At 52.2% G+C, this 57,671-nt stretch carries 53 protein-coding genes; 27 read left to right on the top strand and 26 right to left on the bottom strand.

Annotation, left to right across the window (positions count from 1 at the left end; translation table 11 throughout):
• The first annotated feature begins 390 nt into the window (after nt 1-390).
• The 3 genes from OGV74_RS22475 (at nt 391) to pdxY (ending at nt 4,085) form a co-directional block, all read left to right on the top strand.
• On the top strand, nt 391-1,761 hold the full coding sequence (locus OGV74_RS22475) for a tyrosine phenol-lyase (RefSeq protein ID WP_003837154.1): 1,371 nt from the start codon (nt 391-393) through the stop codon (nt 1,759-1,761).
• A 189-nt stretch (nt 1,762-1,950) separates the two neighbouring features.
• Nucleotides 1,951-3,216: an aromatic amino acid transporter gene (locus OGV74_RS22470; RefSeq protein WP_003837156.1), complete on the top strand. Its 1,266-nt coding sequence runs from the start codon at nt 1,951-1,953 to the stop codon at nt 3,214-3,216.
• Between the two features lie 11 nt (nt 3,217-3,227).
• Nucleotides 3,228-4,085 carry a pyridoxal kinase PdxY gene (gene pdxY / locus OGV74_RS22465; protein WP_032948453.1) on the top strand — a complete coding sequence of 286 codons (858 nt, stop codon included), beginning with the start codon at nt 3,228-3,230 and terminating at the stop codon, nt 4,083-4,085.
• 460 nt (nt 4,086-4,545) lie between these two features.
• Here the strand turns inward: pdxY and OGV74_RS22460 are convergent, their stop codons facing one another.
• Nucleotides 4,546-6,099: an L-lactate permease gene (locus OGV74_RS22460; RefSeq protein WP_003029921.1), complete on the bottom strand. Its 1,554-nt coding sequence runs from the start codon at nt 6,097-6,099 to the stop codon at nt 4,546-4,548.
• Nucleotides 6,100-6,680: 581 nt separating this feature from the next.
• Here OGV74_RS22460 and OGV74_RS22455 point away from each other — a divergent pair.
• From OGV74_RS22455 to OGV74_RS22445, 3 genes are read left to right on the top strand one after another with little or no spacing between them, the layout of a single operon-like run.
• Entirely contained in the window at nt 6,681-7,400 is a 720-nt protein-coding gene (locus OGV74_RS22455; RefSeq protein ID WP_003033252.1) for a (Fe-S)-binding protein, read from the top strand.
• A gap of 10 nt (nt 7,401-7,410) precedes the next feature.
• A complete protein-coding gene (locus OGV74_RS22450; RefSeq protein WP_016149492.1) occupies nt 7,411-8,838 on the top strand; it encodes a LutB/LldF family L-lactate oxidation iron-sulfur protein in 1,428 nt (475 codons plus the stop codon).
• Nucleotides 8,831-9,526 (top strand): LutC/YkgG family protein, encoded by a 696-nt coding sequence (locus OGV74_RS22445; RefSeq protein WP_003837166.1) that lies wholly within the window; start codon nt 8,831-8,833, stop codon nt 9,524-9,526. Before OGV74_RS22450 ends, OGV74_RS22445 begins: the two co-directional genes overlap by 8 nt.
• Before the next feature lie 49 nt (nt 9,527-9,575).
• Here OGV74_RS22445 and gntP read toward each other — a convergent pair whose 3' ends face one another.
• Nucleotides 9,576-10,919 (bottom strand): gluconate permease GntP, encoded by a 1,344-nt coding sequence (gene gntP, locus OGV74_RS22440; protein ID WP_003033260.1) that lies wholly within the window; start codon nt 10,917-10,919, stop codon nt 9,576-9,578.
• Between the two features lie 259 nt (nt 10,920-11,178).
• Between gntP and uxuA the strand changes: the two genes are divergently transcribed.
• From uxuA to OGV74_RS22415, 5 genes are all read left to right on the top strand, one after another.
• The gene (gene uxuA, locus OGV74_RS22435) at nt 11,179-12,363 is read left to right on the top strand and encodes a mannonate dehydratase (RefSeq protein ID WP_003033263.1); all 1,185 of its coding nucleotides are present in this window, start codon (nt 11,179-11,181) and stop codon (nt 12,361-12,363) included.
• A 78-nt stretch (nt 12,364-12,441) separates the two neighbouring features.
• A complete protein-coding gene (locus OGV74_RS22430) occupies nt 12,442-13,917 on the top strand; it encodes a fructuronate reductase (protein WP_061548391.1) in 1,476 nt (491 codons plus the stop codon).
• A 132-nt stretch (nt 13,918-14,049) separates the two neighbouring features.
• A complete protein-coding gene (uxuR, locus tag OGV74_RS22425; protein WP_003033268.1) occupies nt 14,050-14,823 on the top strand; it encodes a Uxu operon transcriptional regulator in 774 nt (257 codons plus the stop codon).
• A gap of 648 nt (nt 14,824-15,471) precedes the next feature.
• Nucleotides 15,472-15,675 (top strand): hypothetical protein, encoded by a 204-nt coding sequence (locus tag OGV74_RS22420; protein WP_008322159.1) that lies wholly within the window; start codon nt 15,472-15,474, stop codon nt 15,673-15,675.
• Between the two features lie 191 nt (nt 15,676-15,866).
• Nucleotides 15,867-16,874, top strand: coding sequence for a porin (locus OGV74_RS22415; RefSeq protein ID WP_008322158.1), 1,008 nt, complete (start codon nt 15,867-15,869; stop codon nt 16,872-16,874).
• Nucleotides 16,875-16,936: 62 nt separating this feature from the next.
• Here the strand turns inward: OGV74_RS22415 and OGV74_RS22410 are convergent, their stop codons facing one another.
• The 5 genes from OGV74_RS22410 to OGV74_RS22390 form a co-directional block, all read right to left on the bottom strand.
• Entirely contained in the window at nt 16,937-17,338 is a 402-nt protein-coding gene (locus OGV74_RS22410) for a hypothetical protein (RefSeq protein ID WP_086504854.1), read from the bottom strand.
• A 190-nt stretch (nt 17,339-17,528) separates the two neighbouring features.
• Nucleotides 17,529-18,716, bottom strand: coding sequence for an MFS transporter (locus OGV74_RS22405; RefSeq protein WP_086504855.1), 1,188 nt, complete (start codon nt 18,714-18,716; stop codon nt 17,529-17,531).
• 97 nt (nt 18,717-18,813) lie between these two features.
• Nucleotides 18,814-19,278, bottom strand: a complete 465-nt coding sequence (locus OGV74_RS22400) for a GNAT family N-acetyltransferase (protein WP_071687263.1) — start codon at nt 19,276-19,278, stop codon at nt 18,814-18,816.
• A gap of 13 nt (nt 19,279-19,291) precedes the next feature.
• Complete coding sequence (locus tag OGV74_RS22395) at nt 19,292-20,572, bottom strand: DUF445 domain-containing protein (RefSeq protein WP_286521576.1); 1,281 nt, start codon at nt 20,570-20,572, stop codon at nt 19,292-19,294.
• A 75-nt stretch (nt 20,573-20,647) separates the two neighbouring features.
• Nucleotides 20,648-21,574: a LysR family transcriptional regulator gene (locus tag OGV74_RS22390; RefSeq protein ID WP_086504856.1), complete on the bottom strand. Its 927-nt coding sequence runs from the start codon at nt 21,572-21,574 to the stop codon at nt 20,648-20,650.
• Between the two features lie 219 nt (nt 21,575-21,793).
• Between OGV74_RS22390 and OGV74_RS22385 the strand changes: the two genes are divergently transcribed.
• The 3 genes from OGV74_RS22385 to OGV74_RS22375 all read left to right on the top strand — a co-directional run bounded on the left by OGV74_RS22385 (nt 21,794) and on the right by OGV74_RS22375 (nt 25,043).
• A complete protein-coding gene (locus tag OGV74_RS22385; protein WP_003019196.1) occupies nt 21,794-23,026 on the top strand; it encodes a dicarboxylate/amino acid:cation symporter in 1,233 nt (410 codons plus the stop codon).
• A 30-nt stretch (nt 23,027-23,056) separates the two neighbouring features.
• On the top strand, nt 23,057-24,247 hold the full coding sequence (metC, locus tag OGV74_RS22380; RefSeq protein ID WP_003019195.1) for a cystathionine beta-lyase: 1,191 nt from the start codon (nt 23,057-23,059) through the stop codon (nt 24,245-24,247).
• 235 nt (nt 24,248-24,482) lie between these two features.
• Complete coding sequence (locus tag OGV74_RS22375; protein ID WP_005134119.1) at nt 24,483-25,043, top strand: YagU family protein; 561 nt, start codon at nt 24,483-24,485, stop codon at nt 25,041-25,043.
• Nucleotides 25,044-25,128: 85 nt separating this feature from the next.
• On the opposite strand, the gene mdtM is transcribed toward OGV74_RS22375, so the two are convergent.
• From mdtM to OGV74_RS22360, 3 genes are all read right to left on the bottom strand, one after another.
• Nucleotides 25,129-26,370: a multidrug efflux MFS transporter MdtM gene (gene mdtM, locus OGV74_RS22370; protein WP_086504857.1), complete on the bottom strand. Its 1,242-nt coding sequence runs from the start codon at nt 26,368-26,370 to the stop codon at nt 25,129-25,131.
• 325 nt (nt 26,371-26,695) lie between these two features.
• Nucleotides 26,696-27,346: a LysE family translocator gene (locus OGV74_RS22365; RefSeq protein WP_086504858.1), complete on the bottom strand. Its 651-nt coding sequence runs from the start codon at nt 27,344-27,346 to the stop codon at nt 26,696-26,698.
• A 48-nt stretch (nt 27,347-27,394) separates the two neighbouring features.
• Entirely contained in the window at nt 27,395-28,210 is an 816-nt protein-coding gene (locus OGV74_RS22360; protein ID WP_003845600.1) for an AraC family transcriptional regulator, read from the bottom strand.
• A gap of 230 nt (nt 28,211-28,440) precedes the next feature.
• On the opposite strand from OGV74_RS22360, the gene OGV74_RS22355 reads away from it, so the two are divergent.
• Nucleotides 28,441-29,427, top strand: coding sequence for an Rpn family recombination-promoting nuclease/putative transposase (locus OGV74_RS22355; RefSeq protein ID WP_286521570.1), 987 nt, complete (start codon nt 28,441-28,443; stop codon nt 29,425-29,427).
• Between the two features lie 51 nt (nt 29,428-29,478).
• On the opposite strand, the gene OGV74_RS22350 is transcribed toward OGV74_RS22355, so the two are convergent.
• Complete coding sequence (locus OGV74_RS22350) at nt 29,479-30,891, bottom strand: aminotransferase-like domain-containing protein (RefSeq protein WP_016149495.1); 1,413 nt, start codon at nt 30,889-30,891, stop codon at nt 29,479-29,481.
• A gap of 177 nt (nt 30,892-31,068) precedes the next feature.
• Between OGV74_RS22350 and OGV74_RS22345 the strand changes: the two genes are divergently transcribed.
• From OGV74_RS22345 to OGV74_RS22330, 4 genes are all read left to right on the top strand, one after another.
• On the top strand, nt 31,069-31,233 hold the full coding sequence (locus OGV74_RS22345; RefSeq protein ID WP_003019180.1) for a DUF1127 domain-containing protein: 165 nt from the start codon (nt 31,069-31,071) through the stop codon (nt 31,231-31,233).
• 147 nt (nt 31,234-31,380) lie between these two features.
• Nucleotides 31,381-31,845 carry a MarR family winged helix-turn-helix transcriptional regulator gene (locus tag OGV74_RS22340; protein ID WP_003019178.1) on the top strand — a complete coding sequence of 155 codons (465 nt, stop codon included), beginning with the start codon at nt 31,381-31,383 and terminating at the stop codon, nt 31,843-31,845.
• A 6-nt stretch (nt 31,846-31,851) separates the two neighbouring features.
• A complete protein-coding gene (locus OGV74_RS22335; RefSeq protein WP_032937629.1) occupies nt 31,852-32,919 on the top strand; it encodes an HlyD family secretion protein in 1,068 nt (355 codons plus the stop codon).
• Nucleotides 32,909-33,973 (top strand): DUF2955 domain-containing protein, encoded by a 1,065-nt coding sequence (locus OGV74_RS22330; protein ID WP_003019172.1) that lies wholly within the window; start codon nt 32,909-32,911, stop codon nt 33,971-33,973. The genes OGV74_RS22335 and OGV74_RS22330 overlap by 11 nt, the downstream gene beginning before the upstream one ends.
• Nucleotides 33,974-34,023: 50 nt before the next feature.
• Here OGV74_RS22330 and yjiA read toward each other — a convergent pair whose 3' ends face one another.
• The 3 genes from yjiA to btsT all read right to left on the bottom strand — a co-directional run bounded on the left by yjiA (nt 34,024) and on the right by btsT (nt 37,445).
• Entirely contained in the window at nt 34,024-34,980 is a 957-nt protein-coding gene (yjiA, locus tag OGV74_RS22325) for a GTPase (RefSeq protein ID WP_032948466.1), read from the bottom strand.
• A 12-nt stretch (nt 34,981-34,992) separates the two neighbouring features.
• Nucleotides 34,993-35,187: a YbdD/YjiX family protein gene (locus tag OGV74_RS22320; RefSeq protein ID WP_003830038.1), complete on the bottom strand. Its 195-nt coding sequence runs from the start codon at nt 35,185-35,187 to the stop codon at nt 34,993-34,995.
• Nucleotides 35,188-35,294: 107 nt separating this feature from the next.
• Nucleotides 35,295-37,445, bottom strand: a complete 2,151-nt coding sequence (gene btsT, locus OGV74_RS22315; RefSeq protein ID WP_086504860.1) for a pyruvate/proton symporter BtsT — start codon at nt 37,443-37,445, stop codon at nt 35,295-35,297.
• Nucleotides 37,446-37,810: 365 nt separating this feature from the next.
• On the opposite strand from btsT, the gene tsr reads away from it, so the two are divergent.
• On the top strand, nt 37,811-39,472 hold the full coding sequence (tsr, locus tag OGV74_RS22310; RefSeq protein WP_086504861.1) for a methyl-accepting chemotaxis protein: 1,662 nt from the start codon (nt 37,811-37,813) through the stop codon (nt 39,470-39,472).
• 85 nt (nt 39,473-39,557) lie between these two features.
• Here tsr and OGV74_RS22305 read toward each other — a convergent pair whose 3' ends face one another.
• The 3 genes from OGV74_RS22305 to OGV74_RS22295 form a co-directional block, all read right to left on the bottom strand.
• Nucleotides 39,558-40,073 (bottom strand): GNAT family N-acetyltransferase, encoded by a 516-nt coding sequence (locus OGV74_RS22305; protein ID WP_086504862.1) that lies wholly within the window; start codon nt 40,071-40,073, stop codon nt 39,558-39,560.
• Between the two features lie 52 nt (nt 40,074-40,125).
• Nucleotides 40,126-41,487 (bottom strand): MFS transporter, encoded by a 1,362-nt coding sequence (locus tag OGV74_RS22300; RefSeq protein WP_003845612.1) that lies wholly within the window; start codon nt 41,485-41,487, stop codon nt 40,126-40,128.
• Nucleotides 41,488-41,700: 213 nt separating this feature from the next.
• Entirely contained in the window at nt 41,701-42,615 is a 915-nt protein-coding gene (locus OGV74_RS22295) for a GntR family transcriptional regulator (protein WP_086504863.1), read from the bottom strand.
• A 136-nt stretch (nt 42,616-42,751) separates the two neighbouring features.
• Here OGV74_RS22295 and OGV74_RS22290 point away from each other — a divergent pair, with 136 nt between their 5' ends.
• Together OGV74_RS22290 and OGV74_RS22285 are read left to right on the top strand one after the other, a co-directional pair.
• Nucleotides 42,752-43,774, top strand: a complete 1,023-nt coding sequence (locus tag OGV74_RS22290) for a zinc-binding alcohol dehydrogenase family protein (RefSeq protein WP_032948468.1) — start codon at nt 42,752-42,754, stop codon at nt 43,772-43,774.
• Between the two features lie 13 nt (nt 43,775-43,787).
• Complete coding sequence (locus OGV74_RS22285; protein WP_086504864.1) at nt 43,788-45,233, top strand: tagaturonate reductase; 1,446 nt, start codon at nt 43,788-43,790, stop codon at nt 45,231-45,233.
• 42 nt (nt 45,234-45,275) lie between these two features.
• Here the strand turns inward: OGV74_RS22285 and opgB are convergent, their stop codons facing one another.
• From opgB to OGV74_RS22255, 6 genes are all read right to left on the bottom strand, one after another.
• Nucleotides 45,276-47,567 carry a phosphatidylglycerol--membrane-oligosaccharide glycerophosphotransferase gene (gene opgB / locus OGV74_RS22280; RefSeq protein WP_032948470.1) on the bottom strand — a complete coding sequence of 764 codons (2,292 nt, stop codon included), beginning with the start codon at nt 47,565-47,567 and terminating at the stop codon, nt 45,276-45,278.
• 231 nt (nt 47,568-47,798) lie between these two features.
• Entirely contained in the window at nt 47,799-48,290 is a 492-nt protein-coding gene (locus tag OGV74_RS22275; protein WP_003830016.1) for a YjjA family protein, read from the bottom strand.
• 70 nt (nt 48,291-48,360) lie between these two features.
• Complete coding sequence (dnaC, locus tag OGV74_RS22270; RefSeq protein ID WP_003019133.1) at nt 48,361-49,098, bottom strand: replicative helicase loader DnaC; 738 nt, start codon at nt 49,096-49,098, stop codon at nt 48,361-48,363.
• 2 nt (nt 49,099-49,100) lie between these two features.
• Entirely contained in the window at nt 49,101-49,640 is a 540-nt protein-coding gene (gene dnaT, locus OGV74_RS22265) for a primosomal protein DnaT (RefSeq protein WP_003019130.1), read from the bottom strand.
• A 124-nt stretch (nt 49,641-49,764) separates the two neighbouring features.
• Nucleotides 49,765-50,238, bottom strand: coding sequence for a threonine/serine exporter (locus OGV74_RS22260; protein WP_003019127.1), 474 nt, complete (start codon nt 50,236-50,238; stop codon nt 49,765-49,767).
• Nucleotides 50,229-51,005 (bottom strand): threonine/serine exporter family protein, encoded by a 777-nt coding sequence (locus OGV74_RS22255; protein ID WP_003019122.1) that lies wholly within the window; start codon nt 51,003-51,005, stop codon nt 50,229-50,231. The genes OGV74_RS22260 and OGV74_RS22255 overlap by 10 nt, the downstream gene beginning before the upstream one ends.
• A 462-nt stretch (nt 51,006-51,467) precedes the next feature.
• On the opposite strand from OGV74_RS22255, the gene OGV74_RS22250 reads away from it, so the two are divergent.
• Together OGV74_RS22250 and bglJ are read left to right on the top strand one after the other, a co-directional pair.
• On the top strand, nt 51,468-52,193 hold the full coding sequence (locus OGV74_RS22250; RefSeq protein WP_003019119.1) for a helix-turn-helix transcriptional regulator: 726 nt from the start codon (nt 51,468-51,470) through the stop codon (nt 52,191-52,193).
• The gene (gene bglJ / locus OGV74_RS22245) at nt 52,154-52,831 is read left to right on the top strand and encodes a DNA-binding transcriptional activator BglJ (RefSeq protein WP_016149510.1); all 678 of its coding nucleotides are present in this window, start codon (nt 52,154-52,156) and stop codon (nt 52,829-52,831) included. The genes OGV74_RS22250 and bglJ overlap by 40 nt, the downstream gene beginning before the upstream one ends.
• 57 nt (nt 52,832-52,888) lie before the next feature.
• On the opposite strand, the gene OGV74_RS22240 is transcribed toward bglJ, so the two are convergent.
• Nucleotides 52,889-53,347, bottom strand: a complete 459-nt coding sequence (locus tag OGV74_RS22240) for a YbaK/EbsC family protein (protein WP_003019114.1) — start codon at nt 53,345-53,347, stop codon at nt 52,889-52,891.
• Nucleotides 53,348-53,583: 236 nt separating this feature from the next.
• Here OGV74_RS22240 and OGV74_RS22235 point away from each other — a divergent pair, with 236 nt between their 5' ends.
• Together OGV74_RS22235 and OGV74_RS22230 are read left to right on the top strand one after the other, a co-directional pair.
• A complete protein-coding gene (locus OGV74_RS22235; RefSeq protein ID WP_199880204.1) occupies nt 53,584-53,724 on the top strand; it encodes a hypothetical protein in 141 nt (46 codons plus the stop codon).
• Entirely contained in the window at nt 53,714-55,057 is a 1,344-nt protein-coding gene (locus OGV74_RS22230; RefSeq protein ID WP_003829998.1) for a PTS cellobiose transporter subunit IIC, read from the top strand. Before OGV74_RS22235 ends, OGV74_RS22230 begins: the two co-directional genes overlap by 11 nt.
• A gap of 29 nt (nt 55,058-55,086) precedes the next feature.
• Here the strand turns inward: OGV74_RS22230 and fhuF are convergent, their stop codons facing one another.
• Both fhuF and OGV74_RS22220 read right to left on the bottom strand, forming a co-directional pair.
• Nucleotides 55,087-55,875, bottom strand: a complete 789-nt coding sequence (fhuF, locus tag OGV74_RS22225) for a siderophore-iron reductase FhuF (RefSeq protein WP_086504865.1) — start codon at nt 55,873-55,875, stop codon at nt 55,087-55,089.
• Nucleotides 55,876-55,983: 108 nt separating this feature from the next.
• Complete coding sequence (locus OGV74_RS22220; RefSeq protein WP_003019105.1) at nt 55,984-57,060, bottom strand: GGDEF domain-containing protein; 1,077 nt, start codon at nt 57,058-57,060, stop codon at nt 55,984-55,986.
• A 255-nt stretch (nt 57,061-57,315) separates the two neighbouring features.
• Here OGV74_RS22220 and OGV74_RS22215 point away from each other — a divergent pair, with 255 nt between their 5' ends.
• Nucleotides 57,316-57,552: a DUF1435 domain-containing protein gene (locus tag OGV74_RS22215; protein WP_003019100.1), complete on the top strand. Its 237-nt coding sequence runs from the start codon at nt 57,316-57,318 to the stop codon at nt 57,550-57,552.
• Nucleotides 57,553-57,671 lie beyond the last annotated feature (119 nt).

Below are 57,671 nucleotides of genomic sequence, written 5' to 3'. Positions count from 1 at the left end.
GTGATCCGACTCTCACAAAATGAGGTGTACTCATTCACCAATACATTACGAACACAGCCTGGAAAGTTATGTTTTCAGTATTTCCACTCTCCGCAGACACACTACGACGAATGGCAAATCAATACGCAAAAAAAACTTGTTGAATATTAACGGGTAAAAAAATGACGTGTGATTTGCATCACTCACATTTACAGCTTTTTAAATTATTGCCAGTGATTAATGTTGACCGGGCTATTTCCATAATCAATCAAATCTTGCATAGTGCCTCCACATTATTTCTCCCCCTGACTCAGGAGGCGAATAGTTATATTTCATCAGGATTTGTTGATGAACCAGGTATGATTTACTTCACATTAATACGTACATGACCACTGTTACTGGAGAAACAAAATGAATTATCCGGCAGAACCCTTCCGTATTAAAAGCGTTGAAACTGTATCTATGATCCCGCGTGATGAACGCCTCAAGAAAATGCAGGAAGCGGGTTACAATACTTTCCTGTTAAATTCGAAAGATATTTATATTGACCTGCTGACAGACAGTGGCACTAACGCAATGAGCGACAAGCAGTGGGCCGGAATGATGATGGGTGATGAAGCGTACGCGGGCAGCGAAAACTTCTATCATCTGGAAAGAACAGTGCAGGAACTGTTTGGCTTTAAACATATTGTTCCGACTCACCAGGGGCGTGGCGCAGAAAACCTGTTATCGCAGCTGGCTATTAAACCTGGGCAATATGTTGCCGGGAATATGTATTTCACTACCACCCGTTATCACCAGGAAAAAAATGGTGCGGTGTTTGTCGATATCGTTCGTGACGAAGCGCACGATGCCGGTCTGAATATTGCGTTTAAAGGTGATATCGATCTTAAAAAATTACAAAAGCTGATTGATGAAAAAGGCGCAGAGAATATTGCGTATATCTGCCTGGCGGTGACGGTTAACCTCGCTGGCGGGCAGCCGGTCTCCATGGCGAACATGCGTGCGGTGCGTGAACTGACAGAAGCGCATGGCATTAAAGTGTTCTACGACGCTACCCGCTGCGTAGAAAACGCCTACTTTATCAAAGAGCAAGAGCAGGGTTTTGAGAACAAGAGCATCGCCGAGATCGTGCATGAGATGTTCAGCTACGCCGACGGTTGTACCATGAGTGGTAAAAAAGACTGTCTGGTGAACATCGGCGGTTTCTTGTGCATGAACGATGACGAAATGTTCTCTTCTGCCAAAGAGTTAGTCGTGGTCTACGAAGGGATGCCATCTTACGGCGGCCTGGCCGGACGTGATATGGAAGCGATGGCGATTGGCCTGCGCGAAGCCATGCAGTACGAATATATTGAGCACCGCGTGAAGCAGGTTCGCTATCTGGGCGACAAACTGAAAGCCGCTGGCGTACCGATTGTTGAACCGGTAGGCGGTCACGCGGTATTCCTCGATGCGCGTCGCTTCTGCGAGCATCTGACGCAAGATGAGTTCCCGGCACAAAGTCTGGCCGCCAGCATCTATGTGGAAACCGGCGTGCGCAGCATGGAGCGCGGAATTATCTCTGCGGGCCGTAATAACGTGACCGGTGAACACCACAGACCGAAACTGGAAACCGTGCGTCTGACTATTCCACGTCGTGTTTATACCTACGCACATATGGATGTTGTGGCTGACGGTATTATTAAACTTTACCAGCACAAAGAAGATATTCGCGGGCTGAAGTTTATTTACGAGCCGAAGCAGTTGCGTTTCTTTACTGCACGCTTTGATTACATCTAAAAAATAGTTATGGCCCCATCACGTGATGGGGCTTTTTTGTATTCCTTTTCCATGAACAGGAAGCCTTTGCGGTGCCCGTTACCGTGACATAACTAAAAAAAGTAAACCCTGACTCCGACATTTTTATTATCCGCATGATGTACAAATGACAGCTGTAATTATAACGAATAGTCTACAGGAACATTTATCATGGATATTAATGCCATTGAGCGACAGAGTAGTACCCCCGGACTGATTAGCGGAACCATGTTGGTTATCGCGACCGTAGTGGGTGGCGGGATGTTCTCCCTGCCGATTGCGATGGCCGGCGTATGGTTCCCCGGTGCGTCTGTTATTCTTCTGTTTATCGCCATCATGATGTTATTAACCGGTCTGATGCTGGTCGAAGTTAACCTGCATTATGGCGCTGGTGCCAGTTTTAATACCTTTACTCAGGATTTATTAGGCCGGAAGTGGAATATCGTGGTTGGTATCGCTTTCGGCTTTGTGCTGTATATTCTGACCTATGCCTATATCTCCGGTTCGTCGGCGGTGATGGCGCAAACCGTGTTCAAATACAGCGGTGTGCGCTTTCCGGCGAATATCTCGGTGGTGATCGTCAGTATGCTGGTCGGCGCGATTGCCTGGTATAGCTCCCTGCTGGTTGGACGCATCACTACCGTGCTGATTATCGGTAAGTTTGTGGCGTTCTTTGCCACGTTCTCCGGGCTGATTGGCCATATCGAAGTGGCAAAACTCATCGACAGCGTGGCGGTGGCGTTGCCCAATTCGCAGTATCTGCCGTACATCCTGATGACGCTGCCGTTCTGTATTATCTCGTTTGGTTTTCACGGTAACGTGCCGAGCCTGGTCAAACTGTATGGCACAAGCGGAGTCTCGAATATTACGCGTTCGATTATCATCGGTACGCTGTTTGCTCTGCTGCTGTATATTTTCTGGCTGGGCGTGACGATGGGTAACATCAGCCGTTCCTCATTCCCGCCGATTATCGCCAAAGGCGGCAATATCGATGTGTTTGTCGAGGCCATCAGCGGGCTGTTCACCAGCCGATATATGGATCTGATCCTCACCTTTTTCGGCAACTTCGCAGTAGCCAGTTCCCTGCTGGCGGCGACGCTTGGCCTGTTCGATTACATCGCTGACCTGTTTCACTTCCCGGACGACGGCATGGGTCGCCTGAAAACCGCGCTGGTGACCTACTTCCCGCCAGCCGCCGTGTGCTTCTTCTTCCCGAACGGTTTTGTGCACGCGATTGGTTACGCTGGTTTGGCCTTTACCATCTGGAGCGTGATCCTGCCGCCGTTCCTGGTGAAAGCCGCGCGGAAACGTTTCCCGACCGCCAGCTATACCGCGCCCTGTAATAACACCGTGCTTAACCTGGTGATTGTCTGCGGAGCGGTTGTCTATCTGACGGTTGTTCTGGACGTATTTGGTCTGCTGCCAACGTTTCGTTAGACGGAGTCAAAATGAAAAACGTGTTGTCTGTTCAGTCGTCGGTTGTTTATGGCTATGCCGGAAATAAAGCCGCTGTGTTGCCGATGCAGCTCTCGGGGATCGATGTCTGGCCGTTTTACACCGTACAGTTTTCCAACCACACCCAATATGGGATGTGGCAGGGCATGGCGATGCCGCACGGCGAGCTGAGCGCGATCATCAGCGGGCTGGATGACCTGCAAAAGCTGGCGCAATGCGATGCCGTATTGTCCGGGTATCTTGGAGATAAACGCCATTGTGAAGAGGTGAAGCACGCGGTCATCACCATTCGTCAGCGTAATCCGCAGGCGCTCTATTTTTGCGATCCGGTAATGGGCGACCCGCAAAAAGGCTGCATTGTCGCGCAGGGCGTGGAGTCATTTTTTGTCGATGACGCCATTCAGCTGGCCGACATGATGGGACCGAATCTCTATGAGCTGGGCGTGCTGACGGGCAGACAACTGCGTAGTTTTGACGAGGTGGTGGAAGCGGCGCGGCAGCTGGTGTCGTGGGGCGTAAAGAAGGTGCTGGTGAAGCATCTCGGCGACTGTTCGCGGGACAAACAGGCGTTTGAAATGCTGCTGGTGACGCCGGAACAGACGTTACACATTGCCCGGCCGCTGTATACCTTTGCCAAAATGCCGGTGGGCGTTGGGGATCTGATTTGCAGCGTGATGCTGGCCTCACTACTCAATGGTTATGAGGACAAGCAGGCACTGGAACGGACCACCAGTGTTGTTGACGCGGTAATGCGGCTGACGAAAGAGCATGATTCGTATGAACTGCGGCTGATAGACGCGCGTCACCAGATTATGGACCCACAGGTTCGCTATCAGGCAACGGTGATCTGACGCCGCAAGGGGGCTATGTGTTTCTGACATTGCTGAGGTTTCAGCATCCGCTGGTCTACCGTTTTGCATGGCTTCGTCTGCGGGTCAGGGTGTTAAGGGCGTTCAGGCTGCGTAAGTGAAAGGGGGCGTGCTTTACTCTGCGGCGCTTGCGCCTTATCCGGCCTACAAATGAATGCGAAACGTAGGCCTGATAAGCGAAGCGCCATCAGGCATAAGTGCCCAGTATTACACGCGGAAGTAGCGTGGTGGAATCAACGCGGAAAAGGCGTCGAACTTCTTCACCATCTTTTTCCAGAACAACATAACAACAATCCTCGATTTGAAACATCGGCGCTATTTTAGTCAGCGCCGACAAATCGTAAAGTCTGTCGCCTCGTTCCGTTCCCGGGGAGGTGTAAACCTTTTTGGTCACCGCGTCGTCAAATACGGTTGCCGCAAATTTGACGGGGTTGACAATGGTTTATGCCATAAACCAGTAATAAAAGAGGCCAACCTTTAAGCCGAGGATCACGATATAGGCGCAGCAGTATTTCATGGTGCCAGACATGATCTGGTTGGCCTGACCGTCCATTTTTGTGGCGGATACCGCGATGGCGATGCTTTGCGGCGAAATCATTTTTCCGCCCGTTGCGCCAGAGGTGTTGGCCGCCGCCAGCCAGTTGGGATCGATATGCAGTTTGCTGGCGGCAATGGTTTGCAGTTTTCCGAACAAAATGTTCGAGTTGGTATCGCTGCCGGTAACGAACGTGCCCAGCGCGCCAATCACCGGGGCGAGGAAGACGTACGAGCTGCCGGTCAGATCGACAATTGACTGTGCCAGCGTGGAGATAATCCCGCTGAGATCCATCACCGTGGCCAGCGCGACGATCGCCATAATTGCGACGATAGAGTTTTTAAGCTGGAAAATCGTTTTGATAAATACTTCCAGCATCCCGCGTGCGGACGCTCCCTGAATAAAACCACCGATAATGGTCGCGAAGATGATCAGCATTCCTGGCGTGGTCACCCATTCAACTTTCAACGCCATCGTTTTGCCGTCAGCTAACGTGAAATGCAGCACCGAGGCCAGTTGTGAGGCTGCGCCTTTTATCGTCGGGAACAGCGGCGAACACATCAGGATAAACACAAAAATAAACAGATAAATAGAGCCAACTCGGAACAACACTTTTGCCGAGCGCGGCGTGGTTTCGCGGGTATGGCTGACTTCAATTCGCCACTCGGGATCGGTTTTCCCTTTGCGCAGGCGACTAACCATTGCCACGGCAAACAGGCTGACCAGGCTACCGGCAAAGGCGGGTAATTCAGCACCGAGATGAATAGCGACAAAATACTGCGGAACCAGTGTGGTAATACCGCAAATCAACGTGATCAGAAATACGCCGCGAATGGCTTTCAGGCCGCCGCCAATAATGCAGACAATCACAAATGGCAGCAGGATATTAAACAGCGCGAGCTGCAGAATAATGGTTCCGCCTAAGGTATAAACCGACAGGTTAACTTGTTCCGCCAGAATAGAAACCGGGATCCCGACCGCGCCGAATGCAGTGGGAACGGTATTTGCCACCAGAGAGGCAATTGCCGCCTTCAGCGGATTGAAACCCAATGCGATAAGAATACCGATCGGAATGGCGACCGCTGTACCATAACCCGCCGCGGCTTCAAGAAATCCACCAAAGCACCATGAAATCAGCAGCACCTGAATACGCTTATCTTCGCTAATACTGGCGAGAATATCGCGCAGAATATCCAGCGCTTTGGTCGCCTGCATGACGTTATAACTGAAGATAGCGCCGAGGATCACAATCACAATCGGCCATAATCCCTTCAGCGCGCCATAGCCTATCGCGGCTTTCAGATTTTGTACGGGCATTTCCCAGAATATTGCCGATAGTGCAGCGGTGAATACCAAAGAGATCAGTACTGAATAATGGATGGGCATTTTCAATTTCAATATTAAAAATACCATCAGTAGTAACGGAGAGAGTGCCAGGGCAAACATAAAATATTCGTTCATTGCTATTCCCAATTGGTTCATTAAACCTGATTTATATTTATGGTTGGGAGGCTACATTGCTGTTCTAATAAAGTATGCAAACTGAATCGCTTCAGTGAATAAAGTAATTATGATTTGTAGTTTTGTAACTATTGTAATCTTTTAATTAAAATCCAATGCCGGGTAAATATACTTAAGTGCCGATTGAATACCTATAAGTAGTTATTTAATAAACTTTTTAATAATGGTAGTGACAACAGTGGTAATCACCTGAAACTGTTTTCTAAGGTGTTAATAACGCTGTGGTTTCCAATATAAAAATGTGAGCGAGGCCGAAATAAATAAACCAGGGTATTGCATGTGCGAGTCGATTAGGGGATTATTTGGTTTTGTCATACAAATGAAAATACAGACATTTGCGATTGTCCTGATATAAGAAGAGGAGAGTTGCCATCAAAGGAAAACGATCAGAGCATCACCATGAACCCAGGTATTGGTAAAACCAGCAAACAGAAAAACTGGGCATGAAATACGAATGAACATTTGTTTGATATCGCGATATCAAGCGCAATAAACAGAAATGAAGCAATGGAGTAGTTATTGTGAATGTAAATTTCTTTGTTACCTGTATTGGTGACGCACTGAAATCACGGATGGCACGAGACTCCGTATTGCTGCTGGAAAAACTGGGTTGTCGCGTTAATTTCCCCGAAAAGCAAGGGTGTTGCGGTCAGCCAGCCATCAACAGCGGTTACATCAAAGAGGCGATCCCCGGGATGAAAAACCTGATCGCCGCGCTGGAAGACAACGACGATCCGATTATCTCCCCGGCAGGCTCCTGCACCTACGCGGTAAAAAGCTACCCGACGTATCTGGTGGATGAGCCTGAATGGGCGCTGCGCGCCGAGAAGGTTGCCGGACGTATGCAGGATCTCACCTCTTTTATCGTCAACAAACTGGGCGTGGTGGACGTGGGTGCCAGCCTGCAGGGCCGCGCTGTGTATCACCCTTCCTGTAGCCTGACCCGCAAACTGGGGGTGAAGGAAGAGCCGCTCACGCTGCTGAAAAACGTGCGCGGACTGGAGTTGTTGACGTTTGCCGATCAGGACACCTGCTGCGGCTTTGGCGGGACGTTCTCGGTCAAGATGGCCGAGATCTCCGGCGAGATGGTGAAAGAGAAAGTTTTACATCTGATGGATGCGAAGCCGGAGTTTTTGATTGGCGCTGACGTCAGCTGCCTGCTGAACATTGGTGGCCGACTGCAACGCGAAGGCCAGCCGGTCAAAGTGATGCATATTGCTGAAGTGCTGATGAGCCGCTGAGGGGAAAGAGATGTCGATAAAAACCAGCGATGTAGAATTTAAACTGCGCATTCGTCAGCAGATCGAAGATCCGATCATGCGCAAAGCCGTGGCCAACGCGCAGGAGCGTATTGGTGCGAATCGGCAGAAAATGGTTGATGAGCTAGGCCACTGGGAAGACTGGCGCGATCGTGCCAGCCAGATCCGCGACCACGTTCTGAGCAACCTCGATGCTTACCTGTATCAACTTTCCGAGAAAGTGACGGAAAACGGCGGCCACGTCTATTTCGCCAAAACCAAAGAAGACGCCACCCGCTATATTCTGCAGGTTGCGCAGAGTAAAAATGCGAAGAAGGTGGTGAAGTCCAAGTCGATGGTGACCGAAGAGATCGGTGTCAACCATGTGCTGCAGGATGCCGGAATTCAGGTGATCGAAACCGATCTCGGCGAATATATCCTGCAGTTGGATCAGGATCCGCCTTCGCACGTTGTGGTCCCGGCTATTCATAAAGATCGCTATCAGATCCGCCGCGTGCTGCATGAGCGTCTGGGGTATGACGGCCCGGAAACCCCGGAAGCCATGACCTTGTTCATTCGCCAGAAGATCCGCGAGGATTTCCTCAGTGCCGAAATCGGTATTACCGGCTGTAACTTTGCCGTGGCGGAAACCGGCTCTGTTTGCCTGGTGACCAACGAAGGTAACGCGCGCATGTGTACCACGCTGCCGAAAACGCACATTGCGGTGATGGGCATGGAGCGTATCGCGCCGACCTTTGCCGAGGTGGATGTGTTGATCACCATGCTGGCGCGCAGCGCCGTGGGCGCACGCCTGACGGGCTACAACACCTGGCTGACCGGCCCACGCGAGGCGGATAACGTCGACGGCCCGGAAGAGTTCCATCTGGTGATTGTCGATAACGGCCGCTCGCAGGTGCTGGGCTCAGAGTTTCGCGATGTGCTGCGCTGCATCCGCTGCGGGGCTTGTATGAACACCTGCCCGGCGTACCGCCACATTGGCGGACACGGCTATGGTTCTATCTATCCCGGCCCTATCGGCGCGGTGATCTCTCCGCTGCTCGGCGGCTATAAAGATTTTAAAGATCTGCCATACGCCTGTTCATTATGCACGGCCTGTGACAGCGTTTGTCCGGTTAAGATTCCGCTGTCAAAACTGATCCTGCGTCATCGCCGGGTGATGGCCGAGGAGGGCATTACGCCGAAAGCCGAGCGACGGGCGATCAAAATGTTCGCCTACGCCAATAGCCATCCGGGGCTGTGGAAAGTCGGGATGATGGCGGGCGCACATGCGGCGAGCTGGTTTATCAATGGCGGCAAAACGCCGCTCAAGGTTGGCGCGATTGGTGACTGGATGGAGGCGCGCGATCTGCCTGATGCCGACGGCGAGAGCTTCCGTAGCTGGTTTAAGAAACATCAGGCGCAGGAGAAAAAGAATGGATAACCGTACCGCGTTTTTAAATACCATCGCCCAGGCGCTGGGTCGCCCGCTGCGCTTCGAACCGCAAGCGGATGTCGCACCGGTTAACAACTATGCTAACGAGCGCCTGACCGAACTTAGCCCGCAGCAGCGCTGCGATGCATTTGTCCAGTTTGCCAGTGAAGTGATGCTGGCTCGCTGTGAGCTGACTCGCGAGGACCAGGCCGCAGACGCGGCGCTCCGTCTGTGCGAAGAATTGGGTCAGCAGCCGGTGGTGCTGAGCGGCGACAGCCGGCTGGCGGCGCTGGGCATTACCGAACGCTTGCAACAGGAATGCAACGCCGTGGTCTGGGATCCGGCGCGTGGCAGCGAAAATATTACCCAGGCCGAAAAGGCGAAAGTGGGCGTGGTGTATGCCGAGTATGGCCTGACCGAGTCCGGCGGCGTGGTGCTGTTTTCCGCGCCGGAGCGCGGGCGTTCCCTGAGCCTGTTGCCGGAATCCTCAATTTTCGTGTTGCGTAAAAGCACTATCCTGCCGCGCGTGGCGCAACTGGCAGAAAAACTGCATCAGAAGGCGCAGGCCGGTGAGCGTATGCCATCGTGCATTAACATCATTAGTGGGCCCAGCTCGACGGCGGATATTGAGCTTATCAAGGTGGTTGGAGTGCATGGCCCGGTGAAGGCGGTGTATCTGATTATTGAGGATTGTTGAGGCAGGATGGATAACCGCTCTGGCGCTGCGGGCCAGAGCGGTATCGACGTTATGCAATCATGCTGATGATCAATACGATAATCAGGCCAACCACGGAGTTCACCAGCTCCAGCAGACCCCAGGTTTTCAGCGTATCCTTCACCGACAGGTCAAAGTAGCCTTTGAACAGCCAGAACGAGGCATCGTTGATATGGGTCAGGGTGTTGGAGCCCGCCGCCGTTGCCAGTACCAGTAACGCCGGATCGACGCCTACCAGTTGACCGGTTGCCGGGTCGAGAATGGCGGCGCTAATAATCCCTGCTGCCGTCATGGCTGAGACTACGCCCTGACCCGTTGCCAGACGAATCAGCACGGTTATCAACCACGCCATGATGTACGGAGAAATATTGCCGTGCGACATCAGCATGCCGATGGTATCGCCAATGCCGGTATCAATAATGGTCTGCTTCAGTACACCGCCCGCGCCGATGATCAGGATCACCATGGCGATGCTTTTCACCGCGTTTTCAAAGGCATTCATCACCCACTGCATGTCGTGACCACGCGCAGTACCAAACAGCACGAAGGCGACAACCATAGCGATAAACATTGCAATCGGTGAAGAGCCTAAGAAGTTGACCACTTCCCACGCCTGCGTCCCTTTCACCAGCCAGATGTTGGCGATGGTGGTGGAGATCATGATGATTGCCGGGATCAGCGGCACCAGGATAGAAACACCGAAGGATGGCAGGTTATTCTGGTCAACCGGTACGTCGGCCTTCATGAATGACGGCGTTGGGCGATCGAGGTTGCCGAGGAATTTCGGCAGGATAAGCCCGGCGCAGATCACGCTCGGAATGGTCACCAGAATACCGTAGATGTAAACCATGCCCATGTCCGCACCGTAGGCGTTAACCAGCGCCACCGGACCCGGCTGCGGTGGGAACAGCGAGTGGGCGGTGGTGGCGGCGGCAACGGCAGGAATCGCCAGCTTGAGGAACGGGATCTTCGCTTCTGCAGCAATGACGATCACCAGCGGCGCTAGCATAATAAATGCCACTTCATAGAACATCGCCAGGCCGAAGATCAGACCAATAATGATTACCGACAGCTGCACATAGCGCAGGCCGAGGCGCGCCAGCAGCGTATGGGCAATCTGATGCGCCGCCCCGGAATCAACCATCAGCTTACCGATGACCGCCCCGAATACCACGATAATCGCCAGTTCACCCAGCGTGCTGCCAAAGCCGGATTTCATGGTGTGCAGCAGCTCCATTAAATCCATACCCGCCAGCATACCGACCGAGAGCGCCGCCAGCAGCAGGGCGACCATCGAGTTTATTTTGAATCTTAGATTGAGCACCAGCATCAGACCGATGCCGAATACGACCCACAGAATATTGAGAACGTGCATATAACGTCTACCTTTATTGGTTGAACTATTATGATTTTGGTTGAGATGTTACATATATTGGTTAACCATTGATGCGATGAATGTCACATTGCGTTACATGTTTACATTCTTACTGAGCAACATGGCCGTAAAATGGCGATCTCAATAGAATAAATCGTGATTTGGTTAACCAATTTTAAGCTTCAGGTTGACATGTCATACCAAAAGGAGGAATTTATGTGCCATATCGTCGAGTCCATAACGTAACGAGGAATAAAACATGGAACAGACATGGCGCTGGTATGGTCCTAACGATCCGGTCACCTTAGCGGATGTACGTCAGGCGGGTGCCACAGGCGTTGTCACCGCCTTGCACCATATCCCGAACGGGGAAGTGTGGACGGTTGATGAGATCCTAAAACGCAAAGCCATTATTGAGCAGGCGGGCCTGGTCTGGTCGGTCGTCGAAAGCGTGCCGATCCACGAAGACATTAAAACCCGTTCCGGCAACTATCTGCAGTGGATCGCCAACTACCAGCAAAGCCTGCGTAACCTGGCTCAGTGCGGTATTCGTACCGTGTGCTACAACTTCATGCCGGTTCTCGACTGGACCCGTACCGACCTGGAATACGTTCTACCGGACGGCTCCAAAGCGCTGCGTTTTGACCAGATTGAGTTTGCCGCCTTTGAGCTGCATATCCTCCAGCGTCCGGGCGCGGAAGCGGACTACACCGCCGAAGAGATTGCTCAGGCAAATGAACGCTTCGCCAACATGAGCGATGAAGACAAAGCGCGTCTGACCCGCAACATCATTGCCGGTTTGCCGGGCGCGGAAGAGGGCTACACCCTCGACCAGTTCCGCCAGCATCTTGCGCGCTACAAAGATATCGACAAAGCCGCGCTGCGTGAGAATTTCGCCGTCTTCCTGAAGGCGATTATTCCGGTGGCGGAAGAAGCAGGCGTACGCATGGCGGTACACCCGGACGATCCGCCGCGCCCGATCCTTGGCCTGCCGCGCATTGTTTCCACCGTGGAAGATATGCAGTGGATGGTCGATACGGTCAACAGCATGGCGAACGGTTTCACCATGTGCACCGGCTCCTATGGCGTGCGCGCGGACAACGATCTGGTCGACATGATCAAACAGTTTGGCCCACGCATTTACTTCACCCATCTGCGCTCCACGCTGCGTGAAGATAACCCGAAAACCTTCCATGAAGCGGCGCATCTTAATGGCGATGTCGACATGTACGAGGTGGTGAAAGCGATCGTTGAAGAAGAACAACGCCGTAAAGCCGAGGGTAAAGAGGATCTGATCCCGATGCGTCCGGACCATGGCCACCAGATGCTGGACGATCTGAAAAAGAAAACCAACCCAGGCTACTCCGCGATTGGTCGCCTGAAAGGGCTGGCAGAAGTGCGCGGTGTTGAGATGGCTATCCAGCGCGCTTTCTTTAGCCGCTAAAGCGAGTTGCCGGCCACCTGTCTGGCCGGCTTTTTCTTTTCTCATCCGTTGGCCTTTCAACGGGTTCTGGAGTTCACGATGACAACGACAATTGCCAATAGCGACCTGCCGGTTGCGCGCCCTGCATGGGACAGCGCGCGCCTGCAATCCCGCATTGTTCACCTGGGATGTGGCGCTTTTCACCGCGCGCATCAGGCGCTGTACACCCATCATTTGCTGGAAACCACTGACAGCGACTGGGGGATCTGTGAAGTTAACCTGATGCCGGGTAACGACTGCGTACTGATTGAAAATCTGCGCAAGCAGCAACTGCTGTATACCGTGGCGGAAAAAGGCGCGGACAACACCGTGCTGAAAGTGATCGGATCAATGAAAGAAGCGTTGCACCCGGATCTTGACGGCTGTGACGGTATTTTACAGGCTATGGCGCGCCCGCAGACGGCAATTGTTTCGCTGACGGTCACCGAAAAAGGCTACTGCACCGATGCGGCCAGCGGTCAGTTAGATCTCAATAACCCGCTGATTAAACACGATCTGGCGAATCCGACCGCGCCGAAATCGGCGATTGGTTACATCGTACAAGCGCTGTACCTGCGCCGTGAGCAGGGGCTGGCGGCTTTTACCGTGATGTCCTGCGATAACGTGCGTGAAAATGGGCATGTGGCGAAAGTCGCAGTTCTGGGGCTGGCGCAGGCGCGCGACCCGCAGCTGGCGCAGTGGATTGAAGCTAATGCGACTTTCCCGTGCACTATGGTCGACCGCATTGTTCCGGCGGCGACGCCGGAAACGTTGCAGGAGATTGCCGACCAGTTGGGTGTTTACGATCCGTGTGCTATCGCCTGTGAACCGTTCCGTCAGTGGGTAATTGAAGACAATTTTGTCAACGGTCGTCCTGACTGGGACAAGGTTGGCGCACAGTTCGTGGCCGACGTGGTGCCGTTTGAAATGATGAAACTGCGCATGCTCAACGGCAGTCACTCTTTCCTTGCGTATCTGGGCTATCTCGGCGGCTATGAAACCATCGCCGATACCATGACCAATCCGGCGTACCGCAAAGCGGCGTTTGCGCTGATGATGCAGGAGCAGGCGCCGACGCTCTCGATGCCGGAAGGCACCGATCTCAACGCCTACGCGACACTGCTGATCGAGCGTTTCAGCAACCCGTCTCTGCGCCACCGTACCTGGCAGATTGCGATGGACGGCAGCCAGAAACTGCCGCAGCGCCTGCTGGATCCGGTGCGTCTGCACCTGCAAAATGCCAGCAGTTGGCGTCACCTGGCGCTGGGCGTGGCGGGCTGGATGCGCTACACCCACGGTGTGGATGAGCAAGGGCAGGCCATTGATGTTGTCGACCCTATGCTGGCTGAATTTCAACACATTAACCAACAGTACCAGGGCGCCGAGCGCGTGACGGCGCTGCTGGGGCTGTCTGGCATTTTTGGTCATGACCTGGCGGAAAACGCTGGCTTTGTGGAGACCATTATCGCGACGTATCAACAGCTATGTGAACACGGCGCACGTGAGTGCGTTGCGGCATTAAGCGCTGACGCATAACCTCCGAACTATGACGGGTCAATCAAAATATTGGTTTGGTTGACCCGTTTTCTGTTTTTGCCCTCCCGCAAATGCTATAGTTCGATACCTATTCCCCGTATCTGATTACACGCATCTGACGGACATAACACGATGAAATCGAACACTTCTCAGCAAAGACCCTACCAGGAAGTGGGTGCCATGATCCGCGATCTGATTGTCCAGACGCCGTACCAGCCCGGTGAACGCTTGCCGCCAGAGCGTGAAATTGCCGAGATGCTCAATGTCACTCGCACGGTAGTTCGCGAAGCGTTAATCATGCTGGAAATTAAAGGCCTGGTGGACGTGCGCCGCGGAGCCGGGATCTACGTGCTCGACAATGCGGATGCGCAGACTATCGACAGTACGGATGCAAATCATTGCAATGATGCGGGCCCGTTTGAACTGTTGCAGGCGCGACAGCTGCTGGAAAGCAACATTGCCGAATTTGCCGCGCTGCAGGCTACCCGCGAAGATATCGTCAAAATGCGCCAGGCGTTGCAACTGGAAGAGCGGGAGCTGGCTTCCAGCGAGCCGAACGGTTCTGAAAGCGGCGACATGCAGTTCCATCTCGCCATAGCTGAAGCCACGCATAACAGCATGCTGGTAGAGCTGTTTCGCCAGTCATGGCAGTGGCGTGAGAACAACCCGATGTGGATCCAGCTCCATAGCCACCTCGACGATACCCACTACCGGAAAGAGTGGATGGGCGACCATAAACAGATCCTGGCTGCATTAATCAAAAAAGATGCCCGCGCGGCCAAGCTGGCCATGTGGCAGCATCTGGAAAACGTCAAACAGCGTCTGCTGGAGTTTTCAAATGTCGATGACATTGATTTTGATGGTTATCTGTTTGATTCCTGGCCGCTGGATAAAGTTAACGCCTGATTTTCCTTCCTCTCATACGCGGGCTATTGCGGCCCGCACCGCGTTTTCCGCATTCTCATTCATTGCCCGGCAGGGCCGCTTTTCACGTTCTGAAAGTCACGTAAAAAATTGTTTCCATCGCCTCGGATGAACTTTTTTTCGTCCCCTTTGTGCGGTGTAAATTGATTTAAATCAATTAAAAACAACTTATTTTCGCATGCGAAAAAATGTGTTATTTACCTTATTTTTACCTTTCCGTGCTTATTTTTAGACAAAACGGGTCTGGGTTAAGTGAGAATCAACGCGATCTCTGCAGTAATCAGGATAAGGTTTACCGGCATAACTACACATAAAAACAAGCGGTTCGCGTAAATGTAGACATTAATAACGGTGCGTAACTTATTGGTCGTAATGATGTTTTGATTGGTGATATAGTTGATGTAAATGTTTCATGCTTTTTTAATCAAATGAATAAAATCCAATATTCGTAAAGCTAGCATTACACATTATTCCATAAACAAGTTATCTTTCATTTGAAATATCGTTCCATTCTTCATTGGTTTATTAACACTTTCATTACTATTATGACTGTATTTTACCGTTGACATGTTTTTACACTAACTGCATATTTCATCGCCATAAGCGTGTTATTACGTTCAGGAGTTGAAAATGCCATCTCGAGACTATCCCGATATTCGAAAACCCAGAGGGACCCGATCAAAAGATATGGTTCTTTTAAGTGCCCGTGTCGATACCTCTTTGTGGGAATATGTGCGAACGCTGGCATTTGAAACCCGTAAAAGTAAACAAGATATTATTGCTGAAGCATTAATGTTGCATCGCTCAGTTAATGAGAGTGAAAGTCTCGAGTAATTATCGCTGTCCGGTTTTGATTGAAAATCCAAAAATTAATTATGTCTTGCCACTTCATTATTACCTTCATTGGTATTTTTTTGGTGTGTTATTGGTATTGCCCCTTAATCCATAGGGGACTTTTTTATGCAGGTATTCTGCCTGCATAACAAAGTTGATAGCCAAATTCACAATTAAAAGTGAGTAATAACATGAAAAAGTCAGTAGTGGCATTAGCTGTAATGGCATTAGGGGTAACCTCCGTTCATGCAGCGGAAATTTATAATAAAGATGGCAACAAGCTGGATCTCTACGGCAAAGTAAAAGCAGCCCATTCCTGGACTGATGGTACTAATGCTGATGAAACCTACGCACGTCTGGGTTTTCGCGGTGAGACGCAAATCAACGATCAACTGACCGGTTACGGGCAATTTGAAAGTCAGTTTGATGCCGCTAAAGCAGAAGGTTCGCAGAATGGCGTTAATACACGTCTGGCGTTTGCTGGCCTGGATTATGGTCATGACGTCAGTTTTGACTATGGTCGTAACTATGGTATCGCTTACGATGTGGGAGCTTATACTGATACTCTCTCAGAGTTCGGCGGTGACTCCTTTGAAAATACTGACCGCTTCCTTACTACACGCACTTCTGGCGTTGCAACACTTCGCACCAAAAATCTGTTCGGTGCCGTTGATGGTCTGAACGTCGGGGCGCAATATCAGGGTCAGGACGATACCAATAAGGATCCGACGAAACAACACGGCAATGGCTACGGCTTCTCCCTGGGTTATGACAACATTGCGGATTCTGGCATATCTGCAATTGCGGCCTATACCAACAGTTCTGTGACTGCTCAGCAGAAACAAAAAGGTTGGAATGGCGAAAACGCAGAGTTCTGGGGCGCGGGTCTGAAATATGATGCTAATGCTATCTATGTAGCGACTATGTACGGAGAGTCCCACAACCTGATTCAGGATGCGGACAAAGCTGAGCACTTTGAAGCGATGGCCGCGTATGTGTTTGATTTTGGTCTGCGTCCGAACGTGGCTTACGTCCACGCGCGTGATAACAACAATAATGACCTGACCGAATACGTCGCGCTGGGTACAGACTACTACTTCAACAAAAACATCGTGGCTGATGTAGGTTACAAGATTAACCTGCTCGATGGTAAAGACAGCGATAACCAGGTTGCTGCGGGTCTGACCTATCAGTTCTAACTTTTTGTTCTGGTATGAAAAAGGCGTCCTGGTTAAGACGCTTTTTTTATATCTGCCGGCGTTTAAACCGGCTGGCTCTCTTCCTGCTGTACACCGCTAAACAGCCATTGCCAGATGCCCACTTTTACCCATGCAACCACGCAGAGAATCAGATAAAAAAGTGGATTATGCGTAATGGTAACGCGCATGACCTCCATTAAATCCACATGCAAATTTCCGGCAATGGCCATATTGATAACAAAAATAGAGGCTATCGCGCTGGCCAGTAAAATAAGTATGGCATGTAACTTTGTTATCTCCGGTAACCTGCCAGAGGCCCATTGCCATAAAAATGTTTTTGATAACAGGAAGATAATAAACAATCCCAGTGCGCCAAACAGGCCAAAGTCTTTATAATCCTTTAGCGTGCCAATTAAACCCGCCAAAATAATCAACCCCAGTAATATTTTTTTAAACCACGACATGTATTTTCCCGAAGATAGTGTTGATGTTGAATTAACATGTCCATTTTTACGCATTTTAAATTGAGTTTATAAATGAACGGACGGGAATTATAAATTGTCTGGCGGGTAATTACCGATTATTTTAGGTTTATTAAATGTTGACATTTAATTGCGGACTAATCCGAATATACCTTCTTTAGAAGGTTGCCGGTTATACCCTTTTTGGCGAGGCGAAACGCTGTTTGTATAATTGCGTGAGGCTGATAAGTGCCGCAATAAACAACGCGACGGCGCCGCACACCGTGGCGTTAACGATCGCCAGTGCGCCGCTTCCCAGCAGGCTGGTTAATAGCGGACCAAGTATTTGCCCAATGCCGTAAGTCAGAGTGACCAGGCCCAGCAGATTAATATTGCGCGGTACGCTAAGTTGTCGGGCAAGCGGCATCACCAGTGAAGTGGTTCCCATAAACGTTGCGCCAAAACCCATGCTGCTTATCACCAGCAGCGGCAAAGAGCCGCTGGCGAGCGTCATGAGCACGCAGGTGCTTTGAATCAGCAAATTCGCCGTCAGGCATTGCAATACTCCCCAGCGTCGGGCGGCCCACAGCCAGGCGAAACACCCCGGAATTATCGATATGCCGACCAGCGACCAGAGATGTGCAGTCAACAGCGGCGAACCGGCGCTTTTCGCCATTAGCGGCAGGTAGGTGGCGACAATGATGTAGCCAAATCCGGCCAGCCCGTACAGCAGCGCCAGCAGCCACCAGGACATAGGCTGATGCTCTGTTTTTACCGGGGCCGCGGCGGGGAGCACGTGGTCGCGAGATGGCAGGAGTATAACCAGTAGCACAAAGAACAGAGCCGAGGCTGCCGCCGCGCCCAGCCAGAGCGTGTGCGAGGACAGCGCAAAATGCAGACCGCTAATGACATATTCATTGCCCAGCAAAATGCCTGCGCCAACGCCGGAGAACAACGCCGCGATCACAAAGGGATGCCGGGTATGATGCAGAACGATCATCGAGCCAAAGATCATCATACCGGCACTGGCGACGCCCGCCAGAAAGCGGATCAGCATCACCAGCGCGGGCTGCGTTAAGCTGGCCATCGCCAGAATCAGCCCTGCGGTAGCGAGCGCGGACGTTAGCAACATTGGACGTAAGCGTGAGGGAAGATGAAAGAGCCCAAAGGAGAAGAGCAGGCTTCCCGCCAGATACCCGGCGTAGTTGGCGCTGGCAATCCACGAGAGTTGGTCAAACGTAAATTGACCTTCTGACAGCAGTACCGGCAGCATTGGCGTATACAGAAAGCGCCCAATCCCCATGCCCAGCGTTAAGACCAGCATGCCAAAGAGCGCGACACTGATGGCATGGCGATTTGAATCTGGGCTTCCCTGGGGCATACGGACTCTCATTTCGCGCTGTTAGCTGATAATTGTTATATTACATACGTAAATGATAATGAAAAGTAAAAATAAAACCGCGTAACGCTGAATGCCATCAAAGGTTACGGCTGTAGACCCGCGAGGCTTCTCCCCACGGATGATAGCCCGGCCCGTTGAAGTAAAACCCTGCTTTCTCGTATAAACCTTTCAGGTCAGTACACAGATGGAGCTGTGTAAAACCCAACTGTCTGGCCTGCTGTGCAATATGTTCGATCAGGCGAAACGCCAGACCGTGACCACGATAGCGAGGATCGATATAGAGCGCGCATAGCCACGGCCACAGTTCGCCGCGACTAATAAAATCATTGGTGATCAATCCAGCGCAGCCAACAATGCTGCCACCATCCTGTAGCCAGTACCACTGCGGTAGCGGGTTCTTTGCGCCAATACAACGGCGCAATGCATCCTCGTATACCGCCATGGAGTCTTCTGAGGCCCATTGCTGCTGAAAGTAAGCGGTGATCTCGTGCAGCTTTTCTGGCGTCTCGCGCAGGGAAAAAATGCGGATGCTCATCGTCATTGAATCTTTCTCCTTAAAAATTCGCCAGCGTCAGCAGGGACGGAATTTGCGACAACAGATATAACACCAGCCCGATTGAACCGCCAACCAACGTGCCGTTGACGCGAATAAACTGCAAATCTTTACCGATTTTTAACTCAATTTGCTGCGACATATCGCGTGCATCCCAACTTTTCACCGTGTCGCTAATATGGCGCGTCAGGAAGGTGGCGAACTCCGGGGCAACTTTATGCGCAGCCTGCTCCAGATGCCCATTTAGTGAGGCACGCAGGGCGCTGTCGGCTACCAGCGTTTCGCCGAACCACTGCCCGGCGCTGGCGATGCGCTGCTTCACACGGGAATCATCTGCGTTAATGTCGGTTTTCACCCACTGACGCAGGTCTGCCCACAGCTCGCCAAGATAACGGTTGAAGGCTTCATCTTCCTTCAGATAGCTTTTCATGCTTTCGGCCCGCGCGGTCATCTCCGGATCGTGTTTGAGCTTATCGATGAGCTTAAATGTAGCGCGATCGAAGGCATGGCGGATCTGATGCGCGCGATCGTGGCTGATGTCATCCAGCAAGGAGTTAACGGCATCAGACACCAGCTCGGCGCTGTGCTCGCCCAGCCATTCGGTTGGCAGGATCTTTGCTTTCAGCGGATGTTCGGTTTCCAGCCAGTGCACTACTTGTCTGGCGATAAACGCTCGCGAGCTGTCGCGCTGGAGCAGGGCGATCAGTTGGGCGATCAGCGTATCGAGCAGCACCTGATGGCGATTGTTTTTGGTCATGCTTTCCAGCATCAGCGCGCTGGTTCCGGAGAGATCGACCTTGTCGATAGCCTTGTGCACCGCCCGCTTGATCAGCCGCTGAATGCGCGAGTCGTCGGTCAGTTCGAGAAAACCGCTCATGATCTGCAACAGATGCTGGCCGATGCGCTGGGCGTTTTCCGGCTGGCTGAACCAGTTGCCGATCAACAGCGCCGGTTCATGGCGGCGGATCAGGGCTATCAGCGACTGGGTATCGAGGAATTTCTCTTGTACAAACTGACCAAGATTTTCGCCGATCCGATCCTTATTGCGCGGGATAATAGCCGTGTGTTGCGAGATAAACGGGATCGGCACCCGGCGAAAAAGCGCCACCACGGCAAACCAGTCCGCCAGCGCGCCCACCATCGCCGCTTCGGCGATCGCTTTGATCCCGAGTACCCAGAAGTTAGGCGGCAAAAACAGCGTGATGACGAAGGTCGCGGCAGCGATCAGCAGCAGAGAGAGCGCCAGTCGCTTGGCGCGTTTGAGTTCAGCAATTTTATTCATAGGCTTAAGGATAGAGCCAGACGGGGGGATCGCGCAAAAAATGTGGTGCGCCTCCCATTTTCAGGCGGGAAGCATTTATCCTGGGATCCAGTTATCCCACGCCGGTAAGGGACCAAGTTCTGCGACCAGAAAATCGATAAACGATCGCACCTTCGGATTGCTGTACTTGCTGGGAAAGTACAGCGCATACAGGGCATGAGTTTCACAGGTGATGGTGCCGTCGAGCATCAGCGGCGTGATCTCCTCTTTTTGAATATGATCGCCAATCAAATAAGTGGGCAAATATGCCACCCCCTGATCTTCTAACACCGACTTCAACAGCACCAGACTGCTGTTGGCCTGGATCGGCATATGTAGTTTCAACTGATGCAGTCGATCCTGTTCATCTGCCACCTTCAGTACCGGCGTGAGGCCCGGGTAAACCAGGCAATCATGATCTACCAGATCGCTGCGACGCTGGGGCATGCCTTTTTTGGCGAGGTAGCCGGGTGAGGCACAGTACGCCCAGCGAACAGGCACCAGCTTGCGCATCGCATAGTTTTGCGGCGGCGCGGTGGAAATTCGCAGGGCAATGTCGAAATCCGTTTCGTTCAGATTGACGAAGTTATCGTTGAGATCGATATACAGATTCACATCCGGGAAATGGGAGCGGTATTTATCCACCAGGTTCACCAGCCGGGAATAACCAAACGCAATTGAGCAGGTTATGCGTAATTCACCCTGCGGGCTGTGGTAATAACCGGAGGTGGTATTCAGCGTTTCATCGAATTCTTTCAACAGCTTATTAGCGCGGTTGAAGAGATATTGCCCGGCGTCGGTCAGGGTAATACTGCGGGTGGTGCGTTTAATTAATGTCGTGCCTAACGTATCTTCCATCGCTGCCAGGCTTTTGCTGACCGCAGACGGCGAGACGTTGAGTTGCGCCGCGGCTTCTGACAATCCTCCGCAGTCGACGATTTTAGTAAAAAACTCCAGATGCTTGAGTGAAATCGGCGTACTCATAATTTCCTTAAATTCACAAGTGATTTGCAAAAACGGTACGAATAGGCCGTTACATTCGCCTTTTAAACATGCAACTATTGAATCACAGGAAACAACTTGCTGGCAAAATGAAAAAATAACAACTTAGGTGAGTTACGTCACAAATTAAAAGGAGGCGAAACGGAAACTCATCACATTGTGAATTTAATCTCATTAATTATTATTCTAAAGGTACCGATTATGTGGTCACGACTCGAACCCTACAGATCGTCGATTATTTTATTAGTTGCTCTGGTGATTGGCGGCTTATTAGGTATTTATGCTCCATCGTTTGCAAGTAAACTCCAGCCAATAGGTCAGATATTCTTAAACCTGTTATTTATGATTATTGTGCCGCTGGTGGGGATTAGCGTCATGTCTTCGATCGCCAGTATGACCGACCTGAAAAGGCTGGGGCGTATTATGGCGATTATCTTTATTGTTTCGATCGCGATGGCCTTTATTCCGGCGGCCGGGATCGTCGCGCTGGCGCTCTGGTATAACCCGGCGCAGGGCGTCACTATCGATCTCTCGCAGTCGGTGCAGGCGGGCAGCGGCAAGATGGATTTTGTCAGCATGATCACCACCAGCGACTTTATTGGGCTGTTCTCTAAGTCCAATATTCTGGCTCTGATCGTGATGGCGATCATCGCCGGTGTGGCGATTGGTCAGTCGGATCAGGCCGGTAAACGTATTGCGTCGCTGCTGGAAGACGCCAATACCGTGATCATGAAGATCGTTTCGATCATTATGAAGGTCGCGCCGATTGGTCTGGGCTGCTACTTCGCCGCCACCATGGCCAGTCAGGACTCTGCACTATTGTTAACCTTTGCCCGCGCCATCGGCCTGTTTATGGTTGCCACGCTGGTCTATTTTGTTTTTGGCTCGATTCTCTATTCGTATATTGGCGGCGGTATTCCGGCGGTCAAAGCCTTCTGGCGTAACGCGATTGAACCGTCTGCGACTGCGCTGGGGACCTGCTCTTCGCTGGGGACGCTCCCGGTGACGCTGCGTGCCGGTAAGGCGATGGGGATTAACCCGGAAATCGTTGATGTTTCCATTCCACTGCTGGTTAACCTGAACAAAGGCGGTGTGGCGATGATTGCCGCGCTGAAAATCGTCTTTATCTATTCCGTGCTGGGTATGGAATTCACCACCGAAACCTTCTTCCTGACGATGCTGATTGCGGTGCTCTCCGCCATTATCGTTGGTGGCGTGCCGGGCGGGGCGTTCCTCGGTGAAATCTTTATCGTTACCACGCTGGGCCTGCCGATGGAAGCAATCCCGATGCTGGTGGTGCTGGGCACCATTACCGATGCGCCGGCCACACTGATTAACGTTATCCATGATTTGAATGCGGCGCAGATTGTTGAACGGTTCGCTGGAAAAAAGCAGACCAACACTGAAATAAACTCTACTGCTGCGGTGGTATAGGTTTCACACGGATTAAGAACAGGAGATGTTATGAAAGACGCAATGAAGCTTGAGACGCAACTGGTTGTTGCTGGTCGTGACAAACGCTACACCCAGGGAGCGGTGAATCCGGTTATCCAACGTGCCTCTTCACTGGTATTTGATACCGTGAAGGACAAGAAATTTGCCACCGCCAATCGCGCAAACGGTGAGCTGTTTTACGGTCGTCGCGGAACCTATACCCACTTTGCCTTCCAGAAGGCAATGAGCGAACTGGAAGGTGGCGTTGGCTGCGCGCTGTACCCATGTGGTGCTGCGGCGGTGACCAACGCGATTCTGGCGTTTGTTCAGGGTGGCGATCATATCCTGATGACCGGCGCGGCCTACGAGCCAACCCAGGATTTTTGCAATAAGATCCTGAGTAAATTCAATGTGGAAACAACGTATTACGATCCGCTGATTGGTGCAGGTATCGTCGATCTTCTGCGTCCGGAAACGAAGGTTGTATTCCTTGAGTCACCAAGTTCTATCACCATGGAAGTCCAGGATGTGCCGGGGATGGTGAAGGCTATCCGCGCGGTGAATCCGGAGATTGTCATTATGATCGACAACACCTGGGCGGCGGGCGTGCTGTTCAAAGCGCTGGATTATGGCGTGGATATTTCCATTCAGGCGGGAACGAAGTACACCATCGGTCATTCGGACGGCATGCTGGGCACGGCGGTGTCTAACGCCCGTTGTTGGGATCGTCTGCGCGAGAACTCCTATCTGATGGGGCAAACGCTGGATGCCGATACCGCCTACAACGGCAGCCGCGGATTGCGTACCCTGGCGGTACGCCTTAAGCAGCATCAGGAGAGCAGTATCCATATTGCTCGCTGGCTGTCGGCAAGACCGGAAGTGGCGCGGGTGAACCATCCGGCGTTACCGGAATGTCCGGGCCATGAGTATTTTCAGCGTGATTTTACCGGAAGCTCAGGCCTGTTCTCATTTGTGCTGAAAAAGAGACTCACCGACGAACAGATGGCGAATTTCCTCGATAATTTCTCGCTGTTCCATATGGCCTATTCGTGGGGTGGATTTGAGTCGCTCATTCTGGCGAACCAGCCGGAAGAGCTGAACAGCATCCGCCCGGCTGGAGAGGTGGATTTCAGCGGCACGCTGGTCAGGGTGCATATTGGCCTGGAGGATATTGGCGACCTGATTGCCGATCTCGAAGCGGGATTTGCACGCATTGCGTAAGGTGATGTGATTAGTGCCGGATGACGTTGGTGAACGTTTATCCGGCAAGTTTTAACGCAGAAGCCTCATCAGTATCAGTTTCCTTTTCATACAAATAGTCAAAACACATCACATAAAATCAAGTTAGATCATTTTTTTGTCAAAAGTAATCTTTGTCACAATTTTTATCCTCTCCCACGGGTAGCATAAACGCGGATTTTCAGTGTTACTTTCGTATGTAAGGGATGATAAATTTATGAAGTTGAATGAGCTGTTCACAAGGACCCCACCGGATCGTCGTCACTATGGAGTCGCCGTCTTAATTGGCATCGTTTCAGGCGTACTTTCTGCATTTGTTAAGTGGGGAGCCGAAGTTCCCCTTCCGCCCAGAACGTTTTCTTTGGGGCGAAATGAGTTTAATCCGCCGTATCTTTTTCTCAGAGACTATTTAGGTATCGACCCCACGCAAACGGTCTATACCTTTTCTGAACATGTGATCAATCCTGTTATGGTCACACACATCATATTTTCATTAGTGTTTGCAGTGGGATATTGCGTCATAGCTGAAATTTTTCCGAAAGTTAAACTTTGGCAGGGGATCATGGCTGGTTTGATTGTGACGGTGGCGGTTCATGGCGTTTTCATTCCTGCATTGCATCTCTCTCCGCCATTAACTCAGCTCCCCTTCGATGAATACGTTTCTGAAATTGTGGGACATATTTTTTGGTTTTGGGTGATTGAAATGATTCGTCGCGACCTGCGTAATCGGATAACTCATGAACCTGATGCTGAAATCCCATTACATTCCGCCAGGTGACTAAAAGCAGATGTACTGTTTTGGATTGCCCCCGAACGTTAAACACGCATACTGGTGTTAAGGTTTGGGGGCTATTCATCAAGATTTAGCTCTCAGTGGCTAACGTCGTTGCCTCATGTTGGCGTACCCGTTTGAGTAAGCCTGCCAGCGTGAACACGACAGCGAGCCCCGCCGCAACCGCCAGCAGATGAAACGAAATCCTGCCACCGTTAAACCATAGCCAGCGTCCAATTTCGACAGAAACCGCCATCACCGTCAGGATCACCATATTCAGCGATGCCGAGACCGTACCCTTCGGTAAGTTGTTGGAAAACAGCGTAAAGCGGAACAGCGTCGGGAAGATCATCCCAATACCAAACGCATATAGGCTGGTTCCCAGCACCGACCACAGCCAGACGTGCGGCCACAGTAAATTGCCGACAATCAGCACCGCCAGCCCGCTCAGCTGTATAGGTGCGGCCCGCCAGATAAAGCGTGGTCGGGTCGGATCTTTCACGAAACGAACCACCACCATATTGGCGACGATCACTGCGCCAAACACCGGGGCCTGTGCCCAGGCAAACTGCGATGTAGTCATGCCGCCCGCATCAATCAGTATCACCGGTGAGACCGCCACCCAGCTCATCATCGGGATATAGCTTAGCGATAGCGTGGCTGCGCCAAACAGGAATACCCGGTTGCGGAAAACGTCGCGAAAGTCACGCAGTACGCCGCGTGCACTGAACGGCACCGCGCCGCGCTGGACGGTTTCCGGCATGGCTAGCATTAACCCAATCAGGGCGATAAGCCCCATGACGGCAATGATGGCAAACAGGATCTTCCAGTGCACAAAGTGCATTAGCGCCGCTCCGGAGAGCGGGCCGATAACCGGTGCAACCAACACAATGGAAGTGATTATCGCCATTAACTTAATGGCCTTCGTTTGCCCAAACGCCTCCTGCACCGTGACATAGCCAACAGTTGCGATAAAGCAAATGCTGGTGCCCTGCACAAATCGGGCGATCAGAAATTGCGTCATTGAAGTAGTAAACAGCGTGGCAGCGCAGGCGAGGGTAAAGATTAACGCCCCCGCAATCAGCACCGGTCGACGACCAATCCGGTCGGAAAGTGGCCCCAACAGCCATTGCAGCGCCATGCCGCCTGCCAGATAGAGGCTCACCGCAGCGGGCGCCAGGCTGACGTCGGCGTTGAAATCGCGTACGACATTAATGATGCCGGGCTGAATCAAGTCCGTCGACAGATAGGCTGCGAAATCATACAAAATCAACGCAATAGGAAAAAATAACGTTGTGGCGCGTTGGGAGAAAAACGCGAGAATCCGTTGCATAAAACAGCTCCTTGTCGGGAGAAAACCCTCAACGGGAATAGCGAAATTCAATACCGTCTTTGAGACGTCAGGCCGATGACAGAATAAAAGCAGACTGCAAATGTACTGAATTTCATGTAATCAAAAACGCTGCCTGCGTGAAGCGCAAACAGGAGAAACGCTCACTAACGTGGGGTCAGAAAACGTAACGATTACAGGTAACAATCAGCACATCGCACCTCAGGAAGAGTAAGTTGAACGGGTAAAAACCATCCGCAGTGTAATGCGGATTGGATATTAATTAAACGAGTTTATCCTGTTTATGTGTAGAAAATCGCACCGCAAATCAGACTACGATGCTCTGCAAAAAACGCAGCGCGATAGCACAGCCGAAGATAATCAATACACCGCCAGCTATACGCTCTACCCACAAGATCCCTCTGGTTAACCGCCGCTGGATCTGCGGTAAGCCGATGAACATCACGATCAGCAGATCCCAGCACAGCACCACGCTGGTCATCCAGATCCCGCTCATGGTTTGTTGTAGCAGCGTCACTGACGGGCCGAGCAGGGCGGTCATTAGCGCCAGATAGAACAGTGCATTTTTTGGGTTAAGCAGTGACGAACCCAATCCCAGCAGCAGCTGTTTACCAAATCCTGGACAGGTAGACCGGGCATCAGCTCCGGTCAGAGTTTGCGGGCGGCTGCGTATCAGCAGGCTGCCTATCCACAATAAATAGATCGCGCCCAGCAGCTCAATAATGGTAAACAGCAGGGGAAGCTGGCGCAGGATCCCCCAACCGATAATTGCCAGCAGGATATACAGCCCGTTGCCGATAGCGATCCCCACGCACAGCCCGGTGCTGCCGCGCATCCGGTATCGTACGGCATAACCGGCCAGTAAAAAGAAGTCCGGACCGGGGCTGAGTAGTGCGACAAAATGTGCCAGCACCAGCGCGGGAAAAGCAGACGGAAAAAGTACAGAAAGCAGCGACATAGCGACCTCAGACAATGAATCTGAGATCACCGTACGCCTGACGCAGCGCTAATTATTGTCTGATATTGATCGCCCCAACGCGTACTGGCGCGGTGTGGCGGCGGTGTAGCGAACAAAGGTGCGATGGAAATGACTCTGGTCGGCAAACCCGCTCTGATAGCCGACATCGGCAATTTCGTCCCCGGCCCGCAGCCGCTGGCGGGCATAGTCAATCCGTATGATGTTCAGATAACTTCCTGGCGTCAGCCCGGTGTCCTGCTTAAAGGTACGGATCAGCGTTTCTTTACGCATGTGACACTCATGTGCCAGCTCATCGAGTGAGGGCGGAGCCTGCAGGTTGGACTGCAACCGTTCGCGCAGATACTGGCTGGCGGCGCTTAGGTTTTCCGGTGCTACCGATTGCAATGGTAGCGAACGTAGCAATGCTTGTGCGGCATCCGTTACCCGCGTCGTTTGCCGTTGCTGCATAAGTGCCACGAGGTTTACATAGTGCTGGAACAATTGCCGATCGCGGATAACACGATCGCGCGTGCAAAGCCGCTGATTGTTGTTCTGCGCAGGCAGATGGGCAAGGCACCACCGGGCATCAAGATAAAGCATGTGATAGCTGCGAAACTGTCCGTTAACAGGATTACAGCTGTGAGGTGCCAGCGGCGGGATCACAATCAGATCGCCCACCTGCAGATGGTATTCCTTGCCATCGCACAGGCAGCACGTTTCCCCCTCGAGAATTGCCCCAATCGAGAGCTGAGAGTGGTGATGCCGCTTATAGGCCTGCAGGCTTTGCCAGGTGCTGCGCAGTTCCAGCCACGGGAGCTGTTCATCACGCCAGAACGATTGTGGAATATCCCGGGTGTGCGTCACATCGCGTCCTCCCTGAAAGTAATGATTCGTTATAGCACAGGCCGAGTGGTGAAAAAGTGGGAATGTGCATTGAGATAGCGATTCTGCGTGACGGGTTCCAGACAAATGCAGACGTTACATAGGGACGTTTTTATCCCGGAAATCGTCTCGCAAACAGAGAAAGTTGCAGGTGAGGGTGTGGCTTTGCGGCGCTACAGTCATGGCATCTTATTTCCAGGTGACGGATCGCCATGAACAAAGCGCCGACTTCCACACCGCATGATGCGGTTTTTAAAACATTTTTACGTCACCCTGAGACTGCACGGGATTTTCTGCAAATACATCTTCCTGCCTCGCTACGCGAACTTTGCGATCTTCAGACGCTGAAACTCGAGTCAGACAGTTTTATCGAAGAGAATTTACGTGCGTACTATTCCGATGTGCTGTGGTCGGTGAATACGACAGAAGGGAATGGATATATTTATGTGGTGATTGAACACCAAAGCACGCCGGATGCGCATATGGCATTCAGACTGATGCGCTATGCAGTTGCGGCCATGCAGAAACATCTGGATGCCGGACATCAGCAGTTGCCGCTGGTGGTGCCGATGCTGTTCTATCACGGCGCTAAAAGTCCGTACCCTTATTCGCTATGTTGGCTGGACGAGTTTGCCAACCCGATGCTGGCACGCCAGGTGTATGCTGCGGCGTTTCCGCTGGTGGATATTACGGTTATTCCAGATGACGAAATTGTGCAGCATCGACGCATGGCGCTGTTGGAGTTAATCCAAAAACATATCCGTCAACGCGATCTTATGGGGCTTGTTGAGCAAATTGTTTCCTTGCTACTTACTGGAGTGACTAATGACAGCCAGATAAAGACGCTGTTTAATTATATTTTGCAAACTGGCGATGCACCTCGCTTCAGTGAGTTTATTCGTGGGGTTGCTGAACGTTCACCGCAGCATAAGGAGCATTTAATGACGATCGCAGACAGATTGCATGAGGCTGGATTTCAAAAAGGGTGGCTTGAGGGTCTGCAAGAGGGCCAGCAAAAAGGTAAGCAGGAAGGTAAGCAGGAAGGTAAGCAGGAAGGTAAACAAGAAGGTTTAATTGAGGGGCAACGCACCGAGGCGCTGCGCATTGCCCGCACCATGCTGGCCGACGGTACTGATCTCAGCACGGTGCAAAAAATTACCCGACTTTCCGTTGAAGATATTCAGGGCGTAAGCCATTAGAAATGACCTAAACCGTGCAATCGCCAGCCCGGTAGCACCGGGTGGTCTGATTTACTCTATCGCCACCTTTACCGCTTCCCCGAGTTTTTGCATCACTTCCCGATGCTTCTCGTTTGGCGGCAACGCGCAGTTGATGCGTACGCAGTTGCGATACTTTCCTGATGCGGAGAACAGCGAACCCGGCGCAACCTGGATTTTGAGGCGACAGAGCTGCTTAGCGACACAGACCATATCGACCTGGTGCGGCAGCTCGACCCACAGCATAAAGCCGCCTTTCGGTCGGGTGACGCAGATCCCGCAGGGGAAGTATTCCCGTACCCAACAGGTGTAGATCTCCATATTCCGCTGGTAGATCTGACGCATACGGCGAACATGCCGATGATAATGCCCCTCGCGCACGAAAGCGGCGGCCGCCAGCTGCGTAACAGGAACGTTAGTGCCGATGACGGCATATTTCATATGCAGAAATTTATCGTGATAACGACCGGGAATAACCCAACCGACGCGCAACCCCGGCGCCACGGATTTGGTAAATGAACTGCACAGTAGCACCCGACCATCGCTGTCCCAGGAGTGTATTGTGCGCGGACGGGGATATTCCGTGGCAAGCTCTCCGTACACATCATCTTCAAAAATAACAATATCGTGCTGCTGGGCGAGGGCGAGGACCGCCCGCTTACGTGCATCCGGCATAATAAATCCGAGGGGATTATTGCAGTTAGGAACCAGAATCACCCCTTTAATCGGCCACTGATCCAGCGCCAGTTCCAGCGCTTCAATGCTGATCCCTGTATCCGGATCGGTTGGGATCTCTATAACTTTGATCCCTAATCCGCGTAGCAGCTGCATCGTGCCGTAATAGGCGGGCGATTCTACGGCGACGATATCTCCTGGCTGGCAGACTGCCAGCAGCGCCAGTGACATCCCGCTCTGACTCCCGCTGGTGATCACAATATCATCCGCATTGATGACCGAACCTCCGTCCAGCATGAGCCGGGCAATCTGTTGACGCAATTCGCGACAGCCTGGTAATTCATCGTAGCCCAGAACCGCCTTGAGATTATGCTGCGCCACGCGACTTAGCTCGCGCCAGAGCGGCTTCAGGCTGGGTTGATTGATATCGGGCACGCCACTGCTAAAAGGGATTATCGATTTGTCTGCATGACCTGCAAGCATGTCCAGCACCTGATCCCACTGGGTTATCTCAACTGGACGCTGGACCGGGCGTGACATCAGCGGCACCGGCGGCTGTGCTTTTTGTGGTGCGACAAAATAACCGGAACGCGGCTGCGGCGTGATCAGCCGTAATTGTTCCAGCGTCTGATACGCCTGCTGGACGGTGCTGATGCTGACCCCGTGCTCCTGGCTCAGGCTGCGTACCGAAGGCAGTTTTTCGCCATGGCGATACAGACCTTGCTCAATGCGTTCGGCCAGCAGATTGGCCAGATGTTGGTAACGCGTCATGCTGTATCCCTCATGGGTACCATACAGATTAATAAACCAGTACAGATTGGCGTGAAAAAAGCGATGCAGAACTCTTTTTAACCAATCTGTATGTTAAATAAAAGTACTTTGTGAGTCTGTATTGTTTTGGGCCAAATCCGTGAAGATAAAGCCTCTGGCAAGGCGGGGAGGCAAGGTATGGAATTTCACGAGAATAAAGCAAAACAGCCGTTTATTGGGTTTGTACTGATCTGGCGGGCATACAAGGCGTGGCGGCTGCGAGCGCAAACGCGGCGCCTATTGCAACAGATGAGCGACGAGCGGCTGCGGGACGTCGGGCTGCGACGCGATCAGGTGGAGTGATTTTCTTTCATCGGCAGAGGCTGGGGGTTATCGCCCGGCCTCTTTTGTATTCATGGTATTTATCAATTCATGCTTCTGAATGATGTGTTTCTTGATACTTACCATGATAAGTATTATTTTCTTCATCAGCGATGAGGGGAAGGATACATGACTGAAGATGAACTGTTTGCCCGCCGCCCGATGGGGATGCGCATGGCAATGGTGGTGCGCCAGTGGCGGGCCATTATTGATGCAGCCATTACCGACACTGGCCTGACGCAGTCAAGCTGGACGGTATTGATGCAGCTGTATCAACTGGGAGACAACGTCTCGGTCAGTGAACTGGCGGAGGTGCAGGGTATTGAACTGCCGCCGCTGATGCGCACCCTCTCACAGTTGGAAAAGCACGGCTATCTGCTGCGTTCCACATCGCCTTATGACAAACGCATTCGCCTGCTCACGCTGACCGAGCAAGGCCGCGCAAGGCTGGAAGAACTAAACCGGGTGATTGAGAACTATCAACATCGCGTTACGTGTACCATCCCTGAAGCGGAGCTTGCCGCCTTCAGCTCGACCTTAAATCAACTCGCCTGCAATTTGCGGACAATCCGCGAAGAAGACAATCAACACTAAAAAACTATGATGACCCCAGAACAAAAATTTGCCCGTTGGGTAAGGGTGAGTATTGCCGCTTTCCTGGTTATATTCGCCTGGTTTATCGTTGCCGATATCTGGATCCCGCTAACACCGGACTCCACGGTGATGCGTGTGGTAACGCCTGTTTCCTCACGCGTATCCGGCTACGTCTCGCAGGTGCATGTACATAACAATAGCCAGGTGAAAAAGGGCGATTTGCTGTACGAACTGGATCCGACGCCGTTTATCAATAAGGTCGAGGCTGCGCAAATCGCCCTTGAGCAAGCAAAGCTGAGCAACCAACAGTTGGATGCGCAGATCGCCTCTGAGCGTGCCAACCTGCGCACCGCGCAATTTAACGCCCGGAACGACAAGACCACCTTTGACCGCTATCAGCGCCTGAGTGCCATGCAGAACGTGTCGCAAGCCGATCTCGACAAGGTGCGCACCGCCTGGCAAACCAGCGAGCAGTCGGTGTCGGCGCTCAATGCCAGTATTCAGAACCTGCTGATCCAACGGGGCGAGCGCGATGATAAGCGTAACGTGACGCTGCAAAAATACCGTAACGCGCTGGAAGAGGCGCAACTGAACCTCGGCTGGAGCAAAGTGTATGCCCAGACCGACGGTACGGTGAGCAATCTCCAGCTTAGTCCCGGACTTTACGCCACTGCCGCCACGCCATTGCTGGCGCTGGTCAGCCACCAGACCGATATCGTGGCCGACTTTCGCGAGAAAAGCCTGCGTCACACTAAAGTGGATACCGATGCCGCGGTGGTGTTCGACGCCATGCCGGGCAAGGTTTTCTCTGCTCGCGTCACCAGCAGCGATGCCGGTATTTTGGCAGGACAGGAGCAGGTTAACGGCCAGCTGTCGCAACCGGAACAGTCTACCCGCTGGGTGCGCGACGCCCAACGTATGCGTATTCACGTCGCGCTGAACGAACCGCTCGACACGCCGTTGCCGACCGGGGCGCGCGCCACGGTACAGCTGTACAACAGCGAGGGGATGTTCGCCCGCACCTTTGCCGGGGCGCAGATCCATCTCGTTAGCTGGCTGCATTATGTCTATTAACACTCTGGCCCACGTCTTTACGCCGCACGGGAATATTGTCTACACCGCCAATGATTTTCGCCAGACCCTGCGTATCTCGGTTGCCGGCACAATCGCGCTGAGTATTTCGACCTTCTACAACGTGCAGTACGGCGTGTTTTTCGTGGTTTATCCGCTGATGCTGCTGTCGCTGGTACCGGTGTTCAACCGCCATGTGGCCAAACAGTTTGTGTTCAGCGCGGCGGTGAACTGCGTCGAAATGGTACTGATTGTCGGCTATCTCTCACAATGGCCGCTGATTATGACGCTGGTGGTATTTGGCCTGTACGTGATGCGTTTTCGGTTGATGAGCAAAGGACCGCTGTTTCTGTTCGGCTCAATGGGCGTGGTGTGCCAGAGCACGATGCTCAATTTTATGAGCTATCCCACCACCAACTGGCATACGCTGATGTTCTCCAATATGGAAGCCTGCGTCATGGCGGTGGCGCTGAGCGCGTTGCTGCATTATCTGATCCCGGACGTGGAACCCCGACAGCCGCCGCCGCGCATTGAGAAAGATGACGCCCGGGTTCGCCACGAGTCGCTGCTTTCCGGTTCGGTGGCGACAATGATTTTTGTGGTCTTTCAGATTTGTGACTTGAGCGATTCGCTGTCGGCGCTGATGGCGGGTATTTTGATCCTGTTTCCGATGCATTATCGCGGCGCGGTGTTGAGCTCTCTCTGGCGTGTGGTCGGCGTGGTTCTGGCTTGTCTGTACATTCTGCTGGTGCAACTGCTGGTGTATGATTTCAGCAACCATATGCTGTTGATGATGCCGCTGATTGGCCTTGGTCTGGCGTTCAGCGCCCGCCTGCATGTAATGGAAAAAGTCGGTGCGGGCGTGGGTTTTGCCAGTATCACCACCATCGGCATTATGTTCGGCCAGAACCTGCATCCGGATCAGGACCTGGTATTCAGCGATCTCTACCGCATCACTTCCGTTACCGTCGCGCTGCTGGCCACGTTAACGATGGTATTTCTGGTGCACCGGATATTGAACTGCTTTGCGGCGACACGATTTGTGATCACCGAGTGAGTGGTTGGAATGCCGGATGGCGGCTGCGCCTTATCCGGCCTACAAAAAATCTACTTCTTCAATCCCGCAAACGCGGCTCTGATCTCGTCTTCCGGCAGATTAATACCAATAAACACCAGTTGGCTGTACGGTTGTTCGTCGCCCCACGGGCGGTCCCAGTCGGCGCTGTATAGGCGCTGGACGCCCTGGAACAGCAGGCGGTTTGGTTCGCCTTCAATCCACAGCATGCCTTTGTAGCGCAGCAGCTTCTCGGCGGATTCCAGCAATAGATTTTCCATCACCCTGGACACGTCGCTGATGTTCACCGGGTAATCCAGCTCGACGACGATCGAGGAAATATCGTTTTGTTTGTCGGCGATAAAGTGGAAGCGCGGTTTGGCGCTGACCACGTTCTCTTCCAGCATAAAACCGTTGGTGTCGAACAGTTGCGAAAGGTCGATATCGCCATGCGTGACGGTATACACCGGGGCGCGGGCGTTGATGCGCGCCAGGCGCTCACGCAGTTTTTCGCTTTCACCTGCTACGTCGGTTTTGGTCAGCAGGATGCGGTCGGCGTAGCCTACCTGCGACTGGGCAATGGTGAACTGGTTCATCTGCTCGTCGGCATGCACCGCGTCAACCAGCGCAATCACGCCGTCCAGCAGGTAGCGTTCGCAAATCACTTCATGGGAGAAAAAGGTCTGAATAATCGGGCCGGGATCGGCCATGCCAGTGCATTCGATCACCAGACGGTCGAAATTGATGGTGCCTTTGTCGAGGTTGTCGAGCAGATCGAGCAGCGCGTCTTCCAGTTCGCTCGAACGGGTGCAGCAGATGCAGCCGTTGGTCAGGGTTTTGATCTGCGTGGCGCGATCGCCAATCAGCTGATCGTCCACCGAGACTTCGCCGAATTCGTTTTCGATAACGGCAATCTTGTAACCGTGCTGCTCGTTGAGAATATGGCGCAGTAGGGTGGTTTTACCCGCGCCAAGAAAACCGGTGAGTAGGGTAACTGCAATCGGGGTCATTCACTTCTCCTTCTAACAGCAACTGCTTCCGCCGCTACCGTAGCGGGCTTCCTGGCGCTCGCGGAAGAATTCTTCGTAGGTCATGTACGGCTTATCGGGATGGTTGGTCTTCATGTGCTCGACGTAGTTGTCGTAGTCCGGAATGCCAATCAGCATCTTTGCCGCCTGACCGAGATATTTTTTTGCCTGACCTAAAGTACCAAACATTCTGCCGTCCTGTTAATGAATAAAGCCGGATGGCGGCTTGCGCCTTATCCGGCCTACATACTGCACATTTTGTAGGCCGGGAGCTCAGCGCGCCACCCGGCTTCAGGTTAGTGGTGTGAAGAGGTCTTCACACCGCCTTCCGGCACCGGTACATACGGCGTCTCTTTATCAGAGCGACCGTCGATGGCGCGGGCTTTCTGCCAGGTACGGAACCCGTAGAAAATGATGCTGTACACCACCACCAGGAACAGAATACTCAAGCCTGCGTTGGTGTAGTTGTTGACGACGATGTGGTTCATGTTGGCAATCTGCTGGGCGGTCAGTTCGCCGCCGTTAGCAATCTTCTCTTTGTACTGATTCGCCATGAAGAAGAAGCCTTCCATCTGCGGGTTGGTGCTGAACAGTTTCAGACCCAGCGCCCAGGTGGTGCAGATAAGCAGCCATACTGCCGGAACCACGGTAACCCAGATGTATTTGGTGCGCTGCATTTTAACCAGCACCACGGTGCCGAGAACCAGCGCCACGGCAGCCAGCATCTGGTTAGAGATACCGAACAGCGGCCACAGGCTCTTAACGCCGCCCAGCGGGTCAACAACACCTTGATACAGCAGGTAACCCCACAGGCCGACGCAGCCCGCAGTACCAACGACGCCAGCAACCAGGGAGTCGGTTTTCTTCAGGAACGGGACAAAGTTACCCAGTAAATCCTGCAGCATAAAGCGGCCAGAACGGGTACCGGCGTCCAGTGCGGTCAGGATGAACAGCGCTTCGAACAGGATACCGAAGTGGTACCAGAAGCCCATGTCAGCCATCGGCAGCACTTTGTGGAACACGTGGGCGATACCAACGGCCAGCGTCGGTGCACCACCTGCGCGGTTCAGAACGGACGGCTCGCCGATGTCTTTCGCGGTTTGCAGGATCTGCTCAGGCGAAATCACAAAGCCCCAGGAGCTGACGGTTGCCGCTGCGTGTGCGGTAACGTCTTTCAACTGCGCCATAATCAGCGGGGCGTTCTCACCGCTCATTTCATGCAGGTTCGGCATGGTGATGCCAAGGCCAGCAGGCGGGGTGTTCATTGCGAAGTACAGACCCGGTTCGATGATGGACGCAGCAACCAGCGCCATAATCGCCACGAAGGATTCCATCAGCATCGCGCCGTAACCAATGAAACGCGCGTCGGTTTCACAGGCCAGCAGCTTCGGTGTAGTACCGGAAGCGATCAGCGCGTGGAAGCCAGATACCGCACCACACGCGATGGTGATGAACAGGAACGGGAACAGAGCGCCTTTCCACAGCGGGCCAGTACCATCAACGTACTGGGTCATCGCCGGCATTTTCAGTTCCGGGTTGAGAATAACAATCCCCACCGCCAGACCGACGATAACGCCGATTTTCAGGAAAGTAGCCAGATAGTCGCGCGGGGCGAGGATCAGCCATACCGGCAGCAGCGCAGAGATAAACGCGTAACCGATCAGGGTAAAGGTAATGGTGGTGTCTTTAAAGGTCAGCGCCGGGCCCCAGTACGGGTCGTGCGCAATCACGCCGCCGAAGTAGATGGAGGCAACCAGCAACACAATACCAATCACCGACACTTCGCCCACGCGTCCTGGGCGCAGGAATCGCATGTAGATCCCCATGAACAGCGCGATAGGTACGGTTGAGCAGACGGTGAACACACCCCACGGGCTTTCAGCCAGTGCTTTCACCACGATCAACGCCAGTACCGCGAGGATGATGATCATGATTAAGAAGCAGCCGAACAGCGCAATGGTTCCCGGCACCGGGCCCATCTCTTCTTTGATCATCTCACCCAGAGATGCGCCGTTACGGCGAGAAGAGATAAACAGCACCATGAAGTCCTGCACCGCACCGGCCAACACTACGCCCGCCAGCAACCACAGCGTACCAGGCAGGTAACCCATCTGCGCGGCCAGTACCGGCCCAACCAGCGGACCTGCACCTGCGATAGCAGCAAAGTGGTGACCAAACAACACGTTACGGTTGGTTGGAACGTAGTTCAGACCATCATTGTTGATGACCGCCGGCGTGGCGCGCGTCGGGTCAAGTTTCATCACCTTTTGGGCGATGTACAAACTGTAGTAACGATAAGCCACCAGATAAACAGAAACTGAGGCGACTACGATCCACAGGGCACTAATGTGTTCACCCCGACGTAATGCCACTACCGAGAGGCAGAATGCACCGATGATTCCGAGAATCACCCAGGGTATGTGCTTGAATATCTTTTTCGTATCCATAGTAAAACCTGGTATCTAATTAATAATTGGCCGAAGCCGCGTGGGTTTGATCTTGTGTTTGAGGAGGTTATTTGACTGCTATGTTGGGGGGATCTTGCCAGAGAATTACGCGCGTAAAGTAAGGTAAATAAGTGAGCGGTTGTATGTCAGCTTAAGCGGTCCCAAGTGTCAGCGAGCGGTAAGCGGTGGGGACTAACGGGTATATTTATGTGATTGAGATCACTAATAAACCCGCTTAGCGCTTTAGCAGACGGCGTGGATCGACGAATCGTCGATGCTGAGATCGATTCAACTAGCACAAATTTCATAAAGTTTTCCCTTTCCAGGCCGAAAATTCTGATATCTGTCTAGCGGAAAGAGAAAACATGTTAAAACGAATGAAGATTGTTACCAGCTTACTGCTGGTATTGGCGCTATTTGGCCTTTTACAGCTCGCCTCGGGCGGCTTGTTTTTTAACTCACTTAAGAATGACAAAGAGAACTTTACCGTTCTGCAAACCATTCGCCAGCAACAGTCTGCGCTGAACGCCACCTGGGTTGAGCTGCTGCAAACGCGTAACACCCTGAACCGGGCAGGCATTCGCTACATGATGGATCAGAGCAATATCGGCAGCGGCGCGACCGTGGCGGAACTGATGCAGGTGGCGAGTACGGCGCTGAAGCTGACGGAAAAAAACTGGGCGATTTACGAGTCGCTCCCGCGCGATCCGCGCCAAAGCGAAGCCGCTTTCCAGGAGATCAACCGCACCTATGACATCTATCACGGTGCGCTGGCGGAGCTGATCCAGTTACTGGGTGACGGGAAGATCAACGCGTTCTTTGATCAACCGACGCAGAGTTATCAGGATGGTTTTGAGAAGCAGTATATCAATTACATGCAGCAGAACGATCGCCTGTATGACATCGCGGTGGAAGATAACAACAGCTCTTACAGCCAGGCGATGTGGGTGCTGGTTTGTGTGCTGATCACCGTTCTGGCGGCGATTATTGCGGTCTGGTTTGGTATCAAACTGACTCTTATTTCCCCAATGAACCGTCTGATTGACAGCATTCGTCATATCGCCAGCGGCGATCTGGTGAAGCGTATTGAAGTGGAAGGTTCCAACGAGATTGGGCAACTGGCGGAAAGCCTGCGTCACATGCAGGGTGAGCTGATGAACACCGTGGGTGACGTGCGTAACGGCGCCAATGCGATTTACAGCGGGGCCAGCGAGATTGCGATGGGCAATAACGATCTCTCCTCCCGTACCGAACAGCAGGCGGCCTCTCTGGAAGAAACCGCAGCCAGCATGGAACAACTGACGGCAACCGTGAAGCAGAACGCCGAAAACGCGCGTCAGGCCAGCCATCTGGCGCTGAGTGCGTCGGAAACCGCGCAGAAAGGCGGCAAAGTGGTGGACAACGTGGTGCAAACCATGCGTGATATCGCTTCCAGTTCGCAGAAGATCGCCGACATTATTAGCGTCATTGACGGCATTGCCTTCCAGACCAATATTCTGGCACTCAACGCCGCGGTAGAAGCCGCACGTGCGGGCGAGCAGGGCCGTGGATTTGCGGTGGTTGCGGGTGAAGTGCGTAACCTGGCCCAGCGTAGTGCGCAGGCCGCGCGCGAGATTAAGAGCCTGATTGAAGACTCGGTCAGCCGTGTGGATGTCGGTTCAACGCTGGTTGAAAGCGCCGGTGAAACCATGGATGAGATCGTCAATGCGGTAACCCGCGTGACCGATATCATGGGTGAAATCGCCTCTGCTTCTGATGAACAGAGTCGCGGTATTGATCAGGTTGGTCTGGCCGTTGCCGAGATGGATCGTGTGACGCAGCAGAACGCCTCGCTGGTGGAAGAATCCGCCGCTGCCGCTGCCGCGCTGGAAGAGCAGGCCAGCCGCCTGACTCAGGCCGTTGCCGTGTTCCGTATTCAGCATGACCAACAGCGCGCGCGTGACGTTGCGGTCGCTAAACCGGTTTCAACGGTCCAGCCGCGTAAAGCCGCGGTAGCGGATGCCGGGGATAACTGGGAAACGTTCTAAGACTGTGATGCCGGATGGCGCTATCGCTTATCCGGCCTACGGGAATGTTATGTAGGCCTGATAAGGCGTAGCCGCCATCGGGCAATTAGCGCAACATCAGGCGCATGGCGCAGCGCGATTCATATGCCAGTCCATGCGCCGCTTCCTCTTCTCTTTTCTGGCGCAACTTTGCAGGCAGCGTCTCTTCAGCCAACATTTCAAATCCCAGACGCGCGTACCATGGCGCATTCCACGGCACATCGCGGAAGGTGGTCAGCGTAAGCGACGTGTAACCTTTCTCGCGCGCCTGTTCGGCAACATAGCAAATTAATCGGCGGCCAATTCCCTTTCCCTGCCACTCCTGATGCAGCGACAGTTCCGCAATAAACAGCGATGAATCCAGCGTTTCGGCGACTAAAAAGCCGACCGGATGCTCATCGGCCTGCGCCAGCCAGCTCAAGCCAGTGGCGGCAAATGCCTGATGCTGAGCAGCCGATATAATCTGGTCATCAGCAATCCACGCCAGTTCCGGGATCTGTAAAAAACGTTGCCCCGCAGATCGTTCGATGGCGGGAAGAGCGGCTGTGTCTGCCAGAGTAGTAGCGCGTAAGGTGATGTTCATACGAGGAGCATAACATGCCCGATAAGCACGGTGTTATCGGGCATCTGGAGGATTAATCTTTACGTGGATCGCTAATGGGCTGGCGAACCAGGAAGATGTAGGCAAGGGCCCCCACCATGGTGACGCAGCCACAGATGATCAGCGCCAGGCGGAAAGAGTTGGTGGTATCAACAATAAATCCGGTGACGATCGGCGCAAACGACGCGCAGATAAAGCTGGCAAAGTTCTGGATACTGCCCACGGAAGCGGTCATGCGTGAGGCGACGGCGACGTGGATCAGGCCCCAGCACGAGGTACCGGCGAAGTGGATACAGAACAGCGCCATACCGATCAGTAACACGGCGGCCATCGACGTTGTGGCCTGCGGCACAACGAAGGTGAAGGCTGCAGAGCAGAACATCCCGGCGATTATACAAATCTTACGGCTCTTAATCGGCGCCATACCGCCTTTTACCAGCCAGTCGGTGACAAAACCGTTAATCAACATGCCGGCTGCGCCAAACAGGAACGGGATTGCCGCCATTAATCCGGTGCTTTTTAAATCCAGGTTGTAGGAGGTTTGCAGGTAGCCCGGCAGCCAGGCCAGGTATAACCATGCGGTATAGTTGATGCCGCTAAAGCCCAGCATCATTCCCCACATGGTACGGTTGCGAAACAGGCTGCGCCATTCGGCAAAGCTCAGCGGATCGCGGCGGGCATTGACGCTACCAGCGTTCAGGTACGCTTGTTCCGTGGCGCTCAGCTCAATTTGCTCGCGGTTGCGATACAGCATGTACCAGCCGATGGCGAGGAAAATACCCAGCACGCCAATGGTGATGAACATCCAGCGCCAGCCCATTACCAGCATCATGGCAGCCAGAATCGGCGGGCTAATGGCAACCCCGATGGTGGAGGCGGCGTTGAATAATCCCATCGGGCGGCCGCGCTCTTTGATGTTAAACCAGTCGTTGATGACCTTTACGCCGCACGGGTTCATTGGCGCTTCGCCGATCCCCATCCCGATACGCACCAACACAAACTGGGTGAAGCTGTGCACCATGCCGGACATCGCCTGAAACAGCGACCAGAAGAACATCCCCAGTCCCAGCATAATGCGCGGACCTTTGCGATCCAGCAGCGGGCCGCAGGGCAATTGCGCAATACCATAAGCGAGAGAAAATACCGACAGCAGCACGCCGATTTGCGTGGCGCTCAGCCCCAGTTCTTCACGAATCGTTAAGTTGGCGACCGACAGAGAACTGCGGTCGAGGTAATTAATAACCGCAGCAAAAAATAATAAAATCATTGCCGTGGTTTGAATACGTTTTATTCGGCTACTGCGTTGCACCATGCCCTCAGGCGGAACATTAATATCCGCAGATGATGACGTGCCAAACGAAGAACTCGGGTCGAGGGTAATATTATTTTTTTCCACGCCGGACTCCTGAACCTCAATAATTTATTTTTCACACAGCAGGACTGTGCAGTATTGAAAAAATACCGGTGATGAATCAATTTGCTCATCACCGCTCACAAAAGTTTTTAATGCAGTCGACTTAGCGTGAGCATAGGCAAGAGGTATTTTTCAGGCGTTTTTATTTTTATAAAATCGTGCTCCCGGTAATGATTTGCTGTTTTTTATCGGTACTTAATGGGCGGCGCTATGACTCTGGTTGATGGAACGAATCATTGATTGTTTGGCTGAATTCAAATGGTTACAAAGCGCCAGGGTGGCATCCAGGTCGCTGCGGCAGATCAGCGCGCTGAGGATGGTCATATGCTCATCGATGGCAATGATGTTGCGTTGTTTGAGGTCGCTCTCATCCCACTGATAGTGGAAGTGGAAAATCACGGAGATGATTTCAAGTGATTGATTGAAAAATATATTATCGGCAGCAGAGAGCAGCAAGGCATGAAACTCACGGTCTAACTGCGAGAACATACGAAAGCTGCTGCCGATGCTGTCGCGCAGGATCCGGTGGCGTTCCAGCAGCGTTTTCGCCTGCAGCCAGCGTGGGTCATCGTCGGGCAGATTGAGAAAATGTTGCAGGGAATGGGTTTCCAGCATTTCTCTGAGTTCAAACAGCTGCTCCGCATAGGCCTGATCGAACTGCTTCATGCTCCATTGACCGCGTTTTTCGTTTTTGATCAGGTTGTAACGTTCGAATTTTAAAAGATATTCCCGTACGACTACCGGACTGACGCCCGCGGCTCTGGCAAGCTGCAGTTCGGAGAATCTCTCGCCTGCACGCAGCTGGCGCTGGTTGATCATGGTGAAAAAAGCCTGCTCAAAAATCCTGTTTTGCTCGGTCATGGAGGCGGTGGTGCAGGCAAAACCGTCGTCATGGTCGGGTTTACGCACGATAACATAGTGGCTGCCGACCTGGGTCAGCACGCCGCACTCGCCTAAGTGGCTCAGCATATGGCGCACGGTGGTGCGGCTGATGTTGTACATCTCTGCCAGTGCACTTTGTGAGGGGAGCGGGGAAGGGATATGACCACGCGCCATATCATCGATAATCTGGTTAATCACATTGTGGCGTAAGTTCTGCGAACGGCTCATGGCTTCTCCTTTTTATCTATTAAAACCCGATTTAAAACATTTTTATGCGCTGGGATTCACAGATTGTGTTTCTGCTTTCTCCGTCTTTTTTATTTTCGTTGATATCTGAGGCAACAAAAAACAGGAGAGCAGAATCATGTCTACGATGAATACGTTGATTTGCCAGGAACCTAAAAAATTAGTCTGGAAAGAACGCGAAATACCTATTCCGGGTGAGAGTGAAGCATTAATAAAAATTAAATCGGTAGGGATTTGTGGTACCGATATTCATGCCTGGGGTGGCAATCAACCTTTTTTCAGCTACCCACGTGTATTAGGGCATGAAATATGTGGGGAAATTGTCGGGCTGGGTAAGAATATACAGAATCTGAAAAATGGTCAGCAGGTGGCGGTTATTCCTTACGTGGCCTGCCAGCAGTGTCCGGCATGCCTGAGCGGGCGCACCAACTGCTGCGAGAAGATTTCAGTAATTGGCGTGCACCAGGATGGCGGTTTCAGTGAATATTTGTCCGTTCCGGTGACCAACCTGCTGGATGCGCAGGGGATTGACCCGCAGGCGGCGGCGCTGATTGAGCCTTATGCCATCAGCGCGCATGCGGTACGCCGGGCGGCGGTGGCGTCGGGTGAGCAGGTGTTGGTGGTCGGCGCTGGTCCGATTGGCCTGGGGGCAGCAGCGATTGCCAAAGCCGATGGCGCACAGGTGGTGGTCGCCGATACCAGTCCGGCGCGCCGAGACCATGTGGTTTCCCGCCTGGGACTCCCGGTTATCGACCCATCCGCTGAAGATTTTGATGCGCAGCTGCGCGCTCAGTTTGGCGGTTCGCTGGCGCAAAAGGTGATTGATGCCACGGGGAATCAGCATGCGATGAATAACACGGTGAATTTGATTCGTCATGGTGGCAGCATCGTTTTCGTTGGGTTGTTTAAAGGCGATTTGCAGTTCTCTGACCCTGAGTTCCACAAGAAAGAGACCACCATGATGGGCAGTCGCAACGCCACGCCGGAAGATTTCGCCAAAGTGGGCCGCCTGATGTCGGAAGGCAAATTGACCGCCGACATGATGCTTACGCACCGTTACGCGTTTGCCACACTGGCTGAAATCTACGAGCGGGATGTGATCAACAACCGTGAACTGATTAAAGGCGTGATCACGTTCTGAGAGGGAAAACAGGATGAAAACATTGAATCGACGTGATTTTCCGGGAGCCAGCTACCCAACGCGTGTGATCCAGTTTGGAGAAGGTAACTTTCTGCGGGCGTTTGTCGACTGGCAACTGGATATCCTCAATGAGCATACCGATCTGAACGCTGGCGTGACCATCGTTCGGCCAATTAATACCGATTTTCCTCCGTCGCTGAATACCCAGGACGGGCTGTATACCACGCTTATTCGCGGGCTAAACGAGCAGGGTGAGGCGGTGAGTGAGGCGCGGCTTATCCGGTCGGTGAATAACGAAATCAACCCGTACCAGGATTTCGCAGCGTATCTGGCGCTGGCGCACAATGCAGATATCCGTTTTGTGTTTTCAAATACTACCGAAGCCGGAATTAGCTATCACGCGGCAGACTGTGTGGATGATGCGCCGCCAGTAAGCTTTCCGGCCAAACTGACGCGCCTGCTGCTGGAGCGCTTTAACCACTTTGAGGGCGCGGTGGATAAGGGCTGGGTAATTATCCCGTGCGAGCTTATCGACTATAACGGTGAGGCGCTCAAAACCCTGGTGCTGCGGTATGCGCAGGAGTGGCAGCTTCCTCCGGCATTTGCCGACTGGGTGGAGACGGCAAACACGTTCTGTTCCACGCTGGTTGACCGTATTGTCACCGGCTACCCGCGCGAAGAAGCCGCTGCGCTGGAGGCTACACTTGGCTATCACGATGCGTTTCTCGATACCGCGGAGCATTTTTACCTGTTTGTGATCCAGGGGCCGCAGTGGCTGGCAGAGGAGCTGAAGCTGGCGCAGTGTCCGCTGAATATCCGTGTAGTGAGCGATATCAAACCGTACAAAGAGCGCAAAGTCGCTATTCTCAATGGCGCGCATACGGCGCTGGTGCCGGTGGCATGGCTGTGCGGGTTGGAGACCGTTGGCGAGGCGATGCAGGATGCTGATATCCGCCGCTTTGTCGAGCGGGCGATTAGTGAGGAGATTATTCCGGTGTTGGATCTCCCGGCGGACGAACTGCGAGAATTTGCCGACGCGGTGAGCGGGCGTTTTCAGAACCCCTACATTCGCCACCAGTTGCTTTCCATTGCGCTTAACGGGATGACTAAATTCCGCACCCGAATTTTGCCGCAACTGCTGGCGGGTGAGCAAAATGGGCGCTGGCCAGTGCGGTTAACGTTTGCCCTCGCTGCGCTGCTGGCGTTTTATCGCGCAGAGCGTAACGGGGAACGCTATCCGATACAGGATGATGAGCAGTGGGTAAGCCTCTATGCCAGCCTGTGGCCGCGAGTTGGCAATGATTTAACGCTGCGTGAACTGGTGGGTGCAGTGCTTGGCGATGCGGCGCACTGGGGAGAGGATTTTACGTTGTTACCTGGGCTTGCCGGGCAAGTGACGGCCAACCTGGAGATGATTCTGGTGCAGGGTATGCGCCAGGCGGTGAACGGTCTGGAATAAGGTTGCCATGCAGCGCCCGGTGTGGTGTTGGGCGCTGTTTTTTTATCCCTGAGCAGCCACTATTTTGATTTCAACCATCCCGATCCCCAGCTTACGCGGTGAGTGACCGAGAATATTGCCCTCGTTGGTGGCGACCGGATCGGGTGGAACAATAACCAGCGTATCGGCATCCGCCGGGTTATCAAAATGTAAGGTAGTGGTGCTGACGTCATGGCCTAACACCAGCGTCTGTTCCTCGTTGCCAACGCGCACGGGGATCGGACGATTGGCATTGTCGCCGAAGGCTTTCGCGGTAATGACCAGATCGAATTTCTTCGGCAACGGGGCTTTGTACTCTATCGTTACTTCTTCGCTGAGCTGCGCATTGGACCAGCGTCCCCAGGATTCGGGGCGTGAAATACCGCTAAATTGTTTCACCTCTTCCGGCGCGCCCGCCACGTTGAAAACGAAGCTATCTGCTTTGTAGCGAATGTCGTTATCGACAATTTTCAGCGTATCGACGTTACCTTTGTAGCGCTCCATGTCGATCACCGTATCTTTAAATACGGTTTTACTTTTCCATTTGGCTTTGTCGACGTGCTGCACAATTTGCTGCCCGCCTAACTGACCCTGTGAAACGCACCAGTCGGTAGAAAGCGCCAGCTCCGGCGCCCACAGTTGCGCCATTTTGTAGCAGCGATCGACCCAGACAAAGTTATCGCGCGGGGCAAAATCAGCCAGTTGGAAGCGCAGCGGGGCCGAGTATTCGCTTTCCGGCAGCGGCTCGACGCGTTTGTCCGATACACGCAGCAGCAACGGCAAGCGGAAATGGCTGCCGGAGAAGGAGATCATATTTTTGTCCTGGTCGACGGTGAACTCTTTCATCTCTTTCGGGAAATTCCACAGGCGAATGATATCGGGCTTCCACGCCAGCATTTTTTCTTTAATGTTCAGGAATACTTCCGACACGGATTCGCTCGACAAGCTGCTACGGCCAAGACCGATAAAGTTATCGCCGCCGAGAATATCCAGTACCGTTGCGCCGTTATCCATCGTATTACGTTTTACCGCCAGCGTGTCCTGTTGCGGTTGGTCGCCGCGCAGCACGAAGAACAGGTTGTTACGATCCTGCTTGTTCAGATACTTCCATGCTGTGTTGTTCATCGCCAGATGATCGGAAGAAACCACGATAACGGTATCTTTAAACCACGGCGATGCTTTGATTTTATTGATAAATTCGGCAATATTTTCCTGGCTGCAGCTGACCGCGCTGAACGACTGGTTGGCCTTCCCGTCGATGTCATAACGTTTACGGTTGCAGCTACGTGAGATAAATCCATCCGGATGATGGGTATCCACGGTCAGGGTAAACAGTGAAAAACGCTGGCCCGAGCGCGAAAGCTCTTCGAATTTTTTCCATGCTTCGTCCAGCACGGTATCGTCGTAGAAGCCCCAGTCGTTACGATAGGCCGGGTCCGCCACCACGCTTTTTAACTCTTCCGCACCGTACAGATGGTCAAAGCCGTGAGATTTCAGGAACACGTCTTTGCCGGCAAAGCGCAGGTTGGCACCCTGCACAAAGTAGTTCTGATAGCCGGAGTTTTTCAGGATATCGCCCAGACAGATATTGTTAGGGAAGAAACTTGAGACCGACGCCGAGGCGTTGCCTTCAAATGGCGCAAACAGCGGAATACCGCACTGGGAGGCGACCATGCCAGCGATGGTGTAATCGGTACCCGGCAGTTGCATGGTATTGCTGAAATCCAGACCTTCATTTTTTAACGCGCCGAGTTCCGGGGTCAGATCCGGGAACGCGTCGTTATTAAAATAGGTGCGCTCGAGGCTCTCACCGTAGATATACACCAGGTTCAGCTTCGGGTTGGGAATGGTTTTCGACGGCTCTTTATAATACGTCGTGAAATCCGGATCGCCATCGCGCGACTGCGACTTCACCAGTTCGGTTATCTGGTGAAACGCCGGGCTGGCGTCAACGGAGGCCAGCGCCAGCAGCAGGGCCAGCAGACTGTAACCCACATGATGCGGGTGATGGCGACGGCGGCGCAGGATCCAACCGAGCGCGACAAAAACCGTCGTCAGCGCCAGCGCGATGCCGACCCCCGGCAAAATATATTTTCCAATCCCCGCGCCGGTCAGGCTGTTGGTCAGCGTGTAGAGTACCGCGTCATTGATCCCGTCGCCGGTGAAATAGTCACTGGCGTACAGCGTGATATTCAGGACAATAAAAATCCCCAGCACCGTTAACGTGGCGGCAAACCACCAGGTGTTGCGACCCGCTTTCCAGGCGTAAATCAGCACTGAAGCGAGAAACAGAGTGATGGAGATTAATTCTGACAACGGTCGATCCTCAATAAACCGGGCACATGCCTGGCAGGCTAATCATTAGGGGAAAGCACAATGTAATAGCGATGTTATATTGCTGCAATTGTAGTGACATTAAATTACGTTGTTATTCAGAATTGGTTTAGATATGTGTGTTTTTTGCAGGGGATTTACTAGTTATTTAACGTGTGAATGTAATGGGGTAAAAAATAGATGCCGCGCAGGTTATACGCGGCATGTCGTGAGTCAGGAAATGAAGTTCATGCCCTGTTTTAACACCAGATCGCAGGCCTTGGTTTTAACCTGCTTCGCCAGCGAGCTGTTGCCAATCGTGTTCAGGTCCAGCTGTTGACCATCTTTGGCGTTGAGCAGACCCTGAATCCCGTCCATATAGTTGGTGTCTTGCTTCTGCTCAGGAGCACTGAGCCCCAGTTTATCCAGCACCTGGTTTTTGACGTTTTGCGTGTCGGTGACCGAGGCCAGCTTCTGTTTCGCGCAATATTCCAGGATCCCGGCGGCGTTATTCATGCTGCTGGAGGTCAACGACTGATTACTGCCATTCAGCAGGCTGGTCAGGGAAGAGAGCGACGAGCTGCTTTGCGAGCCGGAGCTTTGTTTGCTCAGCTCACTGGCCGCGCTGGAGAGCGAATCCTGCCAGGAGGCAGCGAAAACGCTGGTGGAGATGAGCGTGCTGGCGGCAAGCGCACAGCACAGCAGACGTTTGGTAGTTTTCATCATTATATGCAACTCGTGTTATGCCTTTTCAGCGCAGTATAGCGCTGGCAGTCTTAGGAGTGGTCCTAATACGTTAATACTCTTTACCGGTGACCCGACTACGGTAGCTTTCCCAGTTAAAAATGACCCACAGGCTGTTGCCAAGGCGCATACGATCCATCACGCGCTCTCCCAGCAGCTTGTTCATTTCATCCATATTGCTGTTAGTTAACATGCCGGTCGGACGTTTTGAGGATGAACGGCGATCGACAATCTGATTAATAATCACTTTTTCATAGCGGGATTCGGTCTGCATGCCGATCTCGTCGATCACCAGCAGATCCACATTGCTCAGATCGTTGAGCAGCTGTTCTTCGCTGGTTTCACGATTGCTGAACGTTTCTTTCATCGCCGACATGATATCGGCCACGGTAATGATCAGTACCGACTTGCCGCGCAATAGCAGTTCGTTGCAGATGGCGGCGGCCAGATGGTTTTTGCCGGTGCCGGGTTTGCCGGAGAAGATAAAGCTGGCGATGTTGCCGTCAAACTCTTCAACGTATTGGCGGGCTTTGCTCAGGGCGTTCATCTGACCTTCGCACTCTACCCGATAGTTTTCGAACGAACAGTTCTGATGCAGCGGACGGATACCGGAACGGTTGAATGTGCGCTGCATTTTCATGGCCCGGTTTTCGCGGGCCAGCGCTGCGGCACGAATTTCACCTTGCTCTTTTTGCCATGCCAGCAGCTCCTCGCCCGTTTTAAAGGCGGGCTCGACATTAGGTGGCATCATTTTTTGCAGACGTTTCATCAGGTCGCCAACGTTTTTCATCGTTATCCTCTAAAACCCGGTGGAATGTGGCTGTCAGGTTCACTGACGCTGTTCACATCGCGCTTTGGCATTCCGCCATTGCTGGCCCGTCCAATCTGAATGCTGCGCGCCAGTTTTTGCTGCCACTGAATATGGTGAAAGACTTTGCCTTCAGCCTGCCAGTAGGCAACAAATGAGGCCAGTTCTTCAGCAGTAACCGGCTCTCGCAACGCTACGCCCCATAAAGCGGCCTGACGCTGAAAGTCGGCATCAGGCTGCCAGGCAGCGTACATCGCAAATTTCCCCATTGGCACGGCAACGGGAGCGGTTTGCGGCTCTTCATAAAATTGATCATCCAATGTCACATCGCTTCCCGGGCGTGACAGTTTCTCCTCAAGCGCCAACAGCTCAGCCAGTCTCGCAGGCGTCACCGCGTAAAACGCTGGTGCATTGTTAGCGAATACGGCTACGGCGCCACCCGCAGACTTGGCCAGCACAGCGTGGTGATCGTGTAGTAAGGCGTCAATGCTCGTGACGTCTGGCGTCAAAATTTTGCAGGGCATAATGTATTCTCAATACTGAACAACAACCGAGAAGGGGACTGCTTTTATAGTAACACAGAGAAGAAGGAGAGCAGCAGGTGAGGGGAGATTCCCCTCTCTGCACGGCATTAAAGAAAGTGCACCGTCAAACGCGTGGACGTTTGCGATACAGCCATAATCCTGGCACGGACAGACCGATGGAGAGCGCACCGACAATCGATGAGGCTTTCAGGAAGTTGGTCAGCAGGGTAATCATCAGCACTTCGCTGTAACCAAAATGGCCGATTTTTACTGCTGAGATCATGGCTGTGTAGGCGGAGATCCCCGGAAACATAGGGATCACTGCCGCGACGGTGAAGACTTTCGGATGCGCCAGATACCAGCGCGACCACTGGATCCCAATGCAGCCGACCAGCAGCGACGCCATAAATGTTGACCATTCAATATTAAACCCTGCGGTCATCATCACCATTCGTGAGCCGTGACCGAGTGCGCCGAGTAATGCGCACCATGGGAGCGCCCGATGGGGGACATTGAATACCATGGCAAAGCCAAGCGCTGGGATCGCCGACAGGATCATATCCTGCATCAGCGCCAGTATGAAATCGATCACGCCCATCCGCGCAGCCCCCATAAGGTCATCGACACGATCACGCCAATACAGGTTGCTAACGTAAGCAGACTGGCAATAGCCCAGCGAGCGAGCCCGGTATTAATGTGTCCCTTAAACATATCCGCGACGGAGTTGATCAACGGAAAACCCGGAACCAGCAGTAGCACGCTGGCGGCCATAGCGATAGTCGGAGTATTACTAAAGGTCGGCAACGTCAGCAGCAAGCCTGAAATGGTGGTCGCCACAAAGGCGGTGATGCAAAAATTGATTTGCGGATGCAAATGCCGGGATGCCAGTATCTGGCGGATATACATCGCCACCATGCTGGCGAAAAAGGTGATCACCGCACCATCCCACCCGCCGTTATTGAGTTTACAAAAACAGGCGCAGGATAAACCGACCATCAGGGCGACCAGCCATCTTGGATAGCGCAGTGGTTTAATCTGGCTAAAGCGTTTCTCTACGCCTTTAACATCCAGCAGTTTATGTTCCGCCAAAATGACAATGTGCTGCACTTCTGTCACGACGTGCATATTAATGCCGCGATCTTGATTTTTTCGCGTTGATGTCAGGCATTGCCCGTCTTTAATGGTGGTCAGGACGATAGCGTTAGAGGAGATAGCGCTTTCTACACTATCCATGCCAAGCGCCAGCCCGAGGCGGGTGGAAAGCTCGTCAACCAGCGCGCTTTCTGCCCCATGCTGAAGTAAAAAAAGACCGCATTGAATACATAACCGTGTAACCGTTCGCTGTGACGACTGCTCTGTTTGCATGGTTCGCTCTGACTGAAAAGGATCTCTTTGAGTGACGAATGTTTACTTTTATCATGAAGCATGAGCCCGCTGGCTCTGGCTAAGATCAATCTTTGTGTCGAAAAAAGACACCGACGATACGGTTATGGCATATTAACACTCCCTACCCGCCGAGGTATGAGAGGGCGCATGACTGTAATGTAGCGTTATTTATCCGGATGGCAAATACATAAGCCATGCTAACGACCTATTGTAGTTATTTTAATTTTACAAATAACGTATTTATGCGTAATCATGTAATAATAGCTTGACAGTTTGGCTTTATCTGGATTGTAGTGCCAATACTTTTATTTTAATAAACGCCAAGGATAAGCAATTCACCCCGTTTATTGTTCGGAGTATTTTCTCGTGAATTAATGGCTATTAAATTATTCGGGAAAACTGAATTAAGTACGATTACGGACTGGTGAGTGTGGAGGGGATATGTTGCAAGGACGCTGCAAAAACGCAATTATTATTAGTAAATCACCGATTATACAGACCGGGCTTAAAGGTATAATACAGGCGCAGTTTGCCGATTACGAACTCACATACTGTCGTTCTGTTGAAGAGCTAACATTATTACAACTACGGTACGCTGATTTGGTGATTGCTGATTTAACTGGAGACTGCAATTATCCTCGTTCAGTCTGCGAACAATATTATTCTTTATTATCTCAATACCGTGATATTCACTGGGTCTTTCTCGTCTCTCGTATTTTTTATCCTTTGGCTATTGAGCTACTGATGTGTCCTGTCAGTTCGCTACTCTCTGATGCAGAGCCGATAGAAAGTTTAGTGAGCGTCATTCACGCAGGAAATGCGCGAGCAGAAAGAATAAGTAAGACACTACTTTCTCCACCTGCCATGCCGCAATTGTTAGATCATAGCGCGCGCTCAATAGTCCTCACTCTCTCTGAAAGGAAAGTGCTGCGCCTCCTTGGGAAAGGCTGGGGAATTAATCAGATTGCGATGTTGCTGAAGAAAAGCAATAAAACAATCAGTGCCCAAAAGAATAGCGCTATGCGTCGCTTGTCGATAAATAGCAATGCAGAAATGTATGCCTGGATAAATAGTTCTCAAGGATCGCGAGAACTTAATTTACCTTCAGTTTATGGAGAAACCACGGAATGGAAAGCAGAATCATCAAAAGAAACGTTGCACTGGTAGAAAAGTGTACAATGAGCAGTGTAGGTATTAATAGTTTATTTAATACCATGCCAGATGACCAATATAAACTTCATCTCTTTTCTAGCCAGCCCACTTTTAGTCAGGCAATGTTAAAGATGTCGTTTTCGGCAGTTATTTTTTCTCTCTCTGCAATCAGAAGCGATCGCAGAGCTGGGTTGGCCTATTTAACGGAACTGGCGATAAATTTTCCACGGATTCGCCGTGTGGTGATTGCCGATGATGACGCTGAAGCGCGTTTAATTGGCTCCTTGTCCCCCTTGCCGCTGGATGGTGTTGTGAGTAAAGCTTCTTCGTTAACGGTGCTACAGGACGCTTTATTTACGGCGTTAAGCAGCCCAAGCCGAGGAACCGAAAGCACGAAAAACCATTGGTATATTAATCAAAGCCGCATGCTCAGTCCGACAGAACGAGAAATACTGCGCTTTATGTCAAATGGCTATTCGATGCCGCAGATTGCCGCTCAGCTTGAACGGAACATTAAAACCATTCGGGCACACAAATTTAATGTGATGTCCAAACTGGGAGTAAGCTCAGATGCCGGGTTACTGGATGCTGCCGATATCCTGCTGTACCTGCGAGCTGGCGAGCCAGCGCCCTTTATGCAGGCGGCTTCGTGACAGGCAACGTTGACGTGCTTTGTGCCGGGTTTGGTCGCCGATTTGGCGCGTGAAGCATTACTGACACACGTCAACCCAGGTGGCAGAAGTCAGTTCAGCCATCCTCTCAGGCGTGATGCGAACCGCGCTGTGGATGGCACCTGCGGCAGGCAACACTTCAGCGTAGTGCTTCAGAGAAACATCACAGTACACTGAAATCGGTGTTTCTAATCCGAAGGGGCAAACGCCGCCAACGGGATGCCCCGTCGCGCTCACGACCTCATCACTACTCAACATACGGGCTTTGGCACCGAACGTACTCTTTAGCTTTTTATTATCCAGTCGGGCATCACCTTTTGCCACGACCAGGATGATGTCGTTCTTCACCTTTAGCGAAAGTGTTTTCGCTATCTGGCCAGGTTCAACGTTATGGGCTTTTGCTGCCAGATCAACGGTTGCTGTGCTCTGATCTAATTCGATAATCTCAATATCTGGTGCATGTTGCGCCAGGAATTGACGTACTGATTGCAAACTCATTCTTCTCTCCCTATCGCTTACAGATAACCCTGCACAGCAGAAAACATGCAGGATGTAATTTGTCATAGGGGCAACCGCACTGTAAATATTTTATTGTAACAACATAGCAACATTAGCAGTTTTTCGATCGTCTTCACAATCAAAGAAACCGGTTACAGTAACCGGTTGCAGAATGCTGAAATGACGATTAATACTGAAGTTGTCACTTCCTCTGTATCACATAATAAGAGCCATCTATGAAACTTAACTCGAATAGCGGTAGTGCTGGTGTTCCTCCCGGCACGGTTGCGAAAAGTGGTAATGGGCTTTACGTGGTGGTGTTGATGCCAACACAGTTGCAGGATTTTGCACAACGGGAGAACGGCTATGTCTACTAACCATGCTGTGTTTAACGTGATTTTCCGCTTTGTTGAAAACTATGTTAGCCCTGTTGCCGGGCGCATCTCTTCACAACGTCATGTCATGGCTATTCGTGACGGTTTTATTTCGGCGATGCCTTTTATGATTGTAGGCTCTTTTCTGCTGGTTTTTGCCTATCCGCCATTTTCTCCGGATACCACCTGGGGATTCGCCCGTGCGTGGCTGGATTTGGCAAAACAGTTTGAAGGCCAAATCCTCACACCGTTTGATATGACGATGGGGATCATGTCGGTCTACATATGTGCGGCTATTGCTTATAACCTGGGCAAGCACTATGTGAAGTCGCATCAGTTAGATCCGTTTATGTGTGCGATGCTATCAATCATGGCTTTTTTGCTGATTGCCGCGCCAAAAACCAAAGGCACGATGCCGGTTGATAGTCTGGGAGGAACGGGGATTTTCACCGCCATCCTGGTAGCCATTTACTGCGTTGAAATGATGCGCTTCCTGAAGGCGCACAACATTGGCATCCGTTTACCCGATCAGGTGCCGCCGATGATCAAAAACTCTTTCGATCTGCTGATCCCGGTGCTGGTGGTGGTGCTAACGTTGTACCCGCTAAGCCTGGTGATACAGTCGCAGTTTGACATGTTGATCCCGCAGGCCATTATGGCCATTTTCAAACCACTGGTGTCGGCTGCAGATTCTCTCCCAGCGATCCTGCTGGCGGTATTGATCGGCCATCTGCTGTGGTTTGCCGGTATTCACGGCGCGGCTATTGTGTCGGGAATGCTGCAAATGTTCTGGCTCACCAATCTCGGGATGAACCAGTCGGCGCTGGCGCAGGGTGCGCCGTTGCCGCATATCTTTATGGAAGCGTTCTGGACATTCTTCATTGTGGTTGGTGGTTCCGGCGCGACGATGGGGTTGGTGATTTGCTATCTGCGGAGTCGTTCCGCTCATCTACGCTCGATTGGGCGTCTGAGCGTGGTCCCCAGCATTTTTAATATTAACGAACCGGTGATATTCGGTACGCCGATTGTCATGAACCCGGTGTTTTTTATCCCCTTCCTGCTGGCTCCGATGGTGAATGCGGTACTGGCGTGGGCGGCGATGAAACTGGATTTAATTGGGCGGGTAATTTCAGTGGTTCCATGGACGGCCCCGGCACCGGTTGGCGCCGCATGGGCGTTAGGTTGGGATTATCGTGCGGCTATCCTGGTGGTGCTGTTGGCGCTGGTATCGGCCGTTATCTACTTCCCGTTCTTTAAGGTCTACGAAAAGCAGTTATTAGCGCAGGAAAAAGAAGAAGCGCAGCGTATGGAAGAGGAAAACCAGCAGGTTGCATAAATATCTGGCGAGGGGCTACGGCTCCTCGCTTACTTCAGCGTGCAGTCTCCGCATTGCTGAACGTCAGGCAGGCGATAGCGTTGGCAGCAGGTTCTGCGCACTAACAGCCCTTCAAGCGGAACAACGGTACGCCATAAAGGATTATCCTGACCGCAGGAAAGTTGTTTCTCAAAAAAGCAGGTCTGGCGCAGCGTGGTCAGCAGTTCTTCACCTAACAACGGCTTCATTTCCGTTAAATACCAGTGAATTAAGTATCCGGTGTTGCTCCAGATAAGCTTTGCGTTGATCTCACCCGTCGCTTCCAGCGCCTGCACAACCGGCGTTAGCGCTGAGATAATCAGCGTTTCCATGCGTTGTTGAGGAGACAGGGCTGTAGCCAGATGATCCTGATGGACATCGAGCCAGAAGCAGGCTGCTCGGCCCGTTTCGTGGAATTCTACGTGCATGTGTTCAGGAGAGACGTCTATAGCCTCCTTTTGCGTCAGCAGGGCCACCATTAACGGAGGCATCATCAGACCGATATACCATTGCGCCCAAAGAGATATCAGGGGCTTATTTTCGCGGGGCAGCGTGGGCTGGTTGCGATAGATATGATCTGAATAAATAGCGAGCAATGAACTTAGCGTCGTCGGTTGCGTCCATTCATGCAGCGTCATTGCACCTGGCACAGGCGTTTCGTCAAGACGAATGAAGTCCAGCAAGTGCTCGCGAGTTTTGGCTATCGTTGCGCGTACGGCAGCAGCCAGCGAGGGCATCTCTGAGGGGAGATGGCTACGCCAGATGACATCTTCAACGATCGGTGCGGAACGATAAGCCATGTCGATATAAGGATGTTAATCTTAATGATAATGATTGCTAATCCTATAATTGGTGTTAAGCGATAGCAAGATCTTTGTCGCCATCTCGGGTGGCACCGCACAGAAAACTCAGGTAGAAGGGCAGTTTACCCGTAGCTCATCGCTGACCAGAGTATTGTTACGCCCAAGATTCTTAGCCTCGTAAAGGGCTTTATCCGCTTTGGCAATAGCAGCATCAATATCCTGTTCGACCAGAGGTGCAATGCCGATACTGACGGTTACGTTGGTTGCCACGCTCTCATTAAACATGTGAGGGATTTTAAGGTCGTACACTTTCTGGCGGATACGTTCGGCGGCTGCCTGGGCCTGCTGTGGATCGACCGCGGTCAGCAAAATCATAAACTCTTCACCGCCAAAACGCGCCACCACATCCCTGGAGCGGACGGAGTCTCGGATGGCGGCAGAAACACGGATCAACGCCTGGTCGCCCATCATATGTCCGTAATGATCGTTATAGGATTTGAAATGGTCGATATCCAGCAGCAGAACGAAGTGTCTCGAATTACTTAAGGCTAACAGCGTATCGAGCCGGTGTTGCAGCCCCCGGCGATTATACAAACCGGTTAGCGGGTCGAGCATGCTGAGCCCGTTCAGGGTTTCTCGTTCCTCCAGCAGTTTGTACATCAGTTGCTGAGCGAACCCATCGTAGCGCTTTTGTATCACATGCTGGATGGCGATACCGGCCATAGGCAGCGCCATAAAATAGAAAATCCGCAAACCATGCTCGCTGCCGTTAAGCCATAAACAAACGGCGACGGAGGGAAGTGAGTGGAGCGTAAACGCGATGATATTATTGGCAAAAGCGATAGAGCCAATAAACAGTACGCTGAGAAGCGCTATTAACAGGAAATAATAATCATTCTGACCTAGAGCATTATATTTCAATAATATGTGTAACGCCCATAACAAGCCAAAAACGATTGAAATAAAAGGGAGATTAATTCTTTTATCCACGTATTTCCCATGCCATACCAGCAGCAGTGTACTCATCACCAGCATCAGCAACGCCGGTACTGATAAGGCTTTGACCGCAAACAGTGGGAAAAAAAGCGTAAACAGCGCGGAGACTGCGTTGAGCAGCAGAAACAGTCGTAAAGAGAGTTGGTATTTTTTGGTGCGCAGAGTTCGCCAGGATTGTACTGTCATAGGTAAATATTGTTAGTTATCTGCAATGTACGAAGGTGTGTTGGTAAATAAAACAAATAACGAACGGGGTATCATTCGCAGAGGTTTTTATTGTTTTTAGTTGAAGAGCTAACCGGTGAGCAATTTATCACCTTGGATTATTCATGTCATCAATCGTTAAGTAAAACTCATATAATTGATAGTGCTTCACGGCTGACAAATGAGAAATTTTATCATATGATATTGGTTATCATTATCAATGTCATAGGTGGAATCATGTTGCAACGTACGCTGGGCAGTGGATGGGGTGTTTTGCTGCCGGGAATGCTGATTGCCGGGATGGCATATAGCGACCTGTCGGTCTACGTATGGAAGGTGATGATTGTATTAGGATTACTACTGACTTCGCTCATGTTGTACCACAAGCGTTTACGGCACTTTGTTTTGTTACCTTCTTGCGCGGCGCTGATAGGTGGCATTGTTCTGGTAATGATGAACTGGAATCAGGGATGAACAAAACTAGAGAAGGAAATCGAGAGGGAAATAAGATAATTGGTGCGAGGGGGGGGACTCGAACCCCCACATCCTAAGGACACTAACACCTGAAGCTAGCGCGTCTACCAATTCCGCCA

This window comes from Citrobacter sp. Cf116 (assembly GCF_030336505.1).
Classification (GTDB): Bacteria; Pseudomonadota; Gammaproteobacteria; order Enterobacterales; family Enterobacteriaceae; genus Citrobacter; species Citrobacter freundii.
The sequence above is the reverse complement of the archived record's forward strand: the minus strand, read 5'-3'. Positions and strand labels throughout refer to the sequence as shown.

Bases quoted from the DNA above. Each gene is read 5' to 3' on its own strand.
- OGV74_RS22460 (WP_003029921.1), bottom strand. From the start codon at position 6,099: ATGAACGAATATTTTATGTTTGCCCTGGCACTCTCTCCGTTACTACTG.
- OGV74_RS22395 (WP_286521576.1), bottom strand. From the start codon at position 20,572: ATGAATAAAATTGCTGAACTCAAACGCGCCAAGCGACTGGCGCTCTCT.
- OGV74_RS22340 (WP_003019178.1), top strand. From the start codon at position 31,381: ATGACTGAAGATGAACTGTTTGCCCGCCGCCCGATGGGGATGCGCATG.
- pdxY (WP_032948453.1), top strand. From the start codon at position 3,228: ATGAAAAACGTGTTGTCTGTTCAGTCGTCGGTTGTTTATGGCTATGCC.
- OGV74_RS22260 (WP_003019127.1), bottom strand. From the start codon at position 50,238: ATGGGCGTGATCGATTTCATACTGGCGCTGATGCAGGATATGATCCTG.
- OGV74_RS22345 (WP_003019180.1), top strand. From the start codon at position 31,069: ATGGAATTTCACGAGAATAAAGCAAAACAGCCGTTTATTGGGTTTGTA.
- OGV74_RS22230 (WP_003829998.1), top strand. From the start codon at position 53,714: ATGTCTACTAACCATGCTGTGTTTAACGTGATTTTCCGCTTTGTTGAA.
- OGV74_RS22450 (WP_016149492.1), top strand. From the start codon at position 7,411: ATGTCGATAAAAACCAGCGATGTAGAATTTAAACTGCGCATTCGTCAG.
- gntP (WP_003033260.1), bottom strand. From the start codon at position 10,919: ATGCACGTTCTCAATATTCTGTGGGTCGTATTCGGCATCGGTCTGATG.
- OGV74_RS22400 (WP_071687263.1), bottom strand. From the start codon at position 19,278: ATGACGATGAGCATCCGCATTTTTTCCCTGCGCGAGACGCCAGAAAAG.
- OGV74_RS22390 (WP_086504856.1), bottom strand. From the start codon at position 21,574: ATGAGTACGCCGATTTCACTCAAGCATCTGGAGTTTTTTACTAAAATC.
- OGV74_RS22320 (WP_003830038.1), bottom strand. From the start codon at position 35,187: ATGTTTGGTACTTTAGGTCAGGCAAAAAAATATCTCGGTCAGGCGGCA.
- fhuF (WP_086504865.1), bottom strand. From the start codon at position 55,875: ATGGCTTATCGTTCCGCACCGATCGTTGAAGATGTCATCTGGCGTAGC.
- OGV74_RS22215 (WP_003019100.1), top strand. From the start codon at position 57,316: ATGTTGCAACGTACGCTGGGCAGTGGATGGGGTGTTTTGCTGCCGGGA.
- uxuA (WP_003033263.1), top strand. From the start codon at position 11,179: ATGGAACAGACATGGCGCTGGTATGGTCCTAACGATCCGGTCACCTTA.
- OGV74_RS22295 (WP_086504863.1), bottom strand. From the start codon at position 42,615: ATGAGCCGTTCGCAGAACTTACGCCACAATGTGATTAACCAGATTATC.
- yjiA (WP_032948466.1), bottom strand. From the start codon at position 34,980: ATGACCCCGATTGCAGTTACCCTACTCACCGGTTTTCTTGGCGCGGGT.
- OGV74_RS22290 (WP_032948468.1), top strand. From the start codon at position 42,752: ATGTCTACGATGAATACGTTGATTTGCCAGGAACCTAAAAAATTAGTC.
- tsr (WP_086504861.1), top strand. From the start codon at position 37,811: ATGTTAAAACGAATGAAGATTGTTACCAGCTTACTGCTGGTATTGGCG.
- OGV74_RS22475 (WP_003837154.1), top strand. From the start codon at position 391: ATGAATTATCCGGCAGAACCCTTCCGTATTAAAAGCGTTGAAACTGTA.
- dnaT (WP_003019130.1), bottom strand. From the start codon at position 49,640: ATGCCCTGCAAAATTTTGACGCCAGACGTCACGAGCATTGACGCCTTA.
- bglJ (WP_016149510.1), top strand. From the start codon at position 52,154: ATGGAAAGCAGAATCATCAAAAGAAACGTTGCACTGGTAGAAAAGTGT.
- OGV74_RS22285 (WP_086504864.1), top strand. From the start codon at position 43,788: ATGAAAACATTGAATCGACGTGATTTTCCGGGAGCCAGCTACCCAACG.
- uxuR (WP_003033268.1), top strand. From the start codon at position 14,050: ATGAAATCGAACACTTCTCAGCAAAGACCCTACCAGGAAGTGGGTGCC.
- OGV74_RS22350 (WP_016149495.1), bottom strand. From the start codon at position 30,891: ATGACGCGTTACCAACATCTGGCCAATCTGCTGGCCGAACGCATTGAG.
- OGV74_RS22415 (WP_008322158.1), top strand. From the start codon at position 15,867: ATGAAAAAGTCAGTAGTGGCATTAGCTGTAATGGCATTAGGGGTAACC.
- OGV74_RS22405 (WP_086504855.1), bottom strand. From the start codon at position 18,716: ATGCCCCAGGGAAGCCCAGATTCAAATCGCCATGCCATCAGTGTCGCG.
- metC (WP_003019195.1), top strand. From the start codon at position 23,057: ATGAAAGACGCAATGAAGCTTGAGACGCAACTGGTTGTTGCTGGTCGT.
- OGV74_RS22275 (WP_003830016.1), bottom strand. From the start codon at position 48,290: ATGATGAAAACTACCAAACGTCTGCTGTGCTGTGCGCTTGCCGCCAGC.
- OGV74_RS22420 (WP_008322159.1), top strand. From the start codon at position 15,472: ATGCCATCTCGAGACTATCCCGATATTCGAAAACCCAGAGGGACCCGA.
- OGV74_RS22305 (WP_086504862.1), bottom strand. From the start codon at position 40,073: ATGAACATCACCTTACGCGCTACTACTCTGGCAGACACAGCCGCTCTT.
- mdtM (WP_086504857.1), bottom strand. From the start codon at position 26,370: ATGCAACGGATTCTCGCGTTTTTCTCCCAACGCGCCACAACGTTATTT.
- OGV74_RS22240 (WP_003019114.1), bottom strand. From the start codon at position 53,347: ATGAGTTTGCAATCAGTACGTCAATTCCTGGCGCAACATGCACCAGAT.
- OGV74_RS22235 (WP_199880204.1), top strand. From the start codon at position 53,584: ATGAAACTTAACTCGAATAGCGGTAGTGCTGGTGTTCCTCCCGGCACG.
- OGV74_RS22335 (WP_032937629.1), top strand. From the start codon at position 31,852: ATGATGACCCCAGAACAAAAATTTGCCCGTTGGGTAAGGGTGAGTATT.
- dnaC (WP_003019133.1), bottom strand. From the start codon at position 49,098: ATGAAAAACGTTGGCGACCTGATGAAACGTCTGCAAAAAATGATGCCA.
- OGV74_RS22375 (WP_005134119.1), top strand. From the start codon at position 24,483: ATGAAGTTGAATGAGCTGTTCACAAGGACCCCACCGGATCGTCGTCAC.
- OGV74_RS22445 (WP_003837166.1), top strand. From the start codon at position 8,831: ATGGATAACCGTACCGCGTTTTTAAATACCATCGCCCAGGCGCTGGGT.
- OGV74_RS22250 (WP_003019119.1), top strand. From the start codon at position 51,468: ATGTTGCAAGGACGCTGCAAAAACGCAATTATTATTAGTAAATCACCG.
- OGV74_RS22365 (WP_086504858.1), bottom strand. From the start codon at position 27,346: ATGTCGCTGCTTTCTGTACTTTTTCCGTCTGCTTTTCCCGCGCTGGTG.
- OGV74_RS22470 (WP_003837156.1), top strand. From the start codon at position 1,951: ATGGATATTAATGCCATTGAGCGACAGAGTAGTACCCCCGGACTGATT.
- OGV74_RS22430 (WP_061548391.1), top strand. From the start codon at position 12,442: ATGACAACGACAATTGCCAATAGCGACCTGCCGGTTGCGCGCCCTGCA.
- OGV74_RS22355 (WP_286521570.1), top strand. From the start codon at position 28,441: ATGAACAAAGCGCCGACTTCCACACCGCATGATGCGGTTTTTAAAACA.
- OGV74_RS22385 (WP_003019196.1), top strand. From the start codon at position 21,794: ATGTGGTCACGACTCGAACCCTACAGATCGTCGATTATTTTATTAGTT.
- OGV74_RS22330 (WP_003019172.1), top strand. From the start codon at position 32,909: ATGTCTATTAACACTCTGGCCCACGTCTTTACGCCGCACGGGAATATT.
- OGV74_RS22410 (WP_086504854.1), bottom strand. From the start codon at position 17,338: ATGTCGTGGTTTAAAAAAATATTACTGGGGTTGATTATTTTGGCGGGT.
- OGV74_RS22220 (WP_003019105.1), bottom strand. From the start codon at position 57,060: ATGACAGTACAATCCTGGCGAACTCTGCGCACCAAAAAATACCAACTC.
- btsT (WP_086504860.1), bottom strand. From the start codon at position 37,445: ATGGATACGAAAAAGATATTCAAGCACATACCCTGGGTGATTCTCGGA.
- OGV74_RS22255 (WP_003019122.1), bottom strand. From the start codon at position 51,005: ATGCAAACAGAGCAGTCGTCACAGCGAACGGTTACACGGTTATGTATT.